This is a genomic window from Cocleimonas sp. KMM 6892, assembly GCF_035798195.1.
In the GTDB taxonomy this organism is placed as follows: Bacteria; Pseudomonadota; Gammaproteobacteria; order Thiotrichales; family Thiotrichaceae; genus Cocleimonas; species Cocleimonas flava.
Window position 1 is genome coordinate 1 of sequence record NZ_JAPFBV010000004.1, and the last position, 57671, is coordinate 57671.

Sequence of the window (57671 nt, forward strand, 5' to 3'; positions counted from 1 at the left end):
GATAGATAGATAGATAGATAGATAGATAGATAGATAGATAGATAGATAGATAGATAGATAGATAGATAGATAGATAGATAGTAGGTCACCCCCCTACTTATAAGGAGTTTTTCTTTTTGACAAAGGGCTATCTATGCCAGACCTTTACCATTAGAATATTTGATAATAAACATCATTGAAATCTTCTTATCTAACTGGCATCTTTATGAATAACAACCCTTATGAACCACCACAATCAAACGTATCTGGCTCTGCCGGAGACCTGAGCATCAGACCTAAATCACCTAAGGTAATCGGAATTATTTTATTAATTTTTTCGATTTTAGGATTACTTAGCATGGCGTCGCTTATATTCTCCATGTTCGCAATTACAGACGAGACGTTAAAAGCGAGCATGTTTCCTTACGGTGAAACCTATTCATTAGTTACTTTTGTGATTGGTGCAATCTCTACCCTATTTGCTTTTTATATTTCGATTTTACTCATTAAATACAAAGATAAAGGAAGACGATTCTTCAATTATCTGATGATTTATAGCGTTATTTCATCAATTATCTCATTAGGTTATATTCTATTTTTTGTACTAGACGATTTTACATCCAGTGTTGCAATTTCAGCCATAACCAGCACAGCATTAGGCTTAGCTCTGTATTTAATCATTTGGTACATCATCAATAAACCAAAGGTAAAAGCTAGCTTAAACTAACTGAGAAACTCTCCTTTGTTAATGTAAGATTCAAACTGCCGATAATTTCACCGCACAATATTTCACTTCTGCAATTTTCGCGGCAGGATCCAAGGCTGCATTGGTCAGCACATTAGCAGCTGCTTCGAAATAACAAAACGGCATAAACACAGTACCAACCGGAGAATTTTCGCTAACCTTGATTTTCGCTTGAAGCTCACCGCGTCTAGTTTCGAGTTTGAGGATATCACCATCCTCTAAACCTAATTTCAACGCATCACGCATATTCACCGAGATCCATGGTTCTGGTTCCAGGGTGTCTAATACTGTTGCCCGGCGCGTCATACTGCCGGTATGCCAATGTTCTAATTGACGACCTGTGATAAGTACAAAAGGGTATTCTTCATCAGGTTGCTCATCGGGAGAAACGATATCCGCAGGGACTAGTTTTACTTTGCCACTGGCTGTCGGGAAATCTTTCTTGAAGATCACGGGCTCACCTGCATCCCCTTCATTTTCACACGGATAAGTCACACTTTCGTTTTCTAAACGTTCCCAGGTTATGCCTGCAATAGAGTCCATTGCCTGTCGCATTTCATTAAAAATATCTTTCGGCCCCTGGTAGTCCCAATCCAGACCCAGACGCTTCGCTATTTCCTGGATAATCCACCAGTCCTGTTTTGCATCACCAGGAGGATTGATAGCCTGACGCCCCATTTGCACAGCACGATCAGAGTTACTATAAGTCCCCGTTTTTTCTGGATTTGCCGCAGCAGGAAGCACAACATCGGCATAGAATGCCGTTTCTGTCAGGAACAAATCTTGCACCACAAAGTGCTCTAACTTTGCCATTGCCTCACGCGCATGTAACACATCAGGATCAGACATAGCCGGATTCTCACCTTCGACATACATCCCTTTGATGATGCCATCGTAGGCAGCATTCATCATCTCGACGGTAGTAATACCCGGCTTGTCATCGAGCGCTTCCACATTCCACAGTTTTCTAAAGCGATCTTGATTTTCTTCGAGTGTCACTGGCTGATAGTCTGGGAATACCATTGGAATCAAACCAACATCTGATGCGCCCTGCACATTATTTTGTCCGCGTAACGGATGTAAGCCTGTACCATCTCGACCAATTTGCCCTGTGATCATACACAGTGAAATCAAACAACGCGCATTATCGGTGCCATGCACGTGTTGTGATATACCCATACCCCATAGAATCATGGCGTTGTTTGCGTTTGCATACATGCGCGCAACATCACGAATTTGTTCTGCACTCACACCACATATAGGCGACATCACCTCTGGCGAATAATCCTGTAGATGTTCTTTTAGTGTTAGGAAATCTTCCGTGCGGGTTTCTATAAATTCTTTATCGGTCAGTCCTTCTGTGACAATTACATGCATCATCGCATTGAGTAACGCGACGTCTGAAGATGGTTTGAACTGCACATGCTGCGCAGCGTGTCGCTTCATCTCTGAACCACGTGGATCCATTAAGATCAACTTCGTACCATTCTTGATGGCGTTCTTCATCCACGTCGCACCCACTGGATGGTTTACCGTTGGATTAGCGCCGATAATGATAATCACATCTGCTTTTTGCACATCAGCCATTGGGTTTGAAACCGCACCCGAACCAAAACCTTCCAGCATTGCAGTCACTGAAGACGCATGACAAAGGCGCGTACAATGATCGACGTTATTCGTTTGAAAACCGGTGCGGATTAACTTCTGGAAGATATACGCTTCTTCGTTACTACCCTTGGCGGAACCCAATCCTGCGAGTGCATATTTGCCGTCTTTTGCGATGATTTTCTTTAAACCTTCAGCGGCAAAATCGAGTGCTTCATCCCACGTTGCTTCGCGGAAAATCTCAAAAGGCTTGCCAGGATCAAAATCCAGTAAGGCTGTTTTAGGAACATCATCACGACGAATCAAAGGAACCGTAAGTCGTTCTGGACTGTGAATATAATCAAAGCCATAACGACCTTTGACGCACAAGCGTCCTTTATTCGCGATTCCATTTCTGCCTTCGACATGCAGAATTTTATTGTCTTTGACGTTGTAAGTCAGCAAACAGCCAACACCACAATAAGGACAGACCGAATCGACTTTCTTGTCCGGCACAATCATGCCGACACCGTTAGCGGGCATTAACGCACCCGTAGGACAGGCTTGCACACATTCACCACAGCCAACACAGGTACTTTCACCCATGGCATCATCGACATCGAAGACAATTTTTGTTTCGCCACCGCGTTTTGCCAAGCCAATAACATCATTCACTTGTACATCACGACAGGCGCGTAAACAACGCGTGCAATGAATACAGGCATCAAGGTTTACACCAATAGCCGGGTGTGAAAAATCATGTTCAACTTTAGTGCGGGATTCAAAACGTGATGCTTGTACATCCAGCCTTTTTGACCAGTGCTGTAACTCGTTATCCAGTTTGTATTGCTCTTCTGGCATATCGGCATTGAGTAATTCCAACACCATTTTTTGTGCTTTTACTGCACGCTCATTATTTGTTGAAACCTTCATATCCTGACTGGGATGACGACAGCATGATGGCGCTAAAACTCGTTCTCCATCAATCTCAACCATGCAAGCACGACAGTTTCCGACTTCTTCAAGACCATCTTTGTAACACAAGGTTGGAATCTCAACACCGTTGCGCTGGGCTGCTTTTAGAATAGTCTCGTCTTTATCCGCGGTAATTCTTTTTCCGTTGAGTTCGAATTCAATAGTTGTTTTTGAGCTTGTAGTTGTTGTAGCTGTAGTAGCAGAACTCATTTTGACACCCCCCCACTTTCAGGCACTTTTTTTGTTTTACTGGAGGTTTCACTCGGAAAATAGTTAATCACACTGTTCATAGGATTTGGTGCTGCTTGCCCTAGACCACAGATCGATGCATCCATCATTACCGTGGATAATTCCCCCATTAACTCAGTATCCCATTCTTCTTGTTGCATTAGTTTTACAGCCTTCTCAGTACCGACACGGCAAGGTGTGCATTGCCCACAAGATTCATGTCTGAAGAAATTCATCGCATTGATTGCGGCATCACGGGCTGAATCTTTATCTGATAATACAATCACCGCCGCAGAACCGATAAACGCACCGTGCTCATTTAAAGTATCGAAATCTAACGGAATGTCAGCCATGCGTTCGGGCAAAATCCCACCTGAGGCACCACCGGGAAAGTAGCCATAGAGTTCCTGACCATCCTGCATCCCACCGCAATATTCATTGACCAATTCACGCAATGTGATGCCAGCTGGCGCCAGATAAACACCGGGGTTTTTAACACGCCCGCTAACCGAAAAAGAGCGTAATCCCTGTCTACCATTTTTACCATGTGAGGTAAACCAGTCAGCCCCTTTTTCTACGATTTCGCGAACCCAGTAAAGCGATTCCATATTGTGTTCAAGCGTTGGACGACCAAATAAACCGACTTCCGCAAGATACGGTGGACGCAAGCGTGGCATGCCTCGTTTGCCTTCGATGGATTCGATCATTGCCGATTCTTCACCACAGATATAAGCACCTGCACCTCTGCGTAAATAGATTGGCGGCACGTCTGGAAGTTTGTCTTTTATAACGGCTAATTCTTGTTCGAGTAATTCTCGTAAGCCTGCATATTCATCACGCAAATAAATGTAGATGGCCGCTGTGCCTACGACTTCAGAAGCAATTAACATGCCTTCAAAAAAACGATGTGGGTCACGCTCTAAATAATAGCGATCCTTAAACGTACCGGGCTCACCTTCATCGATATTGACTGCCATCAGTCTAGGAGCGGGTTGTTCCTTAACAATGCGCCATTTACGGCCGACAGGAAATCCTGCCCCCCCCAAACCTCGCAGACCTGAGTCATCTTTGGCAGATAGAATATCTTCGTGGTGATGCTCTTTCTCTACGACTCGTTTATATAATTCATAGCCTCCGTCTTTTACGTATTGCTCATAACGAATGGCATTTTCTGGCGCTATATCAGCGGTATTACCTGCTTCAACGTCTTCTATGACTTTTTCTGAAGTGGCAAACTGAATAGGTTTAGTGCCGACGACTGCGACAGGTGCAGACTCACAACGGCCCACACAGGGCACTCGTTGTACGCGTACTTTTTTACCAATTACAGATTCTAATGTGTCTATTAAATCTTCGGCGCCCGCTAATTCACAACTGATAGAATCACACACGCGCACCGTTAGGCTTGCTGGTTTTTGATCGCCTTCTTTGACGATATCAAAGTGATGATAAAAACTCGCAACTTCGTAAACTTCTGTCTGGCTGATTTTTAATATGGTAGCCAGTGCATGCAGGTGCTCAACGGCTAAACATTGACACTTATCCTGAATCAGGTGTAAATACTCGATCAATAAATCACGCTGCAAAGGCATGTCTTTTAAAAGAGTCTGAACGTTTAGTAACGCCTCGTTAGATAAAGGACGCCCTCTTCTTTTAATATTTTTTCTCTTTTTCATCTACATCTCTGCCTTTGCCAAAGCTAAATTAGTTTTATATACATTGTGAACAGTGGGAGGGTAATTCTGAAGTGCGCTAATATTCGAGCGAATTTATCAGTAAATCTACCCTTATTATCTTACGAATAATCTAATAAATATTATCATTTAATAACGATTCTAATCATAGCCGACTATAACGAAAAACAATCGCATGAATGTTTTAATTGCGAACATAATAGTTCGATTAACCACCTTAAACTCAAGATGATTAACCGATTCTGGAGAATGCGTTACACAGTAAGAATAACTGTATAGTTATTAGCTTCTTAGTTGTTTCTCATGAAATGCTAAGTGTTCACCAATAAATGTAGAGATGAAATGATAGCTATGATCATAACCATCCTGCATTCTCAAGGTAATTGGAAAATCTGCCGCATCGCACGCCGCTTGTAAATTCTGAGGATATAATTGATCGGCAAGGAATTCATCATCCAGACCACTATCAATTAACACTGGTAATTTTTCAGCGCCATTTTTTACTAATTCGGTTGCATCGTAAGCGTTCCAGGTATTTTTATCATCACCCAGATACGCACCAAAACAGCCTTCACCCCAAGTGCAATTTACGGGATTACAGATAGGTGCAAACGCGGATACTGATTGATACATTCCTGCATTTTTAAACGCACAGATTAACGCGCCGTGACCACCCATTGAATGCCCTGTTATCGAACGAACGCCAGGAATAATCGGGAAGTTTTGTTCTGCTAACTCGACCAGTTCTTTGGTTACATAATCGTACATCTGATAATTTTTAGACCATGGCTCTTGTGTTGCATTAACGTAGAAACCAGCACCTTTTCCCAAATCGTAGCGGTCTTCTTCATCCGGAACATCATCACCACGAGGACTTGTATCTGGAATAATTAAGGCTATGCCCAATTCAGAAGCGTAACGTTGCGCGCCAGCTTTGGTACGAAAGTTATCATCAGTACAGGTTAAACCTGATAACCAGTAAACGGCTGGCACTTTTTCTGTTTCTGCTAATGGTGGTAAATAAACCGAGAAAGTCATTTCACAGTTACAGCTTGATGATTGGTGCGTATAGCGTTTTAAAAAACCACCAAACTCTTTGACACTTTCAGTTTCTTGAATAGACATATTTACTCTATTTCCTTCTTAATTCTTTTGTTATTACATGTATATATAAACCAGGAGGACGCCAATAAATAATAATGGCACCCCCCTACTTTGAGGCATTTTTTTAATTCAATTAGAACTAGAATTAAAACTCAATAACAGAACGAATACTCTCGCCGCTATGCATTAAATCAAATGCCCTATTGATGTCTTTTAATGGCATCTTGTGAGTAACCAAACTATCCAGCTCGATCTCTCCTGCCATGTAACGATCAACATAACCCGGAAGTTCAGTTCTGCCTTTTACACCACCGAATGCCGTTCCCATCCAGGTACGACCAACAACCAGGTTGAATGGACGCGTTTGAATGACCTGACCAGCGCCAGCTACACCAATTACTACTGACTTACCCCAACCCATGTGCGTACACTCTAGTGCATCACGCATAACGTGGACATTACCAATACACTCGAATGAGTAATCTGGGCCACCATCAAAGGTATCCTGCATGTATTCTACAAACCCACCTTCTGGAATATCTTTAGGGTTTACAAAATCAGTACAACCTAATTGTTTAGCGAACTCGAACTTATCAGGGTTGATATCGATACCGATGATACGCTTAGCACCCGCCATTACAGCACCTTGAATACACGATAAACCAATACCACCCAGTCCAAATACTGCCACGGTAGAGCCTGCTTCAACTTTAGCTGTATTCAGCACAGCGCCGATACCTGTTGTAACACCACAACCTAACAAACAAGCCTTATCCAAAGGTGCGGCTTTATTTATTTTTGCCAGTGCGATTTCTGGAACAACCGTGTACTCAGAAAACGTCGAACAGCCCATGTAATGGAAGATGTCTTTACCGCCCTGAGAGAAACGACGTGTACCATCAGGCATATAACCGGTCCAGATAGTTGGCGCTATTGTCTGACATAAATTCGACTTAGTTGAATTACAGTATTCACAATCACCACACTCAGCGATGTAAAGTGGAATCACATGATCACCGACTTCCAGGTTCTTAACTCCGGGACCTAACTCAACAACTTCACAACCCCCTTCGTGTCCTAAAACACAAGGAAACGAACCTTCAGGATCATCCCCAGAAAGTGTGAATGCATCGGTATGACATACGCCAGACGCGATGACTTTAAGGAGAACTTCGCCCTCTTTTGGTCCCATTACTTCTACTTCCTCTATAACTAGAGGCTTTTTTGGTTCCCATGCTACTGCTGCTTTACATTTCATTTGAATAATTCTCCGTTTTAAAATGCTAATTTAAAATATGTATAGTATGTTTTGACTAAAGATTACAAAAAATCTTTAGAGTTTGTTAATTTCGTTTTTTATCACACGTAAAATATGATCTGTCGGTAGTCCAAAAGGTATGATATTTAATAACTTACCGTCGGCGCCTAAAACGTATAAATTAGCCGAATGGTCTACCAGATAATAATCGCTCCCTTTTTTCTTTGAATGAATTTTGGTTTGTACCTTATACGCATCAGCAACCGTACTTATTTCATCAATACTCCCTGTAAGCCCAATTAAATCAGGGCTAAAAAAAGGAACATAGTTTTTCAACTTATCGGGAGTATCACGTTCTGGATCTACCGAAATGAATAATGCGCTCACTTTATCAGCATCATCGCCGAGGGATCTTAACACCTTGGCTAATGAAGATAACTCGCTTGGGCAAATATCGGGGCAAAAAGTATAACCAAAGAAAATCAATACCAACTTGCCACGTAACTGCTTTAATTCAAACGGCTTTCCATCATGGTCTGTTAACGTAAAGTCACCACCAACACGAGTCGTTTCACTGGCATAAACAGTTCCAGTGCCGGATTGTAAAGTCATACTTAAAAGCATGACAAGTGCTGAAAACCCAAGTTTGTTTAATATGCTCCTCACTAATTATTTACTCCATCGTGCGCCCAATTCGGGTCACTATTAGTAAGGTCGCCAATGGGTGCATCGAAAGCATCTGACACCAGCATATCGACATTACTTCCGGTTAGTGCTTTCAGGAATGACACCAAATCACTTTGTTCTTGCTCTGATAAACCCAACGGTGTGATCAACGGATCTAACAGTTTATTTTTCACCCCACCTTTATTATAAAAACTAACGACATCATCGAGTGTCTGTAATGAGCCATTGTGCATATATGGTGCGGTTAAACTAATATTTCGCAGGCTCGGCGTTTTATATTTCCAGCGATCATCCGGGTTTTGTGTTATTTCATATAACCCCGTATCAGCTGCTTTCTTTTCGCCGACAGAATCCAGTATCGCACTATCAACCTCAACGAATACACCTGGGGCTAAAACAACCCGTTCTTTAGCCGGTTTAATACCCATCGCTTCGTTGTAACCAATACCGGTGTTATGCAATTTATTGTCGGTAAATAAAGCATGATCTTCACTAATGGTATGGCAGCTACTGCAGCGGCCTTTCCCTGTGAAAACCTGAAATCCGCGTTGTGCTTTTTTACTTAAAGCGTCTTCTTTTTTCCCAAAGTACCAACGATCAAAGGAAGAGTCTGCAGATACCAATGTTCTCTGATAATCAGCTAACGCACGTCCCAGATTTCGCATATTCACGCCACCGCCATCAAATGCTTTTTCAAACAAACCTTTGTAGTCAGGCATTTGTTTTATCTTATTGATGACATGACCAATCGAAGGATTAGACATTTCATTATGTGCTAATAACGGCCCCCATATTTGTTGTTCCAAGGTCTGTTCACGAGCATCGTGGAACAGACTGGTGTTGTAAGCGACATTGTACAAAGTGGGAGAATTACGTCGATGACTTCTACCCTCAATGCCTATTGCCATCGCCAGTTCATTATTGGCAAATCCTTGCTCTGGGATATGGCAAATAGCGCAAGAAAAAGTATCGTTGAACGATAATCTCCGATCAAAAAACAACCTACGACCTAGCTCTATTTTTTCTGCGGTTAATCGATTAGTTTCTGGCTCTGGAACTGCTGGTAAACCTAATGGTGGGTTTTTAGCTAATGCCAATAAATCTGCTTTGGCGCCGCGACGTGCGCTGATAGATTTACTTCGGGTGACATAATCACCTGTTTCGTAGCCGCTTTTGTCATCACCCGGAACAGATAAAATGGGAACTAGGTGATTATTTTTTTCTGTATTTTCATTACTCGCAATCTTGTATGAATCTTCTTCCAGTATCAGTGTTTTAATATCCGTCATTATTAAATCAGGATGTAAAAAACCCAGACTATAGATATTACGAATTTTTAATTTCGGGTCGATCAGAAACACTCTTAATATATGCGAAATATCCCCAGTTTCTTCACCGTTAACGCTCATTTCACGTTGAATATCCTGATTATAATCTTGCAGGATTGGTTCGAGTGCCGACAAAGAGGACGTCGTTAAAAAACGCCATTCTCCCTTATCACCAGCAAACTTGAAATTTGCACCATATAGACGCATTACTTCTGGCGAATCGTGTTCGGGATCAAAACTCAGGCTGGCTAAACGTAATTTACTTGCAAGCACAGAATCTGTTTTCATTTCTGCTTTTAATTTATAAAAAACATAGGAAGCCAAAGGACAGCCATTCACATCTTTACAGGTACTGTAGATAAAACTTAAGAGTGTGTATTTCCCATCGTAAATATCATGTAACGAATTTTCTCGACCTTGTTCATCCAGAATTTTACCGTCAGGCGCATTACCTAATGGTGGAAGTTTATAGCTTCCTGCCGCGGCCATTTTATAGCCTAAAGAACCGTAACCCGGAGCCAGTGGAATTGTATTATTTATTTTTGATGTAGCATTATTCTCAAGCGATGCAGCACTAATCTCAAACATAGCAAGGAAACAACTAAACAGAATTACCCCCGCACTAAATACTTTCATTGTCTAACACCTTGAATACTGTAATTGAACCGAATCAGTTTTGCCACATGGACAAAACTGATTCTAAATACCTCAAAGATTATGAGGAGCCAGAAGACTTTATTTTCTTATTGTTAAGTAACTCATTATTGCTTTGTGATACTGGCTACTTTTTTTACCTCGCTCATTTCTGGCTTCTTTTTGCTATATAAAGAATAAGCTCCAAAACGCATTTGATGGGCTCTACCTAATTTTAAGGCATTGAAATCGATACTGAATTTCTCATCCAGCTCTTTTCCATTCCAGACATAGCTTTTAAAATACTGCGAATTATCATCCCCTTTCTTATCCCAGTTAGCTAACAACGAAGAGGTGTAATAAACTCGTTTTCCATCCCAGCTAGAAGATGCCATATTCACTTGTTTGTCGATTTGCTTCTCGTAAGTTTGTTTAGGCGCATTGATGTCAGAAAGATCAAAATAACGTGTCTTGCCGTCCATAAAGGTATTCACCCAAAGACCTGAATCATCTGATGTCAAAGAGATATCTACCGGTAGTGGAATTTTTGACGCATCACCAATATCTGCCACATCCTTCGCTTGCCATTCACCTTTATCATCTTCATATATTAACCAGATTTTTGAAGTTAAAGCTGTGGTAGTTAAACACCAGTTATGATTTGGCTGCCATGCACAACGAACTTCAAGAGGAGCACCCGGAACATCTAAAACTTTCTTTGGCTTTCTGGTATGCAAATCCCAGATAACCACGGTATTTCCGAAACGTTTCATTGCTTCTGGATCTTTTACCATTTTACCGAGATCCATCATGTAATTAGACCAACCAGTAAACGATGATGTCACCATTACATTTCGTCTAGGTAAGGCACGTAAGTCGTAGCCATAACCATCAGCATACTTTCCAGATTTCTTCGCTCCATTGAGGTTTTCATCCGTTGGCATCCAGTGAGTCGCTACATATTTACCCTCATTAGTGTATTCCACCATTGCCGTTCTTCCACCGTGATCAGCATTATTTGATAAACCGGTAACCATCATTCGACCTGGTAATGCATAGGTTGTATGTGGACCAACAACGCCACCACTGGCTGATACAAAATCGGTGATAACCTTGTTCAAAGTTGGTTTGGCAGGATCAGTATGAACATCAAATACAAAGATTTTATTGGTATCTAAACCACCTGCCCAAAGGTATTTCCGGTCATCAGTTAAACCCGAGTGATGTGCTTCATTTCGACCACCTACTGAAAGTGTTTCGATAACTTTTCCGTATTTAGGTGAATTAGGATTAACATCAACAGTCACCAGCTTGTCTTGGCCATCCCCCAAACCTTCAACACCAAGCGTCCAGATATAAACAAAATCTTCCTGCCCTACGATTTTAGCCATGTAGGGAGACATACACGTTTCATCGGCTTGTGTTGTAGATACTATTCCACCCACACCCAATAACAATGTAGATATCGTAAACGTTTTAGCTATATTCTTGCAGATTGGTCCGAAAATATTCCTCTTCATTTCTCACTCCTTAGCTGATAAGTTATTCTTCATTTTTATTGTTATTGGCAACTTACAAAAAAATATTTGTAAAATGTTGCTATAATACAAAATAGAATGAATGTTCATTTTTGTCAAATTTTAAAATAGATATAGCGATTAAACTTACATATGCCCTATTTAAAAAGAGAAGCCCCAAACCCGGAACCAATTGACTGTAGAATTTTAACTGCAGCGTTGGATTTATTTGTGAACTCTGGTTATCACAACGTATCTGTTCATGAAATTCAAAAGCAAGCGGATGTCAGTATTGGTTCCATCTACAAACACTTTGGTGGTAAAGATGGCATCGCAAAAGCCTTGTATAAACATATACTAAATGAAATGGACGAGCTGGTTGATGATGTTATGAATGAACATAAATCACCCAAAAAACAATGCGAAGAAATCATCAGGTTACTGTGCGGATACACCGAAACGCATTACGATATTATGGCGTTTATATTTCACGCAAAACACACCGAATTTGTCCCGGACGAACCTCTAATTTGTAACACCCTACCCTTTATAAAAATTCGAGAAATAGTCAAAAGTGGAATGGAATGCGGAGAATTTAGAGAAATTAATTCCTGGGTAGCCGCATCAACAATCTTCGGTGGCGTCATAAGAATGATCCAGCTAAGACTGGATAATATGATCGAAGAACCATTACCCACTTATTTCGAGACACTCATAGATGCTTCACTAAATGGAGTTCTTACCAGTGATACAACAAAGACTGATAATAAGATATCTGCGGTTTTATAAAATGCAATTTCAAACAAGAAACCTCCTAATAAAGTGACGTTTCACTTTGTTTAAATGCTTATTTATTTTTTACACCCCCCTACTTTGGGGCACTTTTTTTAAAACATAAAAAAACCCGAGACAAGCTCGGGTTTTTAAATTGGTGGAGGCGGCGGGGATCGAACCCGCGTCCGCAAATAGTCCATCTGAAGGCGCTACATGTTTAGTCTAGCTATTAATTTAACTCTTATCTAACCACTAGACAGGATTGAAAAGAGCGATTCCGGTAAAAGTTTTAACGGCTCCGTCCCAGACGTACTTCACCGCGATCCCGTATAAATGATCCCGAACACTTGCCCTACAGGCGAGGAAAGGTCAGGAGTCTAGTGATGCTTATTAAGCAGCTAGAGCGTAGTTGTCATCATTGGCAACTAAAGTTTTTTAGATAGTGTTTAAGTGCTCACTAAACGCACTACATGCTCCTTAGGTTTCGTGATCCACGTCGAAGCCAGAATCGCCCCCAAAGGTTGAGAATAAATTCTCTATGATGATAGGATGACTTTCAGCATCCCTGTAACTATGACATTCTACAGACTGTTTTAGTTCCTGTCTGCATAGTTTTTATTTAGTTAAGATTATATACAGTTTGCTTCACTTATAATCGAAGTAAATAAAAATAATCATCTACGTCATGTATCGCAAACTATTTTTCTTGGCATTCTCGCTTACTCCTTTTTTAGCCAGCGCTTATCCCATTACGTCTTATCTGGAAATGGTGAAAGTTGCCAGCGTGGGCAGTGCATGGCAAACCTTGGCTTTATCAAATTCTTACAGTAATCCTGTTGTCGCTTGCACCTATAATCTTCCTTCTTCTGCCAGCAACGAGGCTGCAGTTAGGGTTCAAGTAATTGGCTCAAGCATTCAGGTTAAAATTCAACAGCCTTTAAACTCAACGGCAATTACTGCTTCGGCGGTATATTGCACAATATCACAAGCTGGTTCTTATACTTATCCGATTAAATATGAAGCACATACAGTAAATTCAACGTTAACAAATTATGGAAGTAACTGGAATGCTACACAAATGGTTAATGTGTCTTCTAGCCCATATAAAGTGCAAAACTATACTAAGCCAGTCGTTACTGGACAGGTGATGAGTTACAACAATCCTAATTTTTCTGTTTTCTGGAGTAATAACTGTGCAAGCCGCTCAACTCCTCCAAGTAATTCTGCTATTTGTGTGGGCAAACATACGGGGCAAACGACACCTACTTCCCCAACTACTGAGATTTTAGGATATTTCATTGCTGATGAAGGCGAGTATATTCAAGCTAGTTCCTATGTGAAAATTGCTCTAGGCACCGATACTGTCGCAGGTACTAAAAATACACCACCTTATAATTATAATCTTGGACAGAATTATACTTACGCAACGGCTACTCAGTCAGCGGAAGACGGCGGAAACGGAAGCTGGGCTGTTCTCTACGGTAGTTCGCCAGTATCCACACAATTAGGACTTGCAGTTGAAGAGGAAACAGTCACAGGAGATAAATCAAGAACTCATACAAATGAACAAGTAGCCTACTGGGCAATGGAACCTATCAATAAAACGTACGCTGATCTTAGAATAAATGAAATTCTATACCGTCAAAATGGAACAGTTTTAAGAGAATTCATAGAATTTACTGTATTAAGTGGTGGCAGTATTCTTAATTATTTAGTCAGTAGTCAGGATGGAACAGGACAAAATTACCGTTTACCAGATATCACCGTCAATACTGGAGATTACGTTATCCTTCATTCCAATACAGGTACTCCCAGTAGTTCTGGGGGAGTGCATCATGTATATACTGGCAGCACATCAACACCTTTGAATAATACAGCCGATGACGTAGTCTTGTTAAAACCTTCTGATAGTGATGCAACAACACTTGTAGGATCTGGAACGCATAATGTAATTCCAGTGGATTATGTTTCTTATGGAACTGCCTCAGGTGTTGATCCTGTACCTGTCAGTAACAATGGGGTCACAGTATCCTGGAATAGTGTTGATAATGCGAGATTAGATGGTGCTGCAGTGGGTCAATCTATAAGCCTGACGCCAAATGGCGTTGATTCTAATACCAGTGCGTGCTGGGAACTAACAAGCAGTGGGGATGCGAGCGCATGTCCTAGCTATATTATTACATCCGATACTGACTCTTCCGCGAATATTAATAGTCAGGGCATGAACAATAATTTAGCGCCGGAAATAAGCTTAACGAAAAAAGTAACGACAATTTACGACCCATATAATGGCGCGAGTAATCCTAAAGCGATACCGGGCAGTGTACTTGAATACAGCATTACAGCCACAAACGATGGACCTTCGGCCGCCGATAACGACTCCATTAAATTATCAGACATCATTCCTGCAAACACTAAACTATGCGTAAGCAATACTGGAAACTGTAGAGCCCCCTATTTTGTTAATGGCTCTCCTTCAAGCGGCTTAAGTTTAGGAGCTGTTACTTATTTAGATAACTCAAATACTGTTATTCCCTCATCGCCTGATTCCGATGGAGCTAACAGCAATGTCGCCAAACTAGAAGCGGCTATGAATGGAAGTTTTGCTGCTAAAAGCGCTACTACAGGACCTAATTTCAGTCTTAAATTTAGAATAGTTGTTGAATAGTCGTAGAAATACTTTGTAAGTCACCCCCCTACTTTGAGGGGCTTTTTTAGATAATGATCAATTTTAAATCTATTGGGAATGACACCAATAGATTTAAACAAATTATTACAGGACTACTTAAAGACCTAAGATAGAAAATGGCGCTGTCACAGCTGGCAAGTATTCCAGAACTTTCTTTTCTCTTACTTTTGCACTGTCTTGCATAACCACTATTCGATCATCTCCGCGAAGACCAGGGTCAGCGATTGTGCCATTTCTGACTAAATCAAGATTTACCAGATGACGTGTTCCATCTCTATAAAAGAAAACACCACGTGAATCACCAACCTCGGTTAGCCCTTGCGCAAGCGCTATCGCTTGTAAGAAACTCATATTACCTTTGATAGGAAATACACCAGGAGACTTTACAGCGCCTTCAACAGTGACACGATTTTCAATCGCTTTATTGGTTCTACTGATGCTCACCTGAGGGTCTTGCATGAACTCTTTTAGTCGTTGTGTGATTTTTTGTTCTGCCTGAGCTATCGTCAATCCGGCCACTTGAACAGTACCGACTAATGGTAACGATATAGCTCCACTTGCTTCTACAGTCAAATCTCTTGCTGATAAATCAGGTACTTTAAATACATTTACATCAAGTTTGTCTTCCGTTGAAATTCTATCTGAAGCCGTAGGAACTCGTTTGTAGCTTGGTGCACGATTATTACTGTAATTACTTGTAGCAGGTGCTGTGGCAGCATAAGAACCAGACTGTGCATTCAATGCATCAACTGAATTTGCTGCTGCAGTTGTTTCTGCAGGTGTGGGCACATAAGGACTTGAACTAGTACATGCTGTGAGTACTAGTAAAGGTAGTAATGCTGATAAAGTTTTGTTTTTCACTGAATATCCTCTTTAACCAATTGCAATTAAGCTATTGCTTCTTTAGTTTTGTTATTTGTTTTGTAGCCCATTGGGTTATTACTTTGCCAACGCCAGGTATCATCACACATTTCTTGAATACCACAGGTTGCCTCCCAATCTAGCAATTGCTTGGCAAGGGTTGGGTCTGCGTAACAACATGCAATATCACCCGGTCTTCTCTCGACAATTCTATATGCCACTTTTTTACCAGAGGCATGTGAAAATGCTTCAACCATTTCTAATACAGAATAACCCTTACCAGTTCCAAGATTGACAGTGTAAAGGTTATCTACGTTACTATTCTCAAAGGCTTGTAATGCCTTTACGTGGCCTTTCGCCAGATCAACCACATGAATATAGTCTCTAACACCGGTGCCATCTGGTGTAGCATAATCTCCACCAAAAACGGAAAGTTGCTCGTAACGCCCTACTGCAACTCCAGAGACATAAGGCATAAGATTATTTGGTATATCATTCGGATCTTCACCTATCAAACCACTAGGATGAGCACCGACAGGATTAAAATAACGTAGCAAAGCGATATTCCAGCTTTTATCGGAAATAAATATATCCCGTAATATCTCTTCTATATGAAGTTTGGAACGACCATAAGGATTAGTAGCACTTACTGGAAAACTCTCGAGTATCGGGACTGTTTCAGGGTCACCATACACAGTGGCAGATGAGCTAAAAATAACACGCTTCACATTATTGCGATTCATTGCAGTAAAAAGGCTAATACTTCCAGCTATATTGTTATCGTAATACATTAATGGCTTTTCTACGGATTCACCTACTGCTTTCAAGCCTGCAAAATGAATCACACCATAAATATCGTGTTTCTGAAAAACTTGATCAAGAAGGTCAGAATCTCTGATATCACCTTCTATAAAAGTGATCGTTTGTCCGGTAATTTCTTTAACTCTATCAAGAGAAACCGTTGAACTATTGCATAAATTATCAAAAACTATGGGGGTATATCCTGCTGCGAGCAGTTCTATACATGTGTGTGAACCTATATATCCGGCGCCACCGGTAACTAATATATTCATCTAATTATTTTAATCTGTTTGTATGAATTTAAAAGAAGATTACCTTTCTGTATAAAAAATAGCCAGTATTCTCGAAAGAAACTGGCTATTCCGTACTTATTAACCGACGGTCTGCAAGGTCAAAATATTAAACCCTGAAGAGCTCGTCTTAAGTAATTAACTACTTTTTATCTTTAGTTGTTTTCTTTTTAGTAGTTTTCTTCTTAGTTGGCTTCTTTTTAGTTGTTTTTGTCTTAGTAGACGTTTTCTTACTGGTAGTTTTCTTCTTAGGAGTTGCCTTTTTAGAGTCAGTCTTTTTACTTGTTGATGATTTCTTTGAAGACGTTTTCTTAGTAGAAGCTTTCTTATCCGTTTCTGCTATTTTTGAAGACTTGTTTTTAGAAGAAGTAGATGACGTTTTTGAGCTAGAAGAGCTTGATGACTTCTTTGTTGTTTTCTTTTTTGACGAAGAGCTATTTGCTTTACCCATTTTATATCCATCAGGAGCAACGCTTTTACCTCGTGAAGTAGATACGTTCTTCTTCATATCTTTATAAGTTTCTTCACCAATTCCTGGGACATTTTTTAAATCGTCAATTTTTTTAAAACTACCATTAGATTTACGGTATTTAACAATCGCTTCCGCTTTAGTTGGCCCCACACCTTTCAAATAAGCGGCTAATGTGGATGCATTAGCTTTATTGATATTAACTGTTTCTGTACCTTTGTATTCCGTCGATGCCGAAACTAAAGCAGGAATAAGCATCACAGAAAATATTACGCCCATAAGCGCTTTACGAATAGTAGAACTAAAATTTAAACCCATTTTTTTATCCTCAATTGACATGTTATTTACCACTTAGGGTATTTACAATACTAATTGGTTCAAATTCAATATAGGCAACAATATCGATAGAACGATTAGTAGCACAACAGCACCCATGACTAAAATAAGCACAGGCTCAAATATGCCTAACATATTGGTCAACATCGCATCAGTTTCTCTTTCCTGCTGCATTGCTGCACGTTCCAGCATATCGTCGAGGCGCCCACTACTCTCACCACTTGCAATAAGGTAAACAGTCATAGGTGGGAAATATCCAGATTGCTCGAGGGCACGATTAATTGTCATACCTTCTCGAACCTTGATCGCAGCATCTGTTACAGCCTGTCGCATCGGCATATTTTGAACAACCTGGGCAGAAATAGACATGGCATCAAGAATAGGAACGCCACTAGACGCTAAAATACTCAAGGTTCTGGCAAAGCGAGCTGTATTCAAGCCTCTTACCATCTTTTTAATCAAAGGAACTTTCAATAAAAATGAATGATAACGGTATTTCCATTTTGGGATTTTTATCATTTGTTTAAACACGATAAATAGAACCACAAGCAACACGGCAATATAAATACCATAGGCTCTTACAAAATCACTAATCGCTATAAGCACCTGAGTCATCGCAGGCAATTCTTGCCCCACATTATCAAACACATCAACGATTTTAGGAACGATAAACGCCAAAAGTCCGGCAACAATTGCTACCGATAAAATAGTTAAAATAACAGGATAGAACATTGCCGTAGATATGCGCTGCTGAGTTTCCTGTCGTGATTCTGTGTAATCTGCCATTCGCTCTAACACAGCATCCAAGTGACCTGATTGTTCACCTGCAGCAACAGTCGCTCGATACATGTCTGGAAATACTGAGGGATATGTTTTCAAGCCATCAGCAAAAGAAAAGCCTTCCACAACTTTTGAACGAACCGCTGATAGAATATGCTTAATATTCCGTTTTTCACTCTGCTTAGCAGTAGTCGCTAAAGCTTCTTCGAGCGGAGAACCCGATTGCACCAACGTAGCTAGCTGACGCGTTAACAGTGCAAGTTCGGACGCTTTTACTTTACCGGCTCTTCTGGTTTTTACTTTATTGTTATTTTCAGATTTTTCTACCTGATTAACCTCTAAAGGAGTGAGATTGCCATCACGTAGAATTTGTCTTATTTGCTTGGCGTTATCCGCCTCGAGCATCCCTTTTTCTTCTTGACCTTTTGCATCAAGGGCGATGTATTCAAATGCTGGCATACGCTATAAACTTTTAAGCCTGTTTGGTTTGATCAGTTTGTTTTGGCTGATCTTCACGCGTAACACGCAAAACTTCTTCTAATGAAGTTCTACCTGCCAAAACCAGTCGAACACCATCTTGTCTAATTGTAGGTACATTCTGATGAACATATTCCTCAACAGTTTGCTCACTTGCGCCATCATGAATTAAATTACGCGTGGTATTATCAATTTCTACAAATTCATAAATACCATTTCTGCCAACATAACCTGAGTGGTTACATACAGCACAACCTTTATGACGGAAAAGCGTTGGTGGATTGTTACTATCTACATGAATGAGATCACATTGTGCTGCATCAGCTATATATGGCTCTCGACACTCCTGACATAATAACCTAACCAGTCTTTGAGCAATAACACCGATTAAACTTGAGGAAAGTAAGAAAGGCTCCACACCCATATCTCGCAAACGTGTTACTGCGCCTACCGCTGTATTAGTATGTAATGTAGAAAAAACCAAATGCCCCGTTAATGACGCCTGTACTGCAATTTCTGCAGTTTCTAAATCTCGGATTTCACCAATCATTACCACATCGGGATCTTGTCGTAATATTGCTCTTAAACCACGAGCAAAACTCATATCGACTTTATTATTTACCTGAGTTTGCCCTATCCCATCAATGTAATACTCAATCGGATCTTCTACAGTAAGAATATTTCGAGTGCTTTCGTTTAGATTCGTTAAAGCGGCATATAATGTAGTAGTCTTACCTGAACCTGTTGGACCTGTTACTAGAATGATTCCATGAGGCTTCTTGATTAATTCTTTCAAGCGTTCATGTGTTGCCGGATCCATTCCCAGATGTTCTAGATTCAATCTACCCGCTGACTTATCCAGTAAACGCATTACGATGCGCTCATTGTGCCCTGAAGGTAAGGTAGAAACACGAACATCAACACCACGACCTGCGACACGTAAAGAGATACGACCATCTTGAGGAATACGCTTTTCAGCAATATCAAGCTTCGCCATTACCTTGATACGAGATATCACCAATGCAGCCAATGTTCTTGGTGGTTCTAAAATCTCTCGAAGTACCCCATCGACACGCATTCGAACAATCATACGATTTTCAAAGGTTTCTATGTGAATATCAGAAGCATTTTCTTTAACGGCTTGCGTCAAGATTGCATTGATCAAACGAATAATAGGAGCATCGTCTTCAGACTCTAATAAGTCTTCTGGCTCTGGCAAAGAATCAGCGACATCATGTAAATCAAAGCCTTCACCAAAGTCTTCCATCATGGCGCTTGCACCAGCAGCACCACTATTATCATATTGACGCGCTAACATATGTTCAAACGCATCGTTATCGATTTCTTTGAAAACAACTTTTTGATTTAAAAAACGATTAACTTCACTCGCAATAACAGGGGTTAAGCCTTGTTTATAGTAAACAGTAAGTTCAGCATCATCATCACGGACACCACGCTGAAGCACAACCCCATTTCTCTTTGCAAAGCTATAAGGAAAGTCCAGAGCTTGTTCAGCCTCTTCTTGTCCTTGTGCTTCCAGGTCCTCAAATTCGACAGGTTTATTCATAGTATCAAAGCCTATTGATTAGGACGTTCGTTTTCCTGATAGCGCCTTTTTACTGGCATTACTTGTTTAAGACGAGCTGGTATCTGCATATTAGCGACAGGTTGCGGCTTAGCAAGAGTGGTTGTGGCAGTCCCATTTCTTCTAGCCTGAAGTGCTGCCGCCTGCTTTTGCTGAGCCAGTTTTGCTTGTTGAATTCTATTTTTATATTCACGTTCACGCTGTTGTTGCTCACGAATAATAATCTGCTTTTTCTGAGCAGGTGTTAATTTCGTCGCAAGATCACGGCGTAAATCAGCAGGGAATTGAGAAGCCTTGTCTTTAAGTATCCCTCTGTTCGTGATATTAGATACTTTTTGCGCTTGTTTTAACTTATTGTATTTTTGCCTTGTATAATGATCTCCGCTCAGGACATCACGCATTATCATAGGATGAATAAAAACCATCAAATTTGTCTTAGACTTTTCAGTCGTTGTACTTGAAAACAATTTGCCCAGAACCGGGATATCACCCAGTAAAGGCACCTTTGACACCTGATCAGTAAATTGGTCTCTCATCAAACCACCAAGAACTAACACCTGATCATCTTCAACCATAACACTCGTAGCAATTGAGCGTTTATTCGTAATTCTATCCTCAGCACTTGTAGAGGATGCAGATATGCTAGACACTTCTTGTTCAATATCCAGACGAACACTACTACCATCGTTTATTTGCGGTTTAATCTTTAGGGTTATACCAATATCTTCCCTTTCAACCGTTTGAAAAGGATTTGAAACGCTAGTGCCATCGCCTGTTGATGTATAACTACCCGTTACGAAAGGGACTTCTTCACCAATAACAATACTCGCCTCTTCATTATCTAATGCCAAAACCGTTGGAGTAGAAAGTACATTTGTTGCACCATCACCAGATAAAGCTTCAACTAACAGGCCAAATTTATTGCTACCAACATTATCAATTAGACCGAGAGTACCGCCATCTCCAGACAAGCCTGTTGCTATATCATCAGAATCTGCTGTAAAAATACTCAGTAATGAACTGACACCAGCAACAGTTCCCGTCGCGCCAATGATTCCTTCAGTACTTGAGATACCTAAGTTTGCACCTAAGGTTTTCGATAAACTTGCAGAAACTTCTGCGATCACAGCTTCAACCATCACCTGCGCTCGTCTAACATCTAAACGGCTAATTACTTTGGCTAGATTTCTTTGCACATCTGGCTCGGCAGTAATTATTAATGAGTTTGATGCTTCATCAGCCTGGATATCTATATCAGCTTTTTGCGTTCCAGCGGCGCCTTTTGTCGTCGCTTTTGTTGTTTTCTGCACAGCAGAAAAACCTGTTAAAACTTTTGCTAAATCAACAGCTTTTGCATACTTCAAATAGATTACTTTGGTCTTTTCTTGAAGTGGTTGACTCGTATCTAGCTTCGCAATAATTTTTCTAACTTGTTGTCTAGACGACTTATCACCACTGATTAACAGACTATTGGTTCTATCATCAGCTGAAATCTTGTTTTTTGTAGGAGCCCCTTTAACTGTTGATTGCTGTAGTGTTTGAATCGTCGCAGCGAGGTCTTTTGCTGAAGCAAATTTTAATGGTATAACTTCTAATTCTTCATCATCTGCTCTATCCATGCGTTTGATGACTTTGATCAAACGCTCAATATTTGCGGCTCTATCAGAAATTAATATTGTATTACTTGGGCCATAGGCCTGAAGTTGACCAGTACTAGGAACTAAAGGACGTAAAATTGGAACCAACATCGCAGCTGGCACATGCTCAACACGAATTACGCGGGTAATTAATTCATCTGCATCACGTGAACTTTTCTTTTTGCTTTGTTCCTCTTTTTCACCAATCACTGGCACAGGTTGTTGCTTTGCCTGATTAGACGGAACAACCTTCACTAAATTACTGCCTTCTCCTGCTGGTACAGCAGAAAAGCCATGAACCTGAAGAATCGATAAAAATGTTTCATACAATTCATTCTTATCAATATCACTGCTCGTTATTACCGTGACTCTTCCCTTGACTCTAGGGTCGATAATAAAACTTTTACCCGTTATTCTAGAGACTGTTTCAATAAGCGTAGGAATTTCCACATCACGCAAATTGATTTGAGCAGATTCTTCTGCGTAAACAGCGGGAGTAGTAAATGCAACTGATAACGAAATAGCAAACACCAGAGAACTGGCATTTTTCTTACATCCTAACAAGCCCCAAAACCCCAATTTATTCTTAGCAAACAATGACCACTCTCCAAAAAAGGCTTTCAAAAAAACCATAATCTAATACTTTTATTTTAAATAAATTAACTTTATTCGTCGACTTACAAACCCTTTAAATACAAATCGACCAGTTATCCGCGTAATACTAACACTTATCAACTTTATACGCTAAATGTTTGAGCCATGATTAGGGACAATGAATCTGAAGATTAATACCTTAGAAAAAATAAAAAACCTGAATAAAAAGACTACGCTACGGCATCTAAGTTCAAAAACCATTTGTAACATTTTGCTTTATACGTAATCAAAACATTTCAGCATAAACAACGAATATGAAATAAATATGAAAGTAGTGAGGACTCACACTTCGAACAAGAAAGAAAATATAACTTTAGTCATTCAAAATATCCACGTTTAATCCAATGAAAACAGATAGATAACGTGCTTCATTATCATTCACTCATTTCATCAAAAAAATATTCTTTAACAATTTCTCACCATCAACAATCAATGAAATAAATTCAACTCGAAGAATAAACAGATTTATAAAATTATCACGGAGTCAATTAAAACGATATGATAATGTACCCTAAATCAGATATTTAAAACCAGAATCATGTGGATACAAAAAGAAATACAAATAAAACAAAAATCTCGCGGTTTTCATATTATTACCGATGAAATACTAAACAAACTCATAGAAATAAAAGACATTGAAGTTGGTTTAATGAATGTTTTCATCAAGCACACTTCTGCATCATTAACTATCAATGAAAATGCAGATCCAACGGTGCGTCAGGATTTCGAATCCTACTTCAATAAAGCAGTCCCAGAGAATGAGCCGTATTACAAACATACGCTTGAGGGTTCAGATGACTTACCTGCTCACTTAAAGGCTAGTATTCTCGGCAGCAGCCTAAACATCCCTATTACAAATGGCAGACTCAATATCGGCATCTGGCAAGGTATTTACTTATGCGAACACCGTAATATGGGCGGTTCCAGAAACCTTGTGATAACCCTGTCAGGCCAGAAGTCTGAAAATTAATACTTTTTTGTGAGAATTCATGATCAGGTTCTCGCAGTACATACATAAACGAAGCACTTAAGAAGAGAACTTGGATTAGCTACTCTCAAGTCACTCACGATATCTTTCGAAAACAGATCAACAATGCTTTGCGAAAGCCTTTTCAAACACTCTGCTTAAAGCTAAATTAAATTCACACCCCCCTACTTTGGAGCCTTTTTTTATAAAATCTTAATTTATAGTCAGCCTTAAATGCGCCTGCACTCGACCCGTTTTTACTGCATATAAAATTCTGAAGAGAAATTAATTTAACAGCTAGTCGGAATCCACTTTACCCAGACAAAGCGAATATTTTAAAATCGGGATAAATTCTATTCAATAATTCTAATAATAAATGGGTACCGCAAATGGACTTCAAAAAATACCTCCGCATTCTTGTCAAAAATGATGGTTCAGATCTTTACTTAACATTTAATGCGCCACCTTCTGCTAAATTTAATGGCGAGCTTAAAGCTTTAAGTCGAGAAAGAATGACTTCAGAACAGCTCCATGAAATTGCAGAATTTCTAATGAACAAGGAACAGCTGGATCAATTTGAGCACAAACCTGAAATGAATCTCGCTCTGGATGAGCCAGACATTGGTCGCTTCCGTATCAATATATTCAAACAGCGTACAAATCTTGCGATGGTTATTCGTAATATTAAAGTCGAAATTCCGAATGCAGATGATTTAGGTCTCCCACAAGTACTCAAAGAACAAATCATGAAAAAGAGAGGCTTAATTCTCTTTGTTGGTGGTACAGGCTCAGGCAAATCAACCTCATTGGCCGCGCTGATTGATCATAGAAACTCTAATTCTGCAGGTCATATTGTTACTATTGAAGACCCGATTGAGTACGTTCACCCCCATAAAAAGTCTCTAGTCAGCCAACGAGAAGTAGGTGTTGATACAGATACTTATGAAGATGCCCTCGAGAATACTTTACGTCAGGCACCTGATGTTATCTTAATCGGTGAGATTAGAACCGAAGAAACTATGGAGCATGCTCTAGCGTTTGCTGAAACAGGTCACTTATGTCTATCGACCTTACATGCAAATAATGCGAATCAGGCGCTTGATAGAATTATCAACTTCTTCCCTGAAGAACGTCACAGTCAGTTATTAATGGATATTGGTTTAAACATTCAAGCCTTTATCTCACAACGTTTAATTCCGACTGTTGATGGTAAACGGGTTGCTGCTATTGAAATTTTAATCGGTACTCAAACCATTCGTGACTTAATCATGAAAGGTGATGTATCAGCGATTAAAGAAATCATGGAAAAGTCGGAAGAACTAGGTATGCAAACCTTCGATAGCCACATCTATAAACTACACAAACAAGGCATTATATCTCTTGAAGAAGCGCTCAAAAATGCGGATTCACCGAGTAACTTACAAGTTAAGCTGAATTTAGAAGACAGTACCTATTCTAATATGACTAGCGATGAAGACACGACTGAAGAAGAACAAGCTGCTATAGACCTAGCATTTGGTGATCTGGCATTAGAAGAAATGGATGACGGAAAACCAAAATTAGATGAAGAAAATAAAATTCTAAAAACACCACAAGAGCTGATGGAAGAAAAAATTGCCAGGCGCTTGCAAGAAGATGCTAGAAATGCAGAAGAATTAAAAAAGATGGAAGAGATTCTTCAAAAGAATATGTAAAACATAATTCAAAAATTTATATTCAAATGATGTTTACAAAAATTATTTCATATCAATAGCTGTAGAGATTAACTGATCCAATCTTGCAGTAACACCGCGGTGTTGCTGCATGAATTGCTCTGATTTTTGAACAAATTCTGCTTTCTGTTGATTTGATAAACTTCCATCCAACCATTTGCGCACTTCTTCTGTAAGCTCGCTTTCAGTATTACAAACTGTCATCAAACCTTCATTCGCAAGATGATGCGAGATATCATCAAAATTAAACATGTACTTGCCGCTCACAACAGGAACATTCAATGCTGTCGCTTCCAATGGGTTATGTCCTCCTGTATTTACCAGGCTCCCACCGATAAAAACAACATCAGCCGTAGCGTACCAAGACTGTAATTCACCCATGGAATCTCCGAGTATCAAACTCACATTATTACCATCATAACTTTTCTTCAAACTATGACGCATATAACTGTTTTTATTATCAAAAATACTCATACAGAGTTGATCCACATCGTCAAAACGCTCTGGGTGCCTCGGGACGATAATTAACAATAACTCTGGCAGATCTTTTAGCAAACTCTGATGAATACGTAGAATTATCTCATCTTCACCTTTATGTGTACTTGCTGCCACCCAAACCGGTCGATTAGCACCCCAATGCTGTTGTCGTTCCTTTCCAGCTTTGATTTGTTGCTGATTAAGCTGAACATCGAACTTTATGTTTCCAACAACTTCTATCTGCTCTGGCTTTGCGCCTAATGCTTTAAATCTTTGTGCATCTGCTTCTGCTCTTACTGCAATAGTATGTACTCTTAACAGTGTCTCTTCGACCAATCCTCTGATTTTTGAATAAGACTGGGTAGATCGATCTGATAAGCGTGCATTCGCAATTATAATCGGGATAGATCGTTGATGGCATTTTGCATATAAATTTGGCCAGATTTCAGTTTCCATCACAATCAATAAATCAGGTTTCATTGTGCGAACAAATCGAGCAACCGCGTCGGGCAAATCATAAGGAAAGTAAACATGCGACACTCTACTACCAAACATTGATATAACCCGATCAGAACCGGTCGGTGTCGTTGTGGTCACCAATAGTCGATGAGTGGGGTATTTTTCAAGCAGCAACTCAATCAGCGGCTTTGCTGCTATCGACTCACCTACTGATACTGCATGCAACCAAATAACAGGCAATTCTGATTGATTAGTGACAAAACCAAGACGTTCAGAAATACGTTTTCTGTAGGCGGGATTAGACCTACTGCGCCAGAATAATCTTAGGATAACAATCGGAAGAATTAGGTATAAAAAGACTGAATAAAGCGCGCGCCTAAACGACATTGAAACAAATCCCCAAGCTGTGCTTCAAAAAAATAAAAGGATACCACGTAACACTATAAATTAAGACGGATTTATGGCAGACTTCGTTCCCTTTAAAATCTCTGCGGAACGACCATGAAAATTAGCGACAATAAAATTGCTTCACTTACTTACACACTTAAAAACGACGACGGAGCAATATTAGATAAAGCTGACAACGAATCACCTTTTTTATATATGCACGGCACTGGCGGAATCATTAAAGGCCTAGAAAAAGCTTTAGAAAACAAAGAGGTAAACGATAGCTTTAATCTTATTGTTGCACCTGAAGACGCTTACGGTGAACGCGACCCTAACTTGACTGAAGCTGTTCCACGCACAATGTTTGAAGGCATCGAAGATGAAAACCTAGTTGCTGGCGCACAATTTCATGCACAAACAGCTCAAGGCACTCAAATTATCACAATCGCTGATGTAGAAGGCGATATGGTAAAAATTGACGCGAATCATCCATTAGCAGGCGAAACACTGCACTTTGATGTTGCTGTTTTAGACATACGTGATGCGACTGAAGAAGAAATTGCACATGGTCACCCACACGCTCCAGGCGGATGTGGACACGATCACGGTTAATTTATAACCAATAAATGGATAAGTTAATTAATTAACTCTTCCATTTATTTTTAAATACACCCCCCTACTTATAGCGGTTTTTTTGCATAAACGTTGCAATTTAAATCATATAAATAGTGGGGTGTATTTTTTTGCATTGGAATAACCCAATCCATAAAATTTTATTAATCTACATACGGTAACGCAATAACGTTATTGTTGGTTTCATCGCTAATTCTTAGAAATTCTTTTTCTAAATGCTCAAAGTCAGGCAATTTTTTCATACCTTGCCGATGAATATAGACATATCCTGCAGCAGCCCCGGCAACAAAACCAATCGGATTCTTTACCCCAATCAACGCTCGCGCACCAATACCTGCAGAATAAATCAACTTCCCGCGCTGTGACTGACTGCTCTTATGCCTACCTGAAATACACCACTCAACAAAGTGTTCACAGTTATTGTGTAAGATATGATATTGAGATTCGCCTAATCTTAAAGAAGCGCGAATAATTGCCTCATCTACTAGATACTTTCTATCCAAATGGGGTTTGATATGAATATCTTTATTTTGCGAAAACTCTTCTATCGTTATTTCCTCAATGACACCAGGCACAGTCAAATCATTTGCTAATCCAGAATAATGAATCACTTTATCGTCACCGATACCTAAACCGTGATGCGTATAAGATCCGGAAGCTTTTTTGATATATAGATGCTGTCCTTTAAACATAAGATTGAAATAACGATTTATTAAGATTTTGTTAAGTTGGTGTTAGGTTTTCTTCTAGTACAATCATATGATAAATAATGGTGTTTTTACGTCATTCTCTCATAATAAATAGAAATTAAAAAATAAGCCGACGTAACAGTATTTGCATGACTCAAAAGCCAATCATATCTTATATATTTGCACTTGCCGTGTTGATTTTAACACTACTTGCGGTTTATCTAGGCTCACCTATAGTCCCAAAAGTTGTCACCACCGAAAGTGTCAAAACACAAATAAATTCTGTTATCTACAATGACAATTACTCCCTTAAATTAACTAACGAGGAAAAGGAGTATTTAACAGAAAACCCTGTTATTAAATTAGGTATAGACAGAGCATTCCCTCCTTTCGGATCAATCACTGCTGATGGAAATTACATTGGCTTCTCAGCTGACTATATGAGGATCCTCGAGCATCGCTTAAATATAACATTTGATATTTACAAAGATGCTCCGTGGGCTAAAACCATGCAATTGGCAAAAGCTGGACAAGTCGATATGGTATCCGCTTTGGTAGAAACCAGAGAGCGCTCAGATTATTTAACCTTTACCCCGCCTTTTGTACATAACCCAACCATTATTATTAACAATGGCATTAAAAACGGTTACATCGGCTCTCTTGATAATTTAAGAGGTAAAACAATAGCCATCGAGAATGGCTCTTACGCATCAGGAGAAATTAGTAAGAAGTATTCAGATATTGATTTAATTCTCGTAAAAAACACTGGAATGGCACTTAGCCTCGTTTCTACAGGACAGGCCGATGCTTACGTTGGTAATGCAGTCACCGCGAGCTATGAAATAAAAAAACTTGGACTACAGGACTTATCTTTCTCAGGTGAAACTGAATACTCAAGCGACCATAGTGTTGGCATCAATAAAAACAAACCTATCTTAGCGAGCGCGATAAATAAAGCACTCTCGTCAATATCAAGAAATGACCGTGCGGCGATTAAAGAATACTGGTTTGGCATGGATATACTGCCCCAGGTTACGATTAAAACCGCTGTCTCTATCGGCTCAATACTGTTAGGCATATTGTTTTTGCTACTTGCATGGTTAGTTAGTTTAAGGCACTCCCAATACAAACTTAAAAAAAGTCAGGAACTCATTAAAACCCAATCTGAAATTGATCATTTGACGGGGCTGGCTAATCGAAGAAAATTTTATAGCATTCTTGAGTCATACATTAAAAGTAAACAAGAATTTACCCTGTTCTTCCTTGATCTGGACTTATTTAAAGAAGTTAATGATTCTTTAGGACACGCCATGGGAGATAAATTACTGATAGAAACTGCTTCTCGAATAAACACCTGCATCAGAGATGGTGATACTAATGCAAGATTAGGTGGTGACGAATTCATGGTTATTCTACCAGGCATCACCGATGTGGATAAAATTGAAAATATAGCCAGCAACATCAGAACCAGTCTGAGCAAGCCATTTATTATTCAAGATAATCAAATCAACATTACAACCAGTATTGGCATAACAAGTTATCCCAATGATGCCAATAACGCAGAGCAATTAGTCATCTACAGCGATCAGGCGATGTACCACTCGAAGAAGAAAGGCAGAAACTGCTATTCATACTTCGATCACTCTATGCAGTCAGACTTACTCAATAAGAATAGCCTGATCAATGATCTAAAAGTGGCATTAGACAGGCAGCAGTTTGAGCTTCATTATCAACCGATTGTTAATCTCGATAATAATACAATTTCTAAAGCTGAGGCGTTGATTCGATGGAAACACCCAGCGCGCGGCTTCGTGTCACCTGAAAGGTTTATCCCGCTTGCTGAAGAAATCGGGCTTATCAACGATATCGGTGAATGGGTATTCTTAGAAGCCATCATTGAAACCGTTGAGGTTGTAAAAAATAATAAAAATTTCCAAATGAGCATTAATACCTCACCGCTGCAATACCGTAAAAATGGCATGAATATCTCTAGCTGGTTTAATCAATTACATGCATACGGATTAACGGGCAGAAATCTAGTACTTGAGATTACTGAGGGCGTTTTAATGGAGACCAGTGCATCAGTTAGAAAAAACTTGCATCAACTTAAAGACCTCAATATTGAAGTCGCTATTGATGACTTTGGAACGGGTTATTCATCGTTATCTTATCTCAAGAAATTTGATATCGATTACTTAAAAATAGACAAATCCTTCATTCAAAATTTAACTGAAGAGTCAGATGATATAGCGTTAGTAGAAGCTATTATAATGATGGCGCATAAACTTGGCTGTAAAGTCATCGCAGAAGGCATAGAAACAGAAACTCAAAAAAGAATTCTTGCTGATGCTGGCTGTGATTACGGTCAGGGATACTATTTCTCAAAACCCGTAAATGCTACACAATTTCACAAATTACTAGAAAGCTGGAATAGTAAGCAAGAACAATTATCACGAGATACTAAAACCTTACCCTTATTTAAGGATAACCTGACACCTATCTCACGCAACCTTTAAATCAGGACTTACTCTGGGTTTGTTATACAAACCAAACCTGATTCGTCATCTGGCAATCCAATGAATCCAACGCCATATGTATCACTAAACCAACACCTATTAACCGTGTTTTGGGTATAAAACACATTCCAATATACACTACAATAGGCAACATCCGATGCAAAGGATGAAAGCCAATACTACAACGTGTAGCGTCATATACTGGAGTAGCCAACAGATGATCAACATCAACGATCATAGTCATCATCATAATTGCATAGGCCATCTTCCAGTTCGATCGAAAGAACAAAAGTGTCACAATTGCAGGGACTATGAAATGCAAAGCCATGTGCATGATAAAAACCTTTCTTAAAAAACCCGCTGTAAGTAGGGGGGTGGATAAATAGTATTGAAGATTTATAAGTTACTTGAGCGCTAAACCTATTATTTTATATAGCTCATCTTCAATATAAATAAATGGCATACGGTCTCTCATCCAGGGAGGTACACCCTCTTCCTGATAAAGATTTTTTACGCTTAAGTTGCCACGATTCGGTATTCTGATTTTCTCTCCGCCTTGACGAAATTTAACCGTAACACAAGAAGTATCCTCTGGTATTACGCCTGATAATTCATCGGGCTGTATGGTTAAATTTAAGGAATCAATGACTAAAGGCGCACTGAGATCCCATTTAATGACAATACTGGGATCATGATTTATTAGCGGCTGAGAAATATAGAGGTAATTCTGAAAACGCCTAAGCTGAACTCCCTGCCATTCCAACAAAGGTTGTGTATCATGATTGGCTTCAATCACATCTGAAAACAAATGTTGGAGTTTATTTTCTGAAGGATAAGAAAATCCATTTTCCGCAATCCAATAGCGCAAAACCAGTTTCTGCTTTGCTTTTGACAGCTTTTGTAATTTATCAATAGATAGGGCATTTTTGTTAAAATCACAAACGTGTTTTAACGTGACATCAGCAATCTCATTTAAAATCTCTTTTGCTTCTGCCTGTATGGCAGCTGATCGAGAAATAGATTTATCAATGCCCGGCCAGCGATTAGCCAACTCAGGTAGAATACGTTGCCGCAAGTAGTTACGATCAAACGACTCATCAAGATTACTTGGATCTTCTATGACGTTTAATTGATGTTGTTTTGCATAGGACTCCAAGGTACTTCTACGGCACGAAAGAAGCGGCCTAAGTAATTGGCGTTCTGATCCAGCAGGTCCGAATAATCTTGAAATAGGCATTGAAGCCAAGCCATCAACCCCTGCCCCACGAAATAAATTCAATAAGAAGGTTTCAGTTTGATCGTTTTGATGATGAGCTGTAAGTAATGATTCATTTTTGCCTAAAGACTGATGAAGCGCTTCATAGCGAGCGATTCGTGCAACTTCTTCTACACTTTGTCCTTTTTGAACACTGAGCTTGAGTGAAATTTGCGCGAATGGAATACCCAATGCCCGACATACTGTTTCGCAATGGCTAGCCCAGCTTTGCGAAGCTAATTGCAAACCGTGATCGATATGAATTGCCCTGACTTGACTTTGAGCATTTGGAATTTGCGAAAGTAAGTGCAACAGCACATGAGAATCAAGACCTCCACTATAAGCTATAACGAAAGTCTTTTCAGGAGCAAGCATCCTTAGTTGTCGATAGATTTCACTAACACTTATCATGACATAATCCTGCAATATAGCTTCAGAAAGCGCTTAAAACTATATTGCAGTTGATAGATACTTTACTGATAGATGATAAAACCAACTATCACAAATTAAGAATCAAACTGACCAAAACTCATAAGTTTCTGATAACGTTTTTCAAGAAGCTGATCAGTGCTCAATGCGCGCAACTCCCTTAAACTTGCTTCTAATGCTTCACGGATACTTGATGAGACAGCATCGTAATCTCGATGCGCACCACCCAATGGCTCTGTAATAATACGATCAATCAGGTTTAGTTTGCTCAGCTTGTCTGCCGTTATACCCAAGGCCTCTGCAGCTTCTGGCGCTTTTGCTGCATCTTTCCATAGAATAGATGCACACCCTTCCGGAGAAATGACAGAATAGGTACTGTATTGCATCATCATGACTTTATCTGCCACAGCAATAGCCAATGCTCCACCAGAACCACCTTCACCCATAATAGTAGATACGATAGGAGTTCTTAGCTTAGCCATCTCAAATAGATTTCTGGCGATAGCCTCACTCTGACCACGCTCTTCAGCACCGATACCTGGATAAGCACCAGGAGTATCGACAAATGTGATAACGGGTAAGTGAAATTTTTCAGCCATTTTCATCAAACGTAAAGCTTTACGATAGCCTTCAGGACGAGGCATACCAAAATTACGTTTAATGTTTTCTTTAGTATCACGACCTTTTTGATGTCCAATAACCATCACCGGATTGCCTTCAAAACGAGCCATTCCACCTATGATAGCTTTATCATCACCATAGGCTCTGTCGCCATGCAACTGTTGGAAATCGGTAAATATGCGATCAATGATATCAAACGTATAAGGACGTTTTGGATGTCTCGCTAACTGACCTATTTGCTTTGAGGTTAGTTTAGAGAAGATAGACTTTGTAAGTGTATTTACCTTCTCTTCTAAGCGCTCAACTTCGTCACCTAGGTTAACATCAGAGCTACTTACGTAGCGCAACTCGTCTATTTTTGCTTCTAATTCAGCTATTGGCTGTTCAAAGTCAAGAAAATCTGGATTCATATTATTACTTTTAGGTGTTGCGGTTATTTTTGTTCTTGGCTAGCAATTTCTTCGTGTACTTTTTTCATATCTACTTCTTGTACTTTGCTGATTACATCTTCTAATTGCTCTGCATTTAACATGCCTGGCTGAGAGAAAAGAACAACCTGCTCACGGAAAATCATCAACGTCGGAATTGAACGAATTTGAAAATGCCCTGCTAATTCTTGCTGAGACTCAGTATCGATCTTTCCGAATACTATGCCTTCGTGTTTATTTGAGACTTCCTCGTAAATAGGTGAAAAAGACTTGCAAGGTCCGCACCATTCTGCCCAAAAATCGACAATAACAATATCGTTCTTCTCAATAGTTTCTTCAAACGTCTCAGCTGTAATATCGATGGTCGCCACAATGCGCTCCTATTCTAGTAATAAATTAATATGCTGGGGAATATAAGGTTTAGCGCAAGGAATAGCAAGTTGCCGTATGGCTTGCTAGTCTTTTATTTAAAATCACTTACGATCCCCAAACAGGTAAAATTTCATGAGGTATTTCCAGATGCTCAAGTATTCTGGCTACCATAAAGTTTATGATATCTTCAAGAGACTCAGGTTTATGATAAAAACCGGGGTTTGCAGGCATTATGACTACCCCCATTCTGGAAAGTTTTAACATATTCTCCAGATGTATGTCCGAGAAAGGTGTTTCGCGTACAACCAGTATGACTTTCTTGCGCTCTTTTAGCGCAACATCCGCGGCTCGCTCCAATAGGTTTTTACTACTTCCCATCGCGATAGACGACAAAGTCCCTGTCGTACACGGGCAAACCACCGTAGCATCTGCTACGCCGCTACCGCTAGCAACAGGCGCCATCCACTGCTCTTTCTCATACACCTTTATTTGATCAGGCTCCGCACCATACAGTTCACTAAAAAATACCTCAATCTCCGCAGCTCTTGAGGGGATTTTAATATCAGTTTCAGTGTTTATTACGATTTGCGCTGGCCTTGAAAGTAATAGCGTTATATTTTTTTTTGCTTTTACCAATTCTTCTAGTAAACGCAAACCATACTGGGCACCAGAAGCTCCAGTCATAATTAATGTAACGGATTGAGTTGGCATTAGTTTTTTAGGCTTTCTAATTGCTGTAAAAGTTTATCGTGAATACCGCCAAAACCACCATTACTCATAACAAGAATATGATCTCCATCTTGGATAGTTGGCATTAAAGCCTTAATTAACTGATCAATATTACTGTGTAAACTCGCCTTATCACCTAAAGCATCAATAACATCATGCATATTCCAATCAACATTTTCAGGTTGAAACAGAATAACATGATCAGCTTCTTCTAATGATTTTGCCAAGGTTAGTTTATGAACGCCCAATTGCATAGTGTTAGATCTAGGCTCAAGAATCGCGATTATTTTCTTGTCTGAAACATTTTGCCTTAAACCTTTTAAGGTAGTTTCTATGGCCGTGGGGTGATGGGCGAAATCATCATAAACCCTGACACCATTCACTTCTCCACGAAGCTCCATACGGCGCTTAATACCTTTAAATTCAGACAGTGCTTCGATTGCAAATTTCGCCGGAACACCAGCGTGCCTAGAGGCAGCAATAGCTGCCAAAGCATTTGATACATTATGCTTACCTAGCAATGACCAATTCACAACACCTTGTTGCTGCCCATCAAAAAACACCTTAAATTCACTACCATCAGTATTAATATATTCCGCGGCCCAGCCTTTAACTGACGCAGTATCAGTACCTTCATCTGCAGAAGCTGAAAAAGCTTCTAAGGGCGTCCAGCAACCCTGATCTATAACATCTGAAATGTTTTCTTCTTCATCATTTACTACTATTAAACCATTCTGAGGAATCATTCGAATAAGATGATGAAACTGGGTTTTGATCGCATTCAAATCAGGAAAAATATCTGCATGATCATATTCCAGATTATTTATCACCAAAGTACGGGGGTGGTAATGGACAAATTTAGAACGCTTATCAAAGAAGGCAGTATCGTATTCATCTGCTTCTACAACAAAAAAAGGTGAATCTCCACTAAGCCTTGCAGAGACCCCAAAATTCTCTGGCACACCACCAATAAGAAATCCAGGACTCAAGCCCGCATATTCGAGTATCCAGGTAAGTATACTTGCTGTTGTCGTTTTACCGTGAGTTCCTGAAACAGCTAGAACCCACCTATCCTTTAAAATATTTTCATACAGCCATTGCGGGCCAGAGGTATATGGTAAATTCTGATTGAGTACATACTCAACCACGTCTTTACCTCTACTCATGACATTACCAACCACAACCTGACTTTGTTCACCAGCATCTAATTCAGATTCTAATTCGCTTAAATGTTCTTGCTTAAAACCTTGATCTAGCTTGATACCTTGAGACTCAAGCATGGTACTCATGGGCGGATAGACATTTTCATCCGAGCCACTCACTTTGACACCAGATTCTCTCGCCAATAAAGCAATACCACCCATGAAGGTACCGCATATTCCTAAAATGTGAATGCTCATATTAAGATTAAGCCCTATCTAATCTACAGATCATCTAAACTTTCCAACCGATCGATTAAATCTGAAGCCGAATCTTTAGAGGATTTACCATCGGTAATTAAATAATCACGGCGTTGCAACCAGGCATCCCTAAGAGCCACATATTGGTCATTCGAGATATTCTCAAATGCTTTTTCCTCATTTAAGAGATCTGCTCTTTTATCAATCATTTCAAGCGCAAAATAATACAGGCTTTCATCAGAGTAATTAGTTACATCAGTCAATCTATCAACGGTAAATTTTGCACTTGCATCACGAACCGTTGATGGGCCTAAGAAAGGCAGCATGATATAAGGACCAGATCCCACCCCCCAACGCGCCAGTGTTTGTCCAAAATCCTCATTATGCTTTTCTAAGCCAGCTGCGGAAGCCACATCAAGCAACCCGGCAAAACCAAATGTAGAGTTAAACACAAATCGCTCAGTATCATTGATTGCATCACTGACTTTAAATTGCAATAGGTTATTAATTGCATTACCGACATCACCCAAATTTGAAAAGAAATTTGTGACACTGGTATCAACAAATTCGGGAGTAACAGCCTTATAACCCTTTGCAACAGGCTTTAAGAAGTAGTTATCCAGACCAACATTGAACGAATAGATACTACGATTGAATTTTTCTAAAGAATCTTTGTTTGATGGATTATTAGATGCAGAAACAACAGCAGAATCGGTAGAACTTACACCTTCGGCTTGTGTCGTTTTAGTTTGGCTACATGCCGTCAAAGACATTAGTAAGGCAACACTCAAAATGACTTTTTGAGTTGCGCTATTATTATTTAATCCCATTATTCTCTTCCTTAAGAGATAAGATTCATTTTCAATAAGTAGAGAATGAAATCGTAATTGTTTAATTAGGGGATTATAAATAATTTTCGTATTAAAGTATTATTATATTAAAAACTTAAGCTTTTAATTTGCTACCTTATCATCCACATGACTATCTAGCATGTGGTTTCTGATTACTATTTCCAATGGTCCAGGGCGTGCAATTTCATAACCTTGGCCGTAATCAACACCCATTTCTCGCAACAGATGGATGATTTTCTCGTTTTCGACATACTCAGCAATTACTTTAAGGTTCATTGTATGCCCAACCTGATTAATGGATTGAACCATTGTTTTGGCCACTTCATCGTTGGCAATATTTTTTACAAAACTACCATCAATTTTAAGATAATCGACATCAAGAGATCTTAAATAACCGTAAGAACTCACCCCTGTTCCAAAATCGTCTAATGAGAACTTACAACCCAATGCTTTCAAAGACGCCATCAATGCATTGATTAAGGTTAAATCTTCTACAGCCACTTGCTCAGTGATTTCAAAACATAGCATCTGCGGATCTACACCTGAGGCTTTAATCTCCTTCGTTACAAAATCAAGGAAGTGAGGATCATTCAAACTTTGTCCTGATAAATTAATCGCAAAGACTGGCAGTGGGCTTTGTTCTGGTAATGCGCTGATTTGTTTCAATACATTCCTGATCACCCATTTATCTAACTCAGGCATCATAGAATAATATTCAGCTGCAGAGATAAATTCATCGGGAGCTATGGGATTGCCTTTCTCATCTGACAATCTAATCAAAAGCTCATAATGATAAAAAGGCTTTTTATATTCACTCGCTTTTAATGGGTGAATGGGCTGCGCATGCATGCGAAAGCGGTTTTCCTGAAGAGCTTTTTTGAGGATCATCACCCACTCAAGATTTCCTTCCATTTTCTGAATTTCAGAATCTTCTGACTTATAAGCTGAAACACGATTACCACCGCGTTTATTGGCCAAGTTACATGCAGTATTAGCCTCTGAAATTGCTCGAGTTGAAGAGGTAGTTTTCTGATCAACAACCACAAAACCACAACTCATTGTTATTGAGTATTGCTGACCTCTTGACATGAATTTGTATTCTGAAACATCAGTTAAAATCTCTTGAATTGTTTTTATCGCAGAAGTTAATTTACGCTCGCAGAAAACCACTGCAAATTCATTTGCCCCTACTCTTCCGACAATATCCAAGGGAGTAAACAAGTGATTCTTGATTTGCTCCCCCATGCTAGTGATTAGGTTATCACCACTAGCGTAACCAATTGTATCGTTGATTACTTGAAACTGATCAATAGAGAAATAAGCCAATACATGTTTAGAGCTATGTTTGTGTGCATTATCGATTAGTTGCTTTACTGCTGCATCAAATGATTTACGATTTAACATACGTGTTAAACCATCATAAGTTTCAAGGTTAGATAATTTTGACTCTAAAGCTTTACGCTCTGTAATATTATTAATGACAAGCAAAATATGATCTTGCTCCTGATCAGCAAAACGCCTCAATGGAATAAGATTTAGCTCGATCGAGACAGTCTGATTCATTGTTGTCTGCAATATACAATCTCGCGTCATTCTCTCAGTCAGGAATGCAGCATCACCACCTAAAACACCTTGCAGAACCCTTCCTGTATTGGGATTCAATAGCGTAAAAACATCACTGCAATCTCTACCCATCACACGCCTAAGCTTGCAACTGAGCATATTTTCAGCTTCAGGATTCAAGTATATGATTTTATTATCTATATTAAGTATAACGATAGGCTCAGGCAATAATTTATATGCATCTTCCTGACAGTTATCTGTTGATTCCTCGAACTGAGGCTTGTGCTTTTTGTAATAAAAAAACATATAAAGACCCAAAGCAATAATGATCAGCATCAAGCCGATTATCACTAGGGAAAGTATATTTATTTCTGTATTAGGCACGAATTTATTATTATTTTTTATTAGAGACTAAATATCTCAATTTTATGATTATGTGCTCATATTTTCGCATAAGCTATCTGAATCCAAGCTGAAGTTGTACGCCAATTCATTGGAACTCAATTAGTTTGCATCAAATAAAAGCTAACAAATATGTGGACATAAAAAAGCCGCCTGATAGACAAGGCGGCTTCTTCAAAAAGTAAATAATTATACTTTTTCTTTGATTCTTGCTGCTTTACCAGTAAGACCACGTAAATAGTAAAGCTTTGCGCGACGCACATCACCTTTACGCTTCACTTCAATACCAGCAATAGTCTGACTATAAGTCTGGAAAACACGCTCAACACCTTCACCGTAAGAAATCTTACGAACAGTAAACGCAGAATTCAAACCACGGTTTCTAATTGCGATAACAACGCCTTCGAAAACCTGAATACGCTCACGCTCCCCTTCTACAACCTTTACTGAAACAGCAACTGTATCTCCAGGGTTAAAATCAGGAACTTCTTTGCTCATTTGTGCGGCTTCAATTGCCTGAATAATCGTACTCATTTGTATACCTCTAAACCTATGTATTATTTCTTCAAATATTCATCAAGTAATTTCTGATCTTCATCACTCAATGCTCTGTTTTCTAATAAATCAGGACGTTTTTCAAAAGTTCTTCCTAACGCCTGTTTTCTTCGCCAAATAGCAATCGCCTTATGATCACCACTTTTTAAAACTGCTGGCACATCCAAGTCTTCTACAACCTCTGGCCTAGTGTAATGGCCATGGTCTAATAATTTATCGCTAAATGAATCCTGTTCTGCTGACTCATTGTGCCCTAACACCGATGGTAGTAGACGAGTTATTCCGTCTATTACTACCATTGCACCAAGCTCACCACCACTTAAAACATAATCACCTATCGACCATTCTTCGTCGACTTCCAACTCAATTACGCGCTCATCAATACCTTCATATCGACCACATAACAAAATCAGCGATTGCACATTAACCGAAGTATCTAGCAACATTGATTGTTCTAACGGTTTACCTTGGGGACTCAAGTAAATTACTTTCGTCTTTTCAGGTGCACTTTTTTTAACTTCGCGAATTGTTTTCAACAAACAATCTGCTTTCATGACCATTCCTGGTCCACCACCATAAGGACGATCATCAACCGTTCGATGAACATCTTCTGTTTGATCCCGAGGGTTCCAACAGTGCAGCTCAATTAAATTACGTTTTTCTGCCCTTCCCGTTACACCAAACCCTGCAACAGTTTCAACCATTTCAGGCATCAGAGTAATCACGTCAAAGCGCATGGGAACCTAAAACTCTGGATCCCAATCAACAATCATCAAAGATTTTTCAAGGTCAATAGACTGTATAACATCACCCATTAAATAAGGCAGCATACGTTCTTTAACCTCTACACCGTCAGTATCTTTAACAACAAAAACGTCATTACTGCCAGTATCGAAAAGCCAGTCAATTTGACCTAACTTTTCACCTTCTATTGTTTCTACTGAAAGACCTATCAGGTCTCGCCAGTAATACTCACCTTCGGATAGTTTCTTTAATTGATCCTTGTGGATTGCAATTTCAGAACCTACAAAAGCTTCAGCTTGATCGCGATATTGGGTATTTTCGAGCAAAGCGATAATATTCTTACCTTGCTTTTTACCATCAATAATCTTAATCGATTTCCAATCATCGCCTATTCTCTTGATAAACCACTCTTTATATTCAGTGATTTGCTCACGAGGAGACGTATGAGAAAAAATCTTAACCCATCCTTTAATTCCATGTACTCCTGAGATTTCGCCCAGAGTGATGTAATCGCTAGATTGGCTCATATAGCCTATCTATTAAGCAGCAGCTTTAGCTGACTCTTTCAATAAAGTAGCAATACGTGTAGAAAGTTGTGCACCTTCTTTGATCCAATGATCAACACGGTCTTGCTTAAGTTCTAAACGAACTTCCTGACCAGTAGCACGAGGATTAAAGAACCCTAGTCTTTCGATGTATCCACTGTCACGTGGTTTACGTGAATCAGTAACAACAATTTTGTAAAAAGGACGTTTCTTAGAACCGCCACGAGCCATACGGATTGTAACCATAATCTTAAAATCTCAATAAAATGTTAAATACTAAAAATATTTATTTACCTGTTTAAATAACCGACAAATAAGATACTCGAGCAACTAACTATATCACCCTAAGGCAACAGAAAAATAATCGCGCAATTCTACGCTTTTAAATAAAAAAAGAAAGTATATTTTGTACTGATTCAAAGAAAGTTAACAGTTTTCTATATTACTGGTCATTTTACGCATAAAAAAGACCTCTAAAACTGAAAACTCACATCGCATTACATACCGGGAAAACCACCGCCACCGCCCATTCCTGGAGGCATTTGGCCTTTCATGCCACGCATCATTTTCTTCAAGCCACCGCCTTTAAATTTCTTCATCATTTTACTCATTTGCTTATGTTGCTTGAGTAATCGATTTACATCTTGAATTTGAAGACCGCAACCAGCTGCGATACGTTTTTTGTGTGAACCCTTAATGACCGCAGGAAAACGTCTTTCCTTTGGTGTCATCGAATTGATGATAGCCACCATGCGATTAACTTCTTTATCGCCAGCACCATCTTGAACGGCCTGGGTCATTTTACCCATGCCAGGCAACTTATCCATTAAGCCACCCATCCCGCCCATTTTCTGCATTTGAAGCATTTGATTACGCAAATCCTCCAAATCAAACCCCTTACCCTTATTTAGCTTTTTCGCTAATTGCTGGGCATCTTTATGATCAACTTTGCGCTGAGCTTCTTCTACCAAAGAAAGTACATCACCCATACCAAGAATACGTGATGCCATTCTTTCTGGGTGGAATGGTTCAAGCTCATCAATCTTTTCACCCATACCGATGAACTTGATTGGCTTACCAGTTACTTCACGAACAGATAAAGCTGCACCACCACGCGCATCACCATCAGCTTTGGTCAACACAACACCTGTAAGCGGTAATGCATCTCCAAACGCTTTAGCCGTGTTAGCGGCGTCTTGACCCGTCATCGCATCAACGACAAACAGCGTTTCTACCGGTTTAACCGCGGCATGGATTAATTGAATTTCATCCATCATGTCTGCATCGACATGCAAACGACCAGCTGTATCCACTAACAATACATCGATATGATTACGCTTGGCATAATCTAAGGCAGCAATTGCAATATCCACAGGAGACTGTTCAATATCACTTTCAATGAAAGTTGCCTCAACCTGACCCGCGAGGGTTTGTAACTGCTTGATTGCCGCAGGTCGATAAACATCACAACTCACCATTGCGACTGTTTTCTTTTCTCTTTCTTGCAGAAGCTTGGCTAATTTACCAGCGGTAGTCGTTTTACCTGCACCTTGCAAACCCGCCATTAATACAACAGCAGGTGGTTGAGCATTTAAATCAAGAGACTCGTTGGCCTCACCCATGATTTTGACAAGTTCGTCATTAACGACCTTAACCAGTGCCTGACCAGGAGACAAACTCCCCTGCACTTCGACACCAATGGCGCGTTCTTTAACTTTATCAACAAAGGTTCTAACGACTGGCAGCGCAACATCAGCTTCCAATAGCGCCATGCGCACTTCACGCATTGCCTCTTTAATATTATCTTCTGTTAGTCGCGCCTGACCTTTCAGCTTCTTGACTGTATGGGAAAGACGATCACTTAAATTCTCAAACATTTATAAATACTCTTTTATGTTTTGTTCTTTTCTTTAAAATAGGCCTTTAGATTAGCCTTAAACAACTCTATAAATAAAAAGTTATTCTTTAATTAATTTTTTAAACGACAAGTAATCGCCTAGTATAACATTAGCTTTCATTACTCTATAATGAATATCTTAGTCGACACGCATTATAATTAGAGACGAACAAAATTTCATCCCGGTTAATCAAAGATATTTTTAAAGAGATCAAACAGACGATAACTCATGACAGCTAACTTATTGAACTTTGCGGCGATTATATTCTATTTAATCAGTTGGTACATGATAACTGCCTGTGTACGTGCCAGCATTGAAAACCCAGAGAACTGTAAGGAGAAAAGAAAATACTTTTTCTTAGTATGGTTTGTGGCGTTAGCTATTCATATTACCAGTATTCATTTACCCGTAATGAACGGCGAACCCTTATCGTTTAGCTTTTTTACACTGTCATCCTATGTGATGTGGTTTATCAGTTTATTACTATTCATCACAACGATTAGCAGAAAGATTGAATCACTGGCGATCATTATATTACCGATCACTATACTCAGTATCCTTTTAAGTACCACCATTGGTTCAGGCTCTGAAAGAGTCGTGCACATGCACAGCGGTCTGGGCATTCACATTTTAATCTCGCTATTGGCTTACAGCGTGTTAATGCTGGCATCATTCCAGTCGCTTCTACTGCATACCCAAAACAAACACTTACACAATCGTCAAAATAACGGCTTCATTCGCTCACTCCCTTCGCTGGAAGATATGGAGCACTTTCTATTTAGGTTGATCATCATTGGCGTGATTTTGTTAACAATCAGTTTAATTTCTGGTTTTTATTATCTGGAAAACCTATTCGGCTCCAATGTGGCGCATAAAACCATTTTGTCGATTATCTCATGGGTGATTTTTACTTCCCTGCTTGTTGGACGATGGAAATATGGCTGGCGCGGAAAAACAGCCGTGCGCTGGACACTCGCTGGCTTTCTTGTCTTGGCCTTAGCCTTTTTTGGCTCTAAATTCATTCAGGAATTTGTCATCGATAAAGACATCGCGCAGATTGGCACCCCCCTACTTATAGACAGAAATAGTTAAAGCCTGTGAACATCAATGAAACTCCGATAGGAGTATTATTTCTATTGCTCGTGATTTTGTTTCTCATGTCAGCATTCTTTTCGGGAACAGAAACGGCATTAATGTCGTTAAATCGCTACAAGCTCAAGCACCTATCGAAAAAGAATAAAGGTGCGAAACTCGCGATGCAATTACTGCAAAAGCCTGATCGACTGATTGGCGTAATTTTAATTGGCAATAATCTGGTCAATATACTGATTACCCAGTTAGCCACCTATCTAGGGTTTCGTCTCGGCGGAAGTGCTGGCGTAGCAATCGCCACCGGCTTATTAACACTGGCACTATTAGTCTTCGCCGAAGTAACTCCCAAAACCATCGCAGCGTTGCGTTCAGAACAAATCGCCCTGCCCGCATCCTATATTTATGTGGTCATGCTGAAGTTTGCCTACCCACTGGTTTGGGTAATCAATATCATTGCAAATACCGTCGTGCGTCTTGTGGGGGTAGACCCAAATGTCACCGACAATCAATCTCTCAGCCCGGAAGAACTCAAAACCGTCGTCAACGAAGCCAGCGGATTAATCCCCGAAAACCATCAAGACATGCTAATGCGCGTGCTCGATATGGAATCAACCACCGTCGAAGACATCATGATTCCACGTACCGACATCAGCGGCATTGATCTTGCCGACGACTGGAATGATATTGAAGAACAAATTCTTCGCAGCAACTTTACCCGCCTCCTGATGTATCGAGGCAGCATTAATAATATCGTCGGCTTTTTACACTTACGTCGCATCTTGCCACTATTTCACGAAGGCAAAATGGATCGTGAACGTTTTGAAAACCTCATATCTCCTGCCCACTTCACCCCAGAAGGAGTTCCATTAACGCAGCAATTGATTAACTTTCAAGACGAACGCCGACGCATGTCATTAGTAGTCGATGAATACGGCGATATTCAGGGGCTTGTCACACTCGAAGATATTCTCGAAGAAATTGTTGGGCAATTCTCAACATCACCCGCCAACTTCGATTATGAAGCTAAAGTAAACGAAGACGGTTCAATCTGGATCGAAGGTGCGATGCATATCCGTGACATTAATCGTCAACTGAATATGGAATTACCTACCGATGGGGCAAAAACAATTAATGGACTAGTCACCGAAGAACTCGGCCAGATTCCCACCCCGGGAACCAGCATTCTGATTAACGACTACCCGATGGAAATCAGAAAAACACAGAATAATGTAATTAAGACACTGATTCTTTATCCACGAATAAATGATCACAAACGTACTGAAGAAACAGAATAATAAAACTACGATTTAAATCGACAACATTTACCCACTACATACACCTAAGAAAACATACCAAAAAATAAGAGCAACACACATGGCAAAACCTAAGACTGAATACCATTGCACCTCCTGTGGCACCGTTCACATTAAATGGGAAGGTCAGTGCGGCGAATGCAAGGAATGGAACACACTTGAAGAAAGCGCCGTACAAAGTAGCTCAGCTGCCAGCACTGTGGCAGCCAAAGGCAGTCGCTTTCAAAGTTATTCGGGTGATGTCGGACAAATAAAATCGATTAAAGATATCGACCTGAAAGCCGTACCTAGAACCAAAACAGGCTTATCAGAACTGGATCGCACATTAGGCGGTGGATTAGTCCAGGGTTCCGTTACATTGATTGGTGGTGATCCTGGCATTGGCAAATCAACCATCCTGATTCAAACACTCGCCAGCCTGACTGACTTGCGCACGCTCTACGTCACAGGTGAGGAATCCTTACAGCAAGTATCGATGCGCGCCACGCGATTAGAACTCCCGACAGAGCCATTACGCCTTCTCACCGAGACCTGTGTCGAGCGTATCATTGAACACGCCATGCATGAAAAACCCGATGTGATGGTTATCGACTCGATTCAAACCATCCACACCGAAGAACTTAACTCTGCACCCGGTGGTGTCAGTCAGGTGCGTGAAGCCACTGCAAGATTGACTCGCTTTGCTAAACAAACCAACACCTCATTATTCATTGCAGGTCACGTCACCAAAGAAGGTACACTCGCAGGACCACGCGTGTTGGAACACATGGTCGATACGGTACTCTATTTTGAAGGCGACCCCGGTGGACGCTACAGAATTTTACGCGCCGTAAAAAATCGTTTTGGCGCAGTCAATGAACTCGGTGTTTTCGCGATGACCGAAAAAGGCTTGATTGGTGTAAACAACCCTTCCGCCATTTTCCTCTCACGTCACGAAGAACCAGTTGCAGGCAGTGTGATCATGGTTACTCGAGAAGGCACACGCCCACTGTTAGTTGAAGTACAGGCGCTCGTTGATGACAGCCACGGGCAACAAGCAAGACGAGTCGTCATCGGCCTAGAACAAAACCGTATCAATATGTTACTTGCGGTTCTGCATCGCCACGGCGGTGTATCCATGTTCGATCAAGACGTCTTCATCAATGTCGTTGGTGGCATGAAAATTACTGAGACTGGCGCCGACCTCGCAATGATACTTGCCGCGTTATCTAGCTTCCGCAATAAACCACACCCATCAGATTTAATCGTCTTTGGAGAAATCGGCCTAGCCGGAGAAATTCGTCCCGTACCGAATGGCGAAGAACGCCTCAAAGAAGCCGCCAAGCACGGCTACAAACGCGCGATTATTCCAAAAGGTAATATGCCGCAAAAGGGTATTCCGGGAATGAAAATCATGACAGCGCAACGACTGGAAGATGCTTTGGATTATCTTTAGAGGGGCTTTAGGTCACCCCCCTACTTTGGGGCACTTTTTTGCAGTAATTATTATCTAAACTTTAATTTCATTGCCACTCAATCACCAAGTATTAATACTACAACATAACACCAATAATCTGCTTAAGTGCCAGCACAGAAAGCAGCACCAGTATCACCCGATCAAACACGACTGCATTCATTCGTCTGCCAATCATTTCACCGACAGGCAAACCTGCAAACAATGGAATAAATGCAAGTAAACCCACAACAAAGGTTTGAACATTCATCAAGCCGTAGGCTATTAGTAATGGTATTTGAGCGACGCACATTGCGATGAAGAACACCGATATCGTAAAAATAAACACCGACCGGTTTAACTTAATAGCGTTAAGAAAGGTAAGCGATACAGGGCCTGAAATACCGAGCGCTCCTTGCAACACTCCTCCACTCAGGCCGGCAAACCAGGCTAATTTTTTTGCACGTTCAAGCGGCAGTTGGAACACGGGCTTGGTCAGCCTTAATACGATATAGGCGATTACAATGAGCGCCATTAAGATATTCAGTTGATCTACTGGCACGTAGGCAAGCATCATCGTACCTAGTGCCGCGCCTAATAAACCGGCAATAGCGAAATTACGTGTGAATTTGGGTTCCAGATTGTAGTTTCGGTATTTATAAATCTGCAGTGTATTACTGAGGATGTTTGGAACAACCAGAATAGTAACCGCAAGACGTATATCATAGAATGCGGTGATCACGGGTATGGCAACTATGGGCATTCCCACACCCGTTGCCCCTTTTAAGACTCCGCCTAAAAATATGGCAAAGAAAATTGCCAGAACCCCAAAAGAGTCTGTATTTGAAAGATTAGAAAACATTTTATTTCACTAGATTCTCGTAACAACGTATTCGTTTTGCAGCTAAAACAGATTGTTTTATTTTAGATACAAATACTATCGTAGTAGCTATCCGTTGATTCCGTGGTTTTTTATATACATTTTTTTATTAACGTTTTTTTTATACCGCTTTTATATATAAGGAAAGTACGACCTAAATACGTTTAGCTTCGTTTTTTTGATTATATGATGAAGGTAGCAAGCTGAACGAGCCTGTCTGCATTAACCGGTGACTCCGCCGCTATGAGCTCTGCATTCATGCCATCACTGGTCATAACCCTTTGTAAAGCCTGTTCTTCACTTAAACCAACGTCCACATGACGTTTCATCAATCGTCGCTTACATTCATCCACTGAGACATTCAGATACCATGCTTCATCAAATACTAAATCTCGTAATTGACTCCAGGGATCAGCATCCAGAAACAAATAATTTCCTTCGACCAGGACAATCCGATGGGGTTTCAACAGCTTTATATCATCTTCAATAGGATCGCCGATGCGATGATCAAACGAGGGAAAGGAGCCCTCGCCCGAACGTTTAGCCTCAATGAGCTCATTGGTGAATCTGGCCGAATTGAACGTAAAAGGCGCACCCCTTCGCATATGAGCCTCTGCGGGGTCATCCATTTGATCCAGCTCGCTTCGATAGTAATGGTAGCCATCAAGAGGAATGACGAGTAACAAATCCACTAGACGTTTTTGTAACTCTGCAGAAAGCGTGCTTTTCCCACTGCCTGGGCCACCTGCAAGCCCTATCCACAGCTGTTCTCCTTCGACCAACTTATTGGCTTTGTTTTTAAGCTCTGCTGCTAGCTCATCATATTCTTGCATGTGTTTTAGACTCCTTATTAATTGAAGAGTAGTTGAAAAGCTTAGGAACACTGTTAAATTTTTTAAGATTTTATTAATTAATAATAAAAATACACCCCTTTTTTGAATAAAACACACCCCCCTAGTTTCAGGCGTTTTTTTTCTAAGCTATCATCCGGCAATCACTTAAACCAATGATAGATAAAAACCAATGGCCCATTCCGATAGACCCAACCCTGAAACAATTACTCTGGAAAACGGCGACTTAGCCGCAACACCCGATCAAGTGATCGCCGCTATCGAAGCGTTAAACTTCGAACAGGAAACCAAAGTCCACGAACCACTTTTCACTGTGGAACAATCCAAAAAAGTGACTTTCGACAAACCCGGTTCAAAAACCAAAAACCTATTCTTACGCAATAAAAAAGGTCGTATGGTTTTATTAGTGGTTGAACAAGATTGCATGATTGAGTTAAAAGAACTGCGCGACAAATTAGCACTCACTGGTGGACATTTATCGTTTGCCAGCACTGAACGTTTGGGTCAATACCTTGGCGTGGTACCTGGTTCAGTATCACCGCTTGCGTTAATCAATGATCATTCAAACAGCGTACAAGTCTTTATTGAGAAGGCTTTAATCGAACAGGGATGGATTTATATGCATCCTTGCAGAAATACCCACACCACAAGAATGCGTTGCGATGATTTGCTCACATTGCTTGAAAGCTGGGATCATCCGGCTGGGATAATAGAATTTTGAATCAGCTGTTCTTGATTATCACTTTCCATTAATCGGTTCAAAAGGCGCAAACTTTTAATCACGGTATAATGGGGGCTAAAATAATAATAATGTAATCGATTTACTGTCTCGTCATGCCATATATAGAAAAGCATAAACTAACCGCAATCGGAATTTACATCATCGTTGTATTATTCGAATGGTTTAGCGGCGGACAACAAAATGGATTGGCAGCCGCTGCCGTTTTGGGATTACTGCTTGTATTGATTGTATTCAGTGGCGTTTTTGCGTTTCTGGGAAGTTTTGGCTTTATGGAATCTTTCGCTAGCGATCACCGCGAAGGGCTTTCGACAAGCTCGGTTTCATTTCTGGGCTGGATATTGTTTCTTATCGGATGCGCTTTTTTCCTGTTTAACTGGAATACTTAATCAGCGTTAATGTCTTAATTCGACGCATAAAGTATTGAATCCACTCTTTTAAGCAAATACAAATTTAACAAACACACCCCCCTACTTTGAGGCGTTTTTTTACAAAGCATTTTTACAGAGATTTTTTTGCAGAGCCATTTTGAAGACCTTTTTTAAAGAACCTGTTTACAGTAAGTTTATATACAACTCTTAATTCATAATTATTTATTTGCATTTGCGCTATTGATTAGCACGACATAAAGTGTCGCTTCATTATCTCGAATATAAAAGCCGAATATAAAAACAGTCCACTGAAAACATGCGATTACCTCCCTCAAAATTCTTTCTTTTTTTATTGTTTTTCAACTTATGTTTGATGGTATTGCTTAGCATTATTGGACATTATTACGAAGAACAAATAATACAAAGCATCGGCGAACAACAAGCGGCTAAAATGGCAAAGCTTATCTTCGTTGTTATCGGAGGCATGTTTGCTATTTCCAGCATGACTTTATTTATCCGTAACTTTCCCGGGAAGATAATAAAAGTCATCAGGATTGAAAACCCGGAATTGGCGACGAAATTATCAGCGTTATTGAACCCCTTGCGCTTAGACCGTTTTGCATTTTTGTTTAATGTTTTTATTATTTTAGGCTTACTTTATATCACCTATGCAATCCAGAATGGAACTGCACAAATAGTATTTGGTAACAGCTTTTTTAGTTAGTGGCTTTAAACGAAACTAGATGACTAACACCAATTGTTGGAGCAAAAAAAAAAGACACCTCCCAACTTTTAAGCTGTTTACATGGGAGATGAAGCCCAAAAGCCGGAAGGTGTCATATTTATTCAAACCTGAACAGGTACCCTTTAGACCCATTCAAATTTGAATAAAACGGAAAGTTACGTGGATTCACATAACCTTTAAAACTTGCTATCTTCAAAATTTTTTTATCAGAGAAACGAAAAATCAATCTGTCACGATTAATTTCTACCTCTGGAAATACGTTTAGCAACGTCAACCAAACCAACACGCTGTGCCACTTTGATGGCTGTCTCACCTGATTTATTTTTATGCGCCAAGTCAAACTGTTTGGTTTCTATCAATTTATTGATGATTCTTTTATTTCGTCCTTCAAGCGCATGAAACAAGGCATTGTTACCAGACGCATCAATCGCTGCTAAGTTGCCGCCGCTTTTGAGAATCTGTTTGAACAGTGTCTCGTTTCCTTTTTTTGCCGCATAATGCAATGCTGATGCACCTTTGTTATCCTGCATATTGATGTTTCTGCTTTTCTTAATCAGCAAAGATGCAATCTCCTGTTTATTCGTTTTGATCGAATAAATTAGAGGTGTGGTTCCCGTGTTATCTGCCACATCAACCTTGGAACCGTGCTTTATCAAGCTTTCAACTATGGCGACCGTGCTAGTATCTACTGCATGCATTAATGGTGTCGTGTTATAAACGGAAACATCCAAATTAGGATTTACGCCATTTCGTACTAAAGACTCGACTAATGGCTTATTCTGCGTTTGAATTGCATTGAGCAATTCATCTGCTTTTGTGAAAGCAGAAGCGTGAGTATTCAGCGCAAAGATCAGTGATGCTGCAAGCATTTTAATTTTCATTTTATGATTCCCCAATCATGTTATTTGTCCATATTATGATCCTCCCACAAACCACAATTAGATTCTTGAGTGCAATCACTTGTGATTGCTGACAAGTTAGTAGTTGCCTATTTACATTAGGTTCATTTTAATTTTTTATAGGAGGGAGACTCTTGAAATCAGGGGTGTTTCTATTTTCCGATATTCTATTTTTCGATATTCTAAGTATCAGTGTTCTAAGTTTCGGTCTTCTTTATTCGGTTTCAATGCGACGTAAATACAAGAATGATAAATGCTCTACTGAAATGGCTTTTTTAAGGTAACCTTGTTAATCATATGAATAACAACCCCCACAGCATGCATCAAAATCAACCGTTACTACTTCTCATTGATTTGCAAAAAGCCATCGACCACCCAGATTGGGGCGAGCGTAATAATCTTGATGCTGAAGAAAACATAGCAACGCTTTTAGCGCACTGGCGAAACAACGACTTACCCATCATCCATATAAAACACACATCTGTGGAACCCGATTCTCACTATCGGCCGCATCAGGAAGGGAATGATTTTAAAGCGGTTGCCCAGCCTGAAACACACGAAGAAGTTATCGAAAAACACACAAACAGTGCTTTTATAAATACACCTTTAGAGCAGATTTTACGTGCGAGAAATGTTGAAGATGTCGTCATTATCGGTGTGATTACCAATAACTCGGTAGAAGCAACGGCTCGTATGTCGGGTAATTTAGGGTTTAATACAACCGTCGTTTCAGATGCGACTTTTACTTTCGGTAAAAAGGACTATTCGGGAAAGTGGCACGATGCTCAGCAAATTCACGATATATCATTATCGAATATGGCTGGTGAATATGCGCAGATTATAAGCACTAAGGAATTACTTAGTTCTATAGATTAAAAAACAATGCATTTTTGATGATGCCTGATTCAGTCACTATTTTGCAGCGCTTCCAGACAGAAACACAAAAGGTATCGCTAACGGACCAAACACCAAGCCCATCACTGTCCAGAAAGCGGTATTTGCTCCTCGGTTTTTGGCTAAATAATGACAAACAACGCCACTTATTAAAAAGGGAATCGACCCTATCAGGTAAAACATAACACCTCTATTGCGTTTGATTTATGCAGTTAAACTGCTCGGAATAATCGCTTCAGGATATCACTTAACACCACGATATCAGGATCTTGTTTGCGTTTCGTTTGATAGGCAAAGCCAACAGGTAGCTTGAATGAAGCCCCGGGCCAGACACAGATTTCACCTCTATCAAGCATGGGTTGTGCTTCTTCTTCCATAATTAATGCCAAGCCCGCTCCTGACTTGATTAACTCATTCACATAAATTTCAGAGGTTGCTTCGGTATTCCACTCGGGGGATTTCTCGATGCCTTCAAACAACCTATCCAATATATCAAGATAAGGACATTGAGGCGCAGGATAGATCCAGGGCAGATTAGCGAGACTTTCGATGTCTTCATTCAATAGCTGATCTTGCCATTTAATTGAACCCGCGATGTGAATAGTTGTTTCTGTTAGCTGGATACTTTCCAGGTCTTTATCATCGTTTTGGCCGAAGAAGAACGTCCCATCCAGAGATCCATTGGATAATTGCTCCATAAGTACGGGGGTGTTACCCGCCACAATATTCGCTTTAACACTGGGGTGATGGGTGCGTAATTCGTCGATGAGTTTTCCCAGCTTTAAAAACACCGCATCCGCATTCAAACCAATTCGTAACTGCGTTGATACTTTGTTTTGCAGCATTTTAGCCTGCAAACGAATCTCGTCACTCGACTCTAAAATCTGCAAGGCTTTAAGTTTTAGCGCTTCGCCATTTTCAGTCAGCTGCATACCTGTTGAAATTCGATTAAACAGTTTGATATCAAACTCTTCTTCCAGCGCTTTAATATGCGCACTTAGGGCTGGCTGACTGATAAATAAACGATCAGCGGCTTGAGTGAGATTGCCAGTTTCGGCAATCGTGATAAACGATTTTAGTTGATAAAGTTCCATTTGCTCATAGTGTCATCATTTTTTAAAGCGGACAATCGCATTTGCTGATCGGTGCGTTTTGAATTGCTTATTGATGTCGCTATTAATAAAACAGTTATGCCTCTACCGTTACGCCCCAATAAATGTACATCGACGATTCCTTACGGAATCTACGATGGTCTTTTCAGGCTCTTGGTGAGCTCTGATTCCTAAAAAAATTGAGTCAGAATATGCATTAGTCTTAAATCAATCAATGTACATCGACGATTCCTTGCGGAATCTACGATGGACTTTTCTGGCTCTTGGTGAGCCTAGAAAAGCCCCCCCCTACTTTGGGGGCATTTTTTAATTCTCTCTCCGAAGATTCCGTTTATACTTAACAGCTGACTGATACCATTAGATCAAAACTAATGATTAGTATCGAATTAATATAGATTTGAGAGAGCAGTATCCGTGAAATTAAGCGCAGAAGAATTTAGCAAACTAGAACATAAGTCGATCACCCTATTGGGAATGTCGGGCGTGGGCAAAACCTTTTTATCGAATATTTTACGCCAGAGCGGCTGGTTTCATTACTCCGGGGATTATCGTATTGGAACGCGTTACCTAAGCGAACCGATTCTGGATAATATTAAAATTCAGGCGATGCAGGTTCCTTTTCTGCGCGATCTATTGCGTTCGGATTCGATCTATATCAACAATAATATGACCTTTGAAAACCTCGATGCCGTGTCGACTTTCTTAGGAAAAATTGGCGACCCGGAATTAGGTGGTTTATCCCTGGAAGAATTCAAGCGCCGTCAAAACCTGTTCTATCATGCAGAGCATGCTGCAATGTCAGATGTGCCGGAATTCATGAGCAAAGCGCGTCAAATTTATGGTTTGAATAACTTTATCAACGATGCTGGCGGCAGCCTGTGCGAAATAGAAGATAACGCGCTACTTGATATGTTGGCAGACAACACCATAATTTTGTACATTCAGGCGAATAAAGATGATGAAAAACGTCTTATCGATCGCGCCAATGCATCACCTAAACCGATGTATTACCGCGCCGAATACCTGGATGAACAACTTGCCATTTATATGGAAGAAAACCAGCTAGAATACGTAGCGATGATAGACCCAGATGAGTTCGTACGCTGGGTATTTCCACGCCTATTCTACAATCGCATTCCCCGCTATGAAGCGATTGCACAAAAGTACGGTTACACCATTAAAACGGAAGATTTATACCAGATTAAAACCGAATCTGATTTTTTAGAATTAGTGAAAAAAGCCATGACGGAGCAGGCTTAGCCTTTATTAATCTACCGCGTTTTAACGATACCCGGTTTTATAAAGTAGCTAGCCAACAACAAAAATGCCATTAGTCGAACATAGTAAATTACCCACGTTTCAACGCCTTCGCGATGAAGGACAAGTTGTACTGCGCCCCGGACAAGCATCTAAACAGGATATCCGCGCACTGCATATTGGTATTTTAAACATGATGCCTGATACGGCTATGCAGGCGACTGAACGTCAATTTTATCGTTTGATTGGTGAGAGCAACCCAATCGCACAATTTCATGTTCATCCATTTAGTTTGCCCGTTTTCGAACGCGGCAAAAAAGCACAAAAACACATTGATAAATACTACAACACCTTCGAAGAAATCAAAGAAGCGGGTATTGATGCACTGATCATAACCGGCGCAAATGTCTCTCAACCCAAGCTTCCACTAGAACCTTTTTGGGAGCCACTGAGCGAAGTATTTCAATGGGCGCATGAAAATGTAACATCGACACTATGCTCGTGTTTGGCAACCCATGCCGCGCTCGAACTGCAATACAATCAGGCTCGTTATGGTTTGGGTTATAAGCGCTGGGGTGTATTTAGTCATCGCGTTACAGACAAAAATCATCCTTTGGTTAAGGGCATTAATACGCGCTTTGATGTGCCTCATTCACGCTTTAACCAAATCGACCGTTCTCAGTTTGAAGCGGCAGGTTTACATGTTCTGGCTGAAAGTAAAGAAGCCGGCGTACAAATGGCGGTTAGCCCGGATGGTTTCCGTACCGTCTATTTTCAGGGACACCCTGAATACGATAGCATTAGCTTATTGAAAGAATACAAACGTGAAGTCGGTCGTTTTGCTGAAGCAATGCGAGCAGGAGAACAGCTGGATTATCCCCCTTTTCCGCTGAATGTTTTTGACATCCACACGCAAGCGATATTGAATGAATTTCGTTATCGCTTGATTGAATCGGTCAATAATAACAAGGAATTACCTGCTTTTCCTGAAGCACTAATACTCGATCATATTGATAATAGCTGGCACGATACTGCTGCGGCTATCCTCGCTAACTGGATGGGTTTGGTGTATCAGGTGACAAATGTCGATCGCAGATTGCCATTCATGGACAGTATCGATCCAGATAATCCGCTGTCACTTAAAAATATCTCTGACGCTAAATAATCTATAGGCTACGCTTTATTCTCTAGCCTTTTCGAACCTAATTTTCATATCTATCTGCCTATCGTTTTTCTGTATTTTCTGGATTACATTTTGCACCTAGTTTTATAAGAGTAATTGTTGTGAACGCTGTACCTTCTAAAGCAAACCATACCGCCAAATGGCACTTGATCATTCTCGTCTCTTTAATGTCCATGGTTGGCCCCTTTAGTATCGATACCTACCTGCCTGCTTTTGAAAGCATGGAAGCTGATTTAGGTGTAAACAGGATTTTGATGACCAAAACCCTGGGCGCTTATCTGATGGCTTTTGGTGCTTCGACATTGGTTTGGGGTGCAATCACCGACTGGATTGGGCGCAAACCGGTGATGATTATTTCACTCGGCAGTTACTTTATTTCATCAGCAGCTTGCGCATTAGCCAGTGATTTCGACCATTTATTATGGTTAAGAGTATTTCAAGGCTTAGGGGTTGGCGGCGCACTTATCGCTGGTCGTGCCATGGTACGCGATGTACTTGATACCAAAGATGCACAAAAGGCGATGGCCTATGTGATGATGTTATTTTCTGCCGCGCCTGCACTCGCACCAGTAATTGGTGGGTGGCTGCACGATTTCTTTGGCTGGCGTTCTATATTCTGGTTTCTAGCCATTTACGGCATTGTGGTGATGGCTTATGCCGTGATAGTTGCACGCGAATCTCTGCCTCAGGAAAACAGAAGTTCAATACGAATTCAGGAAGTTAGCCGTGTTTATTTAAGAACCTTACAAAGCCCTCGCTATTTACGTCTGGTTTTTATCCTCGCGTTTGCCTTCGCTAGCTTCTTTGTGTTTATTGCCGGAGCACCCACGCTTTTATTTGATGTATTAGGCTTAGAAGCTAGCAGTTTTTATGTGTTGTTTGTGCCGATGGTTTCAGGAATTATGTTGGGCGCAGTAGTATCCAATCGTTTGATTCACTTTTTAAGCTCAAAACAAATACTCACTATTTTCATCACGCTGATGTTAGCAATATCCATTTTCAACTGGAGTTTAAATTACTTGGCAGAGATATCGATAGTGCGCGTGATCGGCCCTCTCGCGCTGTATTCATTCGGTCTTGCCGTCATCATGCCTGTTTTAACCATCGAAATTATCAATTGTTTTCCAAATAATCGTGGCTCTGCAACCGCAATGCAGAGTTTTATTCAAATGGTTTTCAATGGTATTACTGCGAGCTTTATCGTCGCCAGTCTGGGAACAGTACTGAGCAACTTTATTATCACGCAAATCGTATTAATACTGGCTGCGGTGGCACTTTGGTTGTATGAGCTCAGAGTGAGATAACATCGAACATGACACCTCACGTTTGAATGACAACTCGTTTTGATGTCGTTTAAACGTATATAGAAAACATGTGGAGTTAGTCACTTTGCTTTCATTCATTATCATCTGAAAATAATCAAAAATTTCATTTCCAGTTAACAAAATTTTTACAGTCATCAGCATACTCTGCGTAGGCGGTACGAAGATTCGTACACTAACTATACGGAGATACATGAAATGAAAATCAATTTAAAGTCAGGTTTTAAATCAAAGTTAAATGCCAAACTATTAACAGCTGCAATTGCGACCCTTTTTGTATCTATGCCCATGATGGCATCAGCGAGTGATTGTGACTATTCTAAAAAAATGAAGTCTGCACAATCCGCGCAACATTCAATGCAAGGACAATATAGCCACTCAGTAAATAAAAGCCCAATGGCTCAAGGTGGTTTTATTAAAGTCGGTGCACACAGCCCAAAAGCAGACATTGTTGATACTGCAGTTAAAGCAGGAAGCTTTAACACCTTAGTTACAGCGGTAAAGGCAGCTGGATTGGTAGACACGCTTAAAGGTAAAGGACCATTTACGGTCTTCGCCCCAACCGATGAAGCCTTTGCAAAAATACCAGCAGACGTACTGAATGGCTTACTAGCAGACAAAGAGGCATTAAGAAAAGTGCTGCTTTATCACGTAGTCGCCGGAAAGGTAACAGCCGACCAAGTAGTTAAAGTGAAATCAGCGGCAACTGTTCAAGGTTCAGATGTGATGGTTGATGCGTCTAATGGCGTTATGATCAACAACGCGAAAGTAGTCAAAGCCGACATCATGACGAGTAATGGTGTAATTCACGTCATTGACACGGTATTAATGCCAAAATAAAACGCATCAAGCAATATGCAAAAT

General features: G+C 40.1%; 51 protein-coding genes and 1 other RNA gene. 18 read left to right on the forward strand and 34 right to left on the reverse strand.

Annotated elements, in window-relative coordinates; translation table 11 throughout:
* Nucleotides 1–205: 205 nt before the first annotated feature.
* Nucleotides 206–706: a hypothetical protein gene (locus tag OO007_RS11655; protein WP_131905895.1), complete on the forward strand. Its 501-nt coding sequence runs from the start codon at nucleotides 206–208 to the stop codon at nucleotides 704–706.
* A 30-nt stretch (nucleotides 707–736) separates the two neighbouring features.
* Here OO007_RS11655 and fdhF read toward each other — a convergent pair whose 3' ends face one another.
* From fdhF to OO007_RS11690, 7 genes are all read right to left on the reverse strand, one after another.
* Nucleotides 737–3493 (reverse strand): formate dehydrogenase subunit alpha, encoded by a 2757-nt coding sequence (gene fdhF / locus OO007_RS11660; protein ID WP_325808932.1) that lies wholly within the window; start codon nucleotides 3491–3493, stop codon nucleotides 737–739.
* The gene (locus OO007_RS11665) at nucleotides 3490–5187 is read right to left on the reverse strand and encodes an NAD(P)H-dependent oxidoreductase subunit E (protein ID WP_325808933.1); all 1698 of its coding nucleotides are present in this window, start codon (nucleotides 5185–5187) and stop codon (nucleotides 3490–3492) included. Before OO007_RS11665 ends, fdhF begins: the two co-directional genes overlap by 4 nt.
* Nucleotides 5188–5487: 300 nt before the next feature.
* Nucleotides 5488–6330, reverse strand: coding sequence for an S-formylglutathione hydrolase (gene fghA, locus OO007_RS11670; RefSeq protein WP_325808934.1), 843 nt, complete (start codon nucleotides 6328–6330; stop codon nucleotides 5488–5490).
* 124 nt (nucleotides 6331–6454) lie between these two features.
* Nucleotides 6455–7567, reverse strand: a complete 1113-nt coding sequence (locus OO007_RS11675; RefSeq protein ID WP_325808935.1) for an S-(hydroxymethyl)glutathione dehydrogenase/class III alcohol dehydrogenase — start codon at nucleotides 7565–7567, stop codon at nucleotides 6455–6457.
* Nucleotides 7568–7642: 75 nt separating this feature from the next.
* Nucleotides 7643–8179, reverse strand: a complete 537-nt coding sequence (locus OO007_RS11680) for an SCO family protein (RefSeq protein WP_325808936.1) — start codon at nucleotides 8177–8179, stop codon at nucleotides 7643–7645.
* Nucleotides 8180–8232: 53 nt separating this feature from the next.
* Entirely contained in the window at nucleotides 8233–10218 is a 1986-nt protein-coding gene (locus tag OO007_RS11685; protein ID WP_325808937.1) for a cytochrome c peroxidase, read from the reverse strand.
* Nucleotides 10219–10343: 125 nt separating this feature from the next.
* Entirely contained in the window at nucleotides 10344–11735 is a 1392-nt protein-coding gene (locus OO007_RS11690; protein ID WP_325808938.1) for a selenium-binding protein SBP56-related protein, read from the reverse strand.
* A gap of 150 nt (nucleotides 11736–11885) precedes the next feature.
* Here OO007_RS11690 and OO007_RS11695 point away from each other — a divergent pair, with 150 nt between their 5' ends.
* Nucleotides 11886–12521, forward strand: coding sequence for a TetR/AcrR family transcriptional regulator (locus OO007_RS11695; protein WP_131905902.1), 636 nt, complete (start codon nucleotides 11886–11888; stop codon nucleotides 12519–12521).
* A 140-nt stretch (nucleotides 12522–12661) separates the two neighbouring features.
* Here OO007_RS11695 and ssrA read toward each other — a convergent pair.
* Nucleotides 12662–13022, reverse strand: a transfer-messenger RNA (tmRNA) gene (gene ssrA / locus OO007_RS11700).
* Between the two features lie 169 nt (nucleotides 13023–13191).
* On the opposite strand from ssrA, the gene OO007_RS11705 reads away from it, so the two are divergent.
* Nucleotides 13192–15174, forward strand: coding sequence for a hypothetical protein (locus OO007_RS11705; RefSeq protein WP_325808939.1), 1983 nt, complete (start codon nucleotides 13192–13194; stop codon nucleotides 15172–15174).
* Between the two features lie 117 nt (nucleotides 15175–15291).
* Here OO007_RS11705 and OO007_RS11710 read toward each other — a convergent pair whose 3' ends face one another.
* From OO007_RS11710 to gspD, 6 genes are all read right to left on the reverse strand, one after another.
* Complete coding sequence (locus OO007_RS11710) at nucleotides 15292–16056, reverse strand: polysaccharide biosynthesis/export family protein (protein WP_131905904.1); 765 nt, start codon at nucleotides 16054–16056, stop codon at nucleotides 15292–15294.
* A gap of 26 nt (nucleotides 16057–16082) precedes the next feature.
* On the reverse strand, nucleotides 16083–17129 hold the full coding sequence (gene galE / locus OO007_RS11715; RefSeq protein WP_325808940.1) for a UDP-glucose 4-epimerase GalE: 1047 nt from the start codon (nucleotides 17127–17129) through the stop codon (nucleotides 16083–16085).
* A 160-nt stretch (nucleotides 17130–17289) separates the two neighbouring features.
* Complete coding sequence (locus tag OO007_RS11720) at nucleotides 17290–17955, reverse strand: ComEA family DNA-binding protein (protein ID WP_442784341.1); 666 nt, start codon at nucleotides 17953–17955, stop codon at nucleotides 17290–17292.
* Nucleotides 17956–17976: 21 nt separating this feature from the next.
* Nucleotides 17977–19191, reverse strand: coding sequence for a type II secretion system inner membrane protein GspF (gene gspF / locus OO007_RS11725; RefSeq protein ID WP_131905907.1), 1215 nt, complete (start codon nucleotides 19189–19191; stop codon nucleotides 17977–17979).
* A gap of 13 nt (nucleotides 19192–19204) precedes the next feature.
* Nucleotides 19205–20776 (reverse strand): type II secretion system ATPase GspE, encoded by a 1572-nt coding sequence (gene gspE, locus OO007_RS11730; protein WP_131905908.1) that lies wholly within the window; start codon nucleotides 20774–20776, stop codon nucleotides 19205–19207.
* A gap of 11 nt (nucleotides 20777–20787) precedes the next feature.
* Complete coding sequence (gspD, locus tag OO007_RS11735) at nucleotides 20788–23064, reverse strand: type II secretion system secretin GspD (protein WP_325808941.1); 2277 nt, start codon at nucleotides 23062–23064, stop codon at nucleotides 20788–20790.
* 559 nt (nucleotides 23065–23623) lie between these two features.
* Here gspD and OO007_RS11740 point away from each other — a divergent pair.
* Both OO007_RS11740 and OO007_RS11745 read left to right on the forward strand, forming a co-directional pair.
* The gene (locus tag OO007_RS11740; protein WP_325808942.1) at nucleotides 23624–24055 is read left to right on the forward strand and encodes a secondary thiamine-phosphate synthase enzyme YjbQ; all 432 of its coding nucleotides are present in this window, start codon (nucleotides 23624–23626) and stop codon (nucleotides 24053–24055) included.
* A 386-nt stretch (nucleotides 24056–24441) separates the two neighbouring features.
* A complete protein-coding gene (locus tag OO007_RS11745) occupies nucleotides 24442–25746 on the forward strand; it encodes a PilT/PilU family type 4a pilus ATPase (RefSeq protein ID WP_325808943.1) in 1305 nt (434 codons plus the stop codon).
* 42 nt (nucleotides 25747–25788) lie between these two features.
* Here the strand turns inward: OO007_RS11745 and waaA are convergent, their stop codons facing one another.
* Nucleotides 25789–27087, reverse strand: coding sequence for a lipid IV(A) 3-deoxy-D-manno-octulosonic acid transferase (waaA, locus tag OO007_RS11750; protein ID WP_325808944.1), 1299 nt, complete (start codon nucleotides 27085–27087; stop codon nucleotides 25789–25791).
* Nucleotides 27088–27201: 114 nt separating this feature from the next.
* On the opposite strand from waaA, the gene OO007_RS11755 reads away from it, so the two are divergent.
* A complete protein-coding gene (locus OO007_RS11755; protein ID WP_325808945.1) occupies nucleotides 27202–27699 on the forward strand; it encodes an FKBP-type peptidyl-prolyl cis-trans isomerase in 498 nt (165 codons plus the stop codon).
* A gap of 164 nt (nucleotides 27700–27863) precedes the next feature.
* Here the strand turns inward: OO007_RS11755 and OO007_RS11760 are convergent, their stop codons facing one another.
* Entirely contained in the window at nucleotides 27864–28412 is a 549-nt protein-coding gene (locus OO007_RS11760; protein WP_131905914.1) for a lecithin retinol acyltransferase family protein, read from the reverse strand.
* Between the two features lie 146 nt (nucleotides 28413–28558).
* Here OO007_RS11760 and OO007_RS11765 point away from each other — a divergent pair, with 146 nt between their 5' ends.
* Nucleotides 28559–30925, forward strand: a complete 2367-nt coding sequence (locus OO007_RS11765; RefSeq protein ID WP_325808946.1) for an EAL domain-containing protein — start codon at nucleotides 28559–28561, stop codon at nucleotides 30923–30925.
* A 22-nt stretch (nucleotides 30926–30947) separates the two neighbouring features.
* Here OO007_RS11765 and OO007_RS11770 read toward each other — a convergent pair whose 3' ends face one another.
* The 13 genes from OO007_RS11770 to ffh form a co-directional block, all read right to left on the reverse strand.
* Nucleotides 30948–31253, reverse strand: a complete 306-nt coding sequence (locus tag OO007_RS11770) for a DUF6122 family protein (RefSeq protein ID WP_325808947.1) — start codon at nucleotides 31251–31253, stop codon at nucleotides 30948–30950.
* Between the two features lie 75 nt (nucleotides 31254–31328).
* Complete coding sequence (gene tilS / locus OO007_RS11775; RefSeq protein WP_325808948.1) at nucleotides 31329–32591, reverse strand: tRNA lysidine(34) synthetase TilS; 1263 nt, start codon at nucleotides 32589–32591, stop codon at nucleotides 31329–31331.
* Between the two features lie 95 nt (nucleotides 32592–32686).
* Nucleotides 32687–33640: an acetyl-CoA carboxylase carboxyl transferase subunit alpha gene (gene accA, locus OO007_RS11780; RefSeq protein ID WP_131905918.1), complete on the reverse strand. Its 954-nt coding sequence runs from the start codon at nucleotides 33638–33640 to the stop codon at nucleotides 32687–32689.
* Between the two features lie 23 nt (nucleotides 33641–33663).
* Nucleotides 33664–34029 (reverse strand): thioredoxin, encoded by a 366-nt coding sequence (gene trxA / locus OO007_RS11785; RefSeq protein ID WP_131905919.1) that lies wholly within the window; start codon nucleotides 34027–34029, stop codon nucleotides 33664–33666.
* A gap of 106 nt (nucleotides 34030–34135) precedes the next feature.
* Complete coding sequence (locus OO007_RS11790) at nucleotides 34136–34741, reverse strand: flavin prenyltransferase UbiX (protein WP_325808949.1); 606 nt, start codon at nucleotides 34739–34741, stop codon at nucleotides 34136–34138.
* On the reverse strand, nucleotides 34741–36159 hold the full coding sequence (gene mpl / locus OO007_RS11795) for a UDP-N-acetylmuramate:L-alanyl-gamma-D-glutamyl-meso-diaminopimelate ligase (RefSeq protein WP_325808950.1): 1419 nt from the start codon (nucleotides 36157–36159) through the stop codon (nucleotides 34741–34743). Before mpl ends, OO007_RS11790 begins: the two co-directional genes overlap by 1 nt.
* 23 nt (nucleotides 36160–36182) lie before the next feature.
* The gene (locus OO007_RS11800) at nucleotides 36183–36989 is read right to left on the reverse strand and encodes an MlaA family lipoprotein (protein ID WP_325808951.1); all 807 of its coding nucleotides are present in this window, start codon (nucleotides 36987–36989) and stop codon (nucleotides 36183–36185) included.
* Between the two features lie 123 nt (nucleotides 36990–37112).
* The gene (locus tag OO007_RS11805) at nucleotides 37113–38879 is read right to left on the reverse strand and encodes a sensor domain-containing protein (RefSeq protein ID WP_165874683.1); all 1767 of its coding nucleotides are present in this window, start codon (nucleotides 38877–38879) and stop codon (nucleotides 37113–37115) included.
* Between the two features lie 285 nt (nucleotides 38880–39164).
* Complete coding sequence (rplS, locus tag OO007_RS11810) at nucleotides 39165–39509, reverse strand: 50S ribosomal protein L19 (RefSeq protein WP_131905924.1); 345 nt, start codon at nucleotides 39507–39509, stop codon at nucleotides 39165–39167.
* 23 nt (nucleotides 39510–39532) lie between these two features.
* Complete coding sequence (trmD, locus tag OO007_RS11815) at nucleotides 39533–40267, reverse strand: tRNA (guanosine(37)-N1)-methyltransferase TrmD (protein ID WP_325808952.1); 735 nt, start codon at nucleotides 40265–40267, stop codon at nucleotides 39533–39535.
* Nucleotides 40268–40273: 6 nt separating this feature from the next.
* The gene (gene rimM / locus OO007_RS11820) at nucleotides 40274–40801 is read right to left on the reverse strand and encodes a ribosome maturation factor RimM (RefSeq protein ID WP_325808953.1); all 528 of its coding nucleotides are present in this window, start codon (nucleotides 40799–40801) and stop codon (nucleotides 40274–40276) included.
* 12 nt (nucleotides 40802–40813) lie between these two features.
* A complete protein-coding gene (gene rpsP, locus OO007_RS11825) occupies nucleotides 40814–41065 on the reverse strand; it encodes a 30S ribosomal protein S16 (protein ID WP_131905927.1) in 252 nt (83 codons plus the stop codon).
* Between the two features lie 251 nt (nucleotides 41066–41316).
* Nucleotides 41317–42696: a signal recognition particle protein gene (gene ffh / locus OO007_RS11830; protein WP_325808954.1), complete on the reverse strand. Its 1380-nt coding sequence runs from the start codon at nucleotides 42694–42696 to the stop codon at nucleotides 41317–41319.
* Between the two features lie 249 nt (nucleotides 42697–42945).
* On the opposite strand from ffh, the gene OO007_RS11835 reads away from it, so the two are divergent.
* The 3 genes from OO007_RS11835 (at nucleotide 42946) to radA (ending at nucleotide 46557) form a co-directional block, all read left to right on the forward strand.
* Entirely contained in the window at nucleotides 42946–43809 is an 864-nt protein-coding gene (locus tag OO007_RS11835) for a cytochrome C assembly family protein (protein ID WP_325808955.1), read from the forward strand.
* Between the two features lie 50 nt (nucleotides 43810–43859).
* Nucleotides 43860–45104 carry an HlyC/CorC family transporter gene (locus OO007_RS11840; RefSeq protein WP_325809241.1) on the forward strand — a complete coding sequence of 415 codons (1245 nt, stop codon included), beginning with the start codon at nucleotides 43860–43862 and terminating at the stop codon, nucleotides 45102–45104.
* A 79-nt stretch (nucleotides 45105–45183) separates the two neighbouring features.
* The gene (gene radA / locus OO007_RS11845; protein ID WP_325808956.1) at nucleotides 45184–46557 is read left to right on the forward strand and encodes a DNA repair protein RadA; all 1374 of its coding nucleotides are present in this window, start codon (nucleotides 45184–45186) and stop codon (nucleotides 46555–46557) included.
* A 97-nt stretch (nucleotides 46558–46654) separates the two neighbouring features.
* Here the strand turns inward: radA and OO007_RS11850 are convergent, their stop codons facing one another.
* Nucleotides 46655–47416, reverse strand: coding sequence for a sulfite exporter TauE/SafE family protein (locus OO007_RS11850; RefSeq protein ID WP_325808957.1), 762 nt, complete (start codon nucleotides 47414–47416; stop codon nucleotides 46655–46657).
* A 200-nt stretch (nucleotides 47417–47616) separates the two neighbouring features.
* Nucleotides 47617–48267 carry a hypothetical protein gene (locus OO007_RS11855; RefSeq protein ID WP_325808958.1) on the reverse strand — a complete coding sequence of 217 codons (651 nt, stop codon included), beginning with the start codon at nucleotides 48265–48267 and terminating at the stop codon, nucleotides 47617–47619.
* A 190-nt stretch (nucleotides 48268–48457) separates the two neighbouring features.
* Between OO007_RS11855 and OO007_RS11860 the strand changes: the two genes are divergently transcribed.
* From OO007_RS11860 to OO007_RS11870, 3 genes are all read left to right on the forward strand, one after another.
* Complete coding sequence (locus tag OO007_RS11860; protein WP_325808959.1) at nucleotides 48458–49006, forward strand: prolyl-tRNA synthetase associated domain-containing protein; 549 nt, start codon at nucleotides 48458–48460, stop codon at nucleotides 49004–49006.
* Nucleotides 49007–49119: 113 nt separating this feature from the next.
* A complete protein-coding gene (locus tag OO007_RS11865; protein ID WP_325808960.1) occupies nucleotides 49120–49413 on the forward strand; it encodes a hypothetical protein in 294 nt (97 codons plus the stop codon).
* 355 nt (nucleotides 49414–49768) lie between these two features.
* Nucleotides 49769–50119 carry a hypothetical protein gene (locus tag OO007_RS11870; RefSeq protein WP_325808961.1) on the forward strand — a complete coding sequence of 117 codons (351 nt, stop codon included), beginning with the start codon at nucleotides 49769–49771 and terminating at the stop codon, nucleotides 50117–50119.
* Nucleotides 50120–50376: 257 nt separating this feature from the next.
* On the opposite strand, the gene OO007_RS11875 is transcribed toward OO007_RS11870, so the two are convergent.
* The gene (locus OO007_RS11875; RefSeq protein WP_325808962.1) at nucleotides 50377–51021 is read right to left on the reverse strand and encodes an ankyrin repeat domain-containing protein; all 645 of its coding nucleotides are present in this window, start codon (nucleotides 51019–51021) and stop codon (nucleotides 50377–50379) included.
* 315 nt (nucleotides 51022–51336) lie between these two features.
* Here OO007_RS11875 and OO007_RS11880 point away from each other — a divergent pair, with 315 nt between their 5' ends.
* Complete coding sequence (locus tag OO007_RS11880; RefSeq protein ID WP_325808963.1) at nucleotides 51337–51915, forward strand: cysteine hydrolase family protein; 579 nt, start codon at nucleotides 51337–51339, stop codon at nucleotides 51913–51915.
* A 36-nt stretch (nucleotides 51916–51951) separates the two neighbouring features.
* Here OO007_RS11880 and OO007_RS11885 read toward each other — a convergent pair whose 3' ends face one another.
* Entirely contained in the window at nucleotides 51952–52116 is a 165-nt protein-coding gene (locus OO007_RS11885; RefSeq protein ID WP_299873649.1) for a hypothetical protein, read from the reverse strand.
* Between the two features lie 29 nt (nucleotides 52117–52145).
* A complete protein-coding gene (locus OO007_RS11890) occupies nucleotides 52146–53027 on the reverse strand; it encodes a LysR family transcriptional regulator (RefSeq protein WP_131905938.1) in 882 nt (293 codons plus the stop codon).
* Between the two features lie 432 nt (nucleotides 53028–53459).
* Here OO007_RS11890 and OO007_RS11895 point away from each other — a divergent pair, with 432 nt between their 5' ends.
* From OO007_RS11895 to OO007_RS11910, 4 genes are all read left to right on the forward strand, one after another.
* On the forward strand, nucleotides 53460–54305 hold the full coding sequence (locus tag OO007_RS11895; protein WP_325808964.1) for an ATPase: 846 nt from the start codon (nucleotides 53460–53462) through the stop codon (nucleotides 54303–54305).
* Between the two features lie 64 nt (nucleotides 54306–54369).
* Nucleotides 54370–55467, forward strand: coding sequence for a homoserine O-succinyltransferase MetA (metA, locus tag OO007_RS11900; protein ID WP_325808965.1), 1098 nt, complete (start codon nucleotides 54370–54372; stop codon nucleotides 55465–55467).
* A gap of 119 nt (nucleotides 55468–55586) precedes the next feature.
* Nucleotides 55587–56789 (forward strand): multidrug effflux MFS transporter, encoded by a 1203-nt coding sequence (locus tag OO007_RS11905; RefSeq protein ID WP_325808966.1) that lies wholly within the window; start codon nucleotides 55587–55589, stop codon nucleotides 56787–56789.
* Nucleotides 56790–57005: 216 nt separating this feature from the next.
* Nucleotides 57006–57647, forward strand: a complete 642-nt coding sequence (locus OO007_RS11910) for a fasciclin domain-containing protein (RefSeq protein WP_325808967.1) — start codon at nucleotides 57006–57008, stop codon at nucleotides 57645–57647.
* The last annotated feature ends 24 nt before the right edge of the window (nucleotides 57648–57671 follow it).

Coding starts and splice junctions, on each gene's coding strand:
- OO007_RS11720 (WP_442784341.1), bottom strand. CDS start 17,955: ATGTCAATTGAGGATAAAAAAATGGGTTTAAATTTTAGTTCTACTATT.
- OO007_RS11745 (WP_325808943.1), top strand. CDS start 24,442: ATGGACTTCAAAAAATACCTCCGCATTCTTGTCAAAAATGATGGTTCA.
- OO007_RS11680 (WP_325808936.1), bottom strand. CDS start 8,179: ATGACTTTACAATCCGGCACTGGAACTGTTTATGCCAGTGAAACGACT.
- OO007_RS11685 (WP_325808937.1), bottom strand. CDS start 10,218: ATGAAAGTATTTAGTGCGGGGGTAATTCTGTTTAGTTGTTTCCTTGCT.
- OO007_RS11705 (WP_325808939.1), top strand. CDS start 13,192: ATGTATCGCAAACTATTTTTCTTGGCATTCTCGCTTACTCCTTTTTTA.
- OO007_RS11665 (WP_325808933.1), bottom strand. CDS start 5,187: ATGAAAAAGAGAAAAAATATTAAAAGAAGAGGGCGTCCTTTATCTAAC.
- OO007_RS11765 (WP_325808946.1), top strand. CDS start 28,559: ATGACTCAAAAGCCAATCATATCTTATATATTTGCACTTGCCGTGTTG.
- OO007_RS11870 (WP_325808961.1), top strand. CDS start 49,769: ATGGTATTGCTTAGCATTATTGGACATTATTACGAAGAACAAATAATA.
- rpsP (WP_131905927.1), bottom strand. CDS start 41,065: ATGGTTACAATCCGTATGGCTCGTGGCGGTTCTAAGAAACGTCCTTTT.
- metA (WP_325808965.1), top strand. CDS start 54,370: ATGCCATTAGTCGAACATAGTAAATTACCCACGTTTCAACGCCTTCGC.
- fghA (WP_325808934.1), bottom strand. CDS start 6,330: ATGTCTATTCAAGAAACTGAAAGTGTCAAAGAGTTTGGTGGTTTTTTA.
- OO007_RS11865 (WP_325808960.1), top strand. CDS start 49,120: ATGCCATATATAGAAAAGCATAAACTAACCGCAATCGGAATTTACATC.
- rimM (WP_325808953.1), bottom strand. CDS start 40,801: ATGAGCCAATCTAGCGATTACATCACTCTGGGCGAAATCTCAGGAGTA.
- OO007_RS11755 (WP_325808945.1), top strand. CDS start 27,202: ATGAAAATTAGCGACAATAAAATTGCTTCACTTACTTACACACTTAAA.
- tilS (WP_325808948.1), bottom strand. CDS start 32,591: ATGATAAGTGTTAGTGAAATCTATCGACAACTAAGGATGCTTGCTCCT.
- OO007_RS11655 (WP_131905895.1), top strand. CDS start 206: ATGAATAACAACCCTTATGAACCACCACAATCAAACGTATCTGGCTCT.
- OO007_RS11790 (WP_325808949.1), bottom strand. CDS start 34,741: ATGCCAACTCAATCCGTTACATTAATTATGACTGGAGCTTCTGGTGCC.
- OO007_RS11875 (WP_325808962.1), bottom strand. CDS start 51,021: ATGAAAATTAAAATGCTTGCAGCATCACTGATCTTTGCGCTGAATACT.
- OO007_RS11770 (WP_325808947.1), bottom strand. CDS start 31,253: ATGGCTTTGCATTTCATAGTCCCTGCAATTGTGACACTTTTGTTCTTT.
- trmD (WP_325808952.1), bottom strand. CDS start 40,267: ATGCGCTTTGACGTGATTACTCTGATGCCTGAAATGGTTGAAACTGTT.
- gspF (WP_131905907.1), bottom strand. CDS start 19,191: ATGCCAGCATTTGAATACATCGCCCTTGATGCAAAAGGTCAAGAAGAA.
- accA (WP_131905918.1), bottom strand. CDS start 33,640: ATGAATCCAGATTTTCTTGACTTTGAACAGCCAATAGCTGAATTAGAA.
- OO007_RS11850 (WP_325808957.1), bottom strand. CDS start 47,416: ATGTTTTCTAATCTTTCAAATACAGACTCTTTTGGGGTTCTGGCAATT.
- ffh (WP_325808954.1), bottom strand. CDS start 42,696: ATGTTTGAGAATTTAAGTGATCGTCTTTCCCATACAGTCAAGAAGCTG.
- OO007_RS11690 (WP_325808938.1), bottom strand. CDS start 11,735: ATGAAGAGGAATATTTTCGGACCAATCTGCAAGAATATAGCTAAAACG.
- gspD (WP_325808941.1), bottom strand. CDS start 23,064: ATGGTTTTTTTGAAAGCCTTTTTTGGAGAGTGGTCATTGTTTGCTAAG.
- OO007_RS11885 (WP_299873649.1), bottom strand. CDS start 52,116: ATGTTTTACCTGATAGGGTCGATTCCCTTTTTAATAAGTGGCGTTGTT.
- OO007_RS11855 (WP_325808958.1), bottom strand. CDS start 48,267: ATGCAAGAATATGATGAGCTAGCAGCAGAGCTTAAAAACAAAGCCAAT.
- OO007_RS11890 (WP_131905938.1), bottom strand. CDS start 53,027: ATGGAACTTTATCAACTAAAATCGTTTATCACGATTGCCGAAACTGGC.
- radA (WP_325808956.1), top strand. CDS start 45,184: ATGGCAAAACCTAAGACTGAATACCATTGCACCTCCTGTGGCACCGTT.
- OO007_RS11695 (WP_131905902.1), top strand. CDS start 11,886: ATGCCCTATTTAAAAAGAGAAGCCCCAAACCCGGAACCAATTGACTGT.
- OO007_RS11675 (WP_325808935.1), bottom strand. CDS start 7,567: ATGAAATGTAAAGCAGCAGTAGCATGGGAACCAAAAAAGCCTCTAGTT.
- OO007_RS11740 (WP_325808942.1), top strand. CDS start 23,624: ATGTGGATACAAAAAGAAATACAAATAAAACAAAAATCTCGCGGTTTT.
- waaA (WP_325808944.1), bottom strand. CDS start 27,087: ATGTCGTTTAGGCGCGCGCTTTATTCAGTCTTTTTATACCTAATTCTT.
- OO007_RS11860 (WP_325808959.1), top strand. CDS start 48,458: ATGGCCCATTCCGATAGACCCAACCCTGAAACAATTACTCTGGAAAAC.
- galE (WP_325808940.1), bottom strand. CDS start 17,129: ATGAATATATTAGTTACCGGTGGCGCCGGATATATAGGTTCACACACA.
- OO007_RS11760 (WP_131905914.1), bottom strand. CDS start 28,412: ATGTTTAAAGGACAGCATCTATATATCAAAAAAGCTTCCGGATCTTAT.
- gspE (WP_131905908.1), bottom strand. CDS start 20,776: ATGAATAAACCTGTCGAATTTGAGGACCTGGAAGCACAAGGACAAGAA.
- rplS (WP_131905924.1), bottom strand. CDS start 39,509: ATGAGTACGATTATTCAGGCAATTGAAGCCGCACAAATGAGCAAAGAA.
- fdhF (WP_325808932.1), bottom strand. CDS start 3,493: ATGAGTTCTGCTACTACAGCTACAACAACTACAAGCTCAAAAACAACT.
- OO007_RS11910 (WP_325808967.1), top strand. CDS start 57,006: ATGAAAATCAATTTAAAGTCAGGTTTTAAATCAAAGTTAAATGCCAAA.
- OO007_RS11835 (WP_325808955.1), top strand. CDS start 42,946: ATGACAGCTAACTTATTGAACTTTGCGGCGATTATATTCTATTTAATC.
- OO007_RS11800 (WP_325808951.1), bottom strand. CDS start 36,989: ATGGGATTAAATAATAATAGCGCAACTCAAAAAGTCATTTTGAGTGTT.
- mpl (WP_325808950.1), bottom strand. CDS start 36,159: ATGAGCATTCACATTTTAGGAATATGCGGTACCTTCATGGGTGGTATT.
- OO007_RS11880 (WP_325808963.1), top strand. CDS start 51,337: ATGAATAACAACCCCCACAGCATGCATCAAAATCAACCGTTACTACTT.
- OO007_RS11805 (WP_165874683.1), bottom strand. CDS start 38,879: ATGTTTTTTTATTACAAAAAGCACAAGCCTCAGTTCGAGGAATCAACA.